The 57671-nt window shown below is 68.1% G+C and carries 46 protein-coding genes (1 of these 46 running past the window's edge); 16 read left to right on the plus strand and 30 right to left on the minus strand.

All coding sequences use genetic code 11. The features are described from left to right. Window positions 1–414 precede the first annotated feature (414 nt). From EX20_RS09100 to phnS, 7 genes are read right to left on the minus strand one after another with little or no spacing between them, the layout of a single operon-like run. Window positions 415–966 carry a phosphonate degradation HD-domain oxygenase gene (locus EX20_RS09100; protein WP_034193339.1) on the minus strand — a complete coding sequence of 184 codons (552 nt, stop codon included), beginning with the start codon at window positions 964–966 and terminating at the stop codon, window positions 415–417. A gap of 4 nt (window positions 967–970) precedes the next feature. Beyond that, window positions 971–2425 (minus strand): phosphonoacetaldehyde dehydrogenase, encoded by a 1455-nt coding sequence (gene phnY / locus EX20_RS09105; RefSeq protein WP_014724066.1) that lies wholly within the window; start codon window positions 2423–2425, stop codon window positions 971–973. Further along, complete coding sequence (gene phnA / locus EX20_RS09110; protein WP_034193340.1) at window positions 2422–3732, minus strand: phosphonoacetate hydrolase; 1311 nt, start codon at window positions 3730–3732, stop codon at window positions 2422–2424. The genes phnY and phnA overlap by 4 nt, the downstream gene beginning before the upstream one ends. After that, window positions 3729–4589, minus strand: coding sequence for a 2-aminoethylphosphonate ABC transport system, membrane component PhnV (phnV, locus tag EX20_RS09115; protein WP_034193341.1), 861 nt, complete (start codon window positions 4587–4589; stop codon window positions 3729–3731). The genes phnA and phnV overlap by 4 nt, the downstream gene beginning before the upstream one ends. Further along, a complete protein-coding gene (gene phnU, locus EX20_RS09120; RefSeq protein WP_034193342.1) occupies window positions 4579–5499 on the minus strand; it encodes a 2-aminoethylphosphonate ABC transporter permease subunit in 921 nt (306 codons plus the stop codon). The genes phnV and phnU overlap by 11 nt, the downstream gene beginning before the upstream one ends. After that, window positions 5477–6580, minus strand: coding sequence for a 2-aminoethylphosphonate ABC transport system ATP-binding subunit PhnT (phnT, locus tag EX20_RS09125; protein WP_034193343.1), 1104 nt, complete (start codon window positions 6578–6580; stop codon window positions 5477–5479). Before phnT ends, phnU begins: the two co-directional genes overlap by 23 nt. 34 nt (window positions 6581–6614) lie before the next feature. Next, window positions 6615–7706 (minus strand): 2-aminoethylphosphonate ABC transporter substrate-binding protein, encoded by a 1092-nt coding sequence (gene phnS / locus EX20_RS09130; RefSeq protein WP_011880896.1) that lies wholly within the window; start codon window positions 7704–7706, stop codon window positions 6615–6617. Window positions 7707–7960: 254 nt separating this feature from the next. Here phnS and EX20_RS09135 point away from each other — a divergent pair, with 254 nt between their 5' ends. After that, a complete protein-coding gene (locus tag EX20_RS09135; RefSeq protein ID WP_034193344.1) occupies window positions 7961–9070 on the plus strand; it encodes a 2-aminoethylphosphonate--pyruvate transaminase in 1110 nt (369 codons plus the stop codon). Between the two features lie 89 nt (window positions 9071–9159). On the opposite strand, the gene EX20_RS09140 is transcribed toward EX20_RS09135, so the two are convergent. Genes EX20_RS09140 through aroQ form a run of 3 tightly spaced genes read right to left on the minus strand, consistent with a single transcriptional unit; the run spans window position 9160 to window position 11844 of the window. Continuing rightward, window positions 9160–10494, minus strand: coding sequence for an MFS transporter (locus EX20_RS09140; RefSeq protein WP_011880898.1), 1335 nt, complete (start codon window positions 10492–10494; stop codon window positions 9160–9162). 43 nt (window positions 10495–10537) lie between these two features. Beyond that, on the minus strand, window positions 10538–11392 hold the full coding sequence (locus EX20_RS09145; protein WP_014724070.1) for a shikimate dehydrogenase: 855 nt from the start codon (window positions 11390–11392) through the stop codon (window positions 10538–10540). After that, entirely contained in the window at window positions 11389–11844 is a 456-nt protein-coding gene (aroQ, locus tag EX20_RS09150) for a type II 3-dehydroquinate dehydratase (RefSeq protein WP_034193345.1), read from the minus strand. The genes EX20_RS09145 and aroQ overlap by 4 nt, the downstream gene beginning before the upstream one ends. Window positions 11845–12097: 253 nt before the next feature. Here aroQ and EX20_RS09155 point away from each other — a divergent pair, with 253 nt between their 5' ends. Further along, entirely contained in the window at window positions 12098–13990 is a 1893-nt protein-coding gene (locus EX20_RS09155) for a bifunctional sugar phosphate isomerase/epimerase/4-hydroxyphenylpyruvate dioxygenase family protein (protein WP_034193346.1), read from the plus strand. Between the two features lie 305 nt (window positions 13991–14295). After that, window positions 14296–14559 carry a hypothetical protein gene (locus EX20_RS09160; RefSeq protein WP_011880902.1) on the plus strand — a complete coding sequence of 88 codons (264 nt, stop codon included), beginning with the start codon at window positions 14296–14298 and terminating at the stop codon, window positions 14557–14559. Between the two features lie 73 nt (window positions 14560–14632). Here EX20_RS09160 and EX20_RS09165 read toward each other — a convergent pair whose 3' ends face one another. Continuing rightward, window positions 14633–15427, minus strand: coding sequence for an AraC family transcriptional regulator (locus tag EX20_RS09165; protein ID WP_011880903.1), 795 nt, complete (start codon window positions 15425–15427; stop codon window positions 14633–14635). 965 nt (window positions 15428–16392) lie between these two features. On the opposite strand from EX20_RS09165, the gene EX20_RS09170 reads away from it, so the two are divergent. Together EX20_RS09170 and EX20_RS09175 are read left to right on the plus strand one after the other, a co-directional pair. Further along, window positions 16393–17529, plus strand: coding sequence for a branched-chain amino acid ABC transporter substrate-binding protein (locus tag EX20_RS09170; protein ID WP_034193437.1), 1137 nt, complete (start codon window positions 16393–16395; stop codon window positions 17527–17529). A gap of 334 nt (window positions 17530–17863) precedes the next feature. Further along, window positions 17864–19174, plus strand: coding sequence for an MFS transporter (locus EX20_RS09175; RefSeq protein ID WP_014724073.1), 1311 nt, complete (start codon window positions 17864–17866; stop codon window positions 19172–19174). Between the two features lie 112 nt (window positions 19175–19286). On the opposite strand, the gene EX20_RS09180 is transcribed toward EX20_RS09175, so the two are convergent. The 3 genes from EX20_RS09180 to garD all read right to left on the minus strand — a co-directional run bounded on the left by EX20_RS09180 (window position 19287) and on the right by garD (window position 22080). Then, on the minus strand, window positions 19287–19724 hold the full coding sequence (locus tag EX20_RS09180; protein WP_011880906.1) for a DoxX family protein: 438 nt from the start codon (window positions 19722–19724) through the stop codon (window positions 19287–19289). Window positions 19725–19903: 179 nt separating this feature from the next. Next, a complete protein-coding gene (locus EX20_RS09185; RefSeq protein WP_011880907.1) occupies window positions 19904–20359 on the minus strand; it encodes an RbsD/FucU family protein in 456 nt (151 codons plus the stop codon). Between the two features lie 167 nt (window positions 20360–20526). Then, the gene (gene garD / locus EX20_RS09190) at window positions 20527–22080 is read right to left on the minus strand and encodes a galactarate dehydratase (RefSeq protein WP_034193347.1); all 1554 of its coding nucleotides are present in this window, start codon (window positions 22078–22080) and stop codon (window positions 20527–20529) included. A gap of 230 nt (window positions 22081–22310) precedes the next feature. Here garD and kdgD point away from each other — a divergent pair, with 230 nt between their 5' ends. Beyond that, on the plus strand, window positions 22311–23225 hold the full coding sequence (gene kdgD / locus EX20_RS09195) for a 5-dehydro-4-deoxyglucarate dehydratase (protein WP_011880909.1): 915 nt from the start codon (window positions 22311–22313) through the stop codon (window positions 23223–23225). A 303-nt stretch (window positions 23226–23528) separates the two neighbouring features. Here the strand turns inward: kdgD and EX20_RS09200 are convergent, their stop codons facing one another. Then, window positions 23529–25106, minus strand: coding sequence for an aldehyde dehydrogenase (NADP(+)) (locus EX20_RS09200; RefSeq protein WP_034193348.1), 1578 nt, complete (start codon window positions 25104–25106; stop codon window positions 23529–23531). Window positions 25107–25356: 250 nt separating this feature from the next. Here EX20_RS09200 and EX20_RS09205 point away from each other — a divergent pair, with 250 nt between their 5' ends. Further along, window positions 25357–26733 carry an MFS transporter gene (locus tag EX20_RS09205; RefSeq protein ID WP_011880911.1) on the plus strand — a complete coding sequence of 459 codons (1377 nt, stop codon included), beginning with the start codon at window positions 25357–25359 and terminating at the stop codon, window positions 26731–26733. 161 nt (window positions 26734–26894) lie between these two features. Continuing rightward, the gene (locus EX20_RS09210) at window positions 26895–27746 is read left to right on the plus strand and encodes a helix-turn-helix domain-containing protein (protein ID WP_034193349.1); all 852 of its coding nucleotides are present in this window, start codon (window positions 26895–26897) and stop codon (window positions 27744–27746) included. Between the two features lie 226 nt (window positions 27747–27972). Here the strand turns inward: EX20_RS09210 and EX20_RS09215 are convergent, their stop codons facing one another. The 6 genes from EX20_RS09215 to EX20_RS09240 are packed head-to-tail and all read right to left on the minus strand — an operon-like array spanning window position 27973 to window position 34192. Beyond that, on the minus strand, window positions 27973–29184 hold the full coding sequence (locus tag EX20_RS09215) for an acyl-CoA dehydrogenase family protein (RefSeq protein WP_011880913.1): 1212 nt from the start codon (window positions 29182–29184) through the stop codon (window positions 27973–27975). Beyond that, window positions 29181–30038 carry a hypothetical protein gene (locus EX20_RS09220; RefSeq protein ID WP_011880914.1) on the minus strand — a complete coding sequence of 286 codons (858 nt, stop codon included), beginning with the start codon at window positions 30036–30038 and terminating at the stop codon, window positions 29181–29183. The genes EX20_RS09215 and EX20_RS09220 overlap by 4 nt, the downstream gene beginning before the upstream one ends. A 54-nt stretch (window positions 30039–30092) precedes the next feature. Next, window positions 30093–30749 carry a methionine ABC transporter permease gene (locus EX20_RS09225; RefSeq protein ID WP_011880915.1) on the minus strand — a complete coding sequence of 219 codons (657 nt, stop codon included), beginning with the start codon at window positions 30747–30749 and terminating at the stop codon, window positions 30093–30095. After that, window positions 30742–31920: a methionine ABC transporter ATP-binding protein gene (locus tag EX20_RS09230; RefSeq protein ID WP_034193350.1), complete on the minus strand. Its 1179-nt coding sequence runs from the start codon at window positions 31918–31920 to the stop codon at window positions 30742–30744. Before EX20_RS09230 ends, EX20_RS09225 begins: the two co-directional genes overlap by 8 nt. 18 nt (window positions 31921–31938) lie before the next feature. Continuing rightward, on the minus strand, window positions 31939–33351 hold the full coding sequence (locus EX20_RS09235) for an LLM class flavin-dependent oxidoreductase (protein WP_014724080.1): 1413 nt from the start codon (window positions 33349–33351) through the stop codon (window positions 31939–31941). Window positions 33352–33361: 10 nt separating this feature from the next. Beyond that, a complete protein-coding gene (locus EX20_RS09240; protein WP_034193351.1) occupies window positions 33362–34192 on the minus strand; it encodes a MetQ/NlpA family ABC transporter substrate-binding protein in 831 nt (276 codons plus the stop codon). Between the two features lie 431 nt (window positions 34193–34623). Between EX20_RS09240 and EX20_RS09245 the strand changes: the two genes are divergently transcribed. From EX20_RS09245 to EX20_RS09265, 5 genes are all read left to right on the plus strand, one after another. Next, window positions 34624–35988 (plus strand): 2-hydroxycarboxylate transporter family protein, encoded by a 1365-nt coding sequence (locus tag EX20_RS09245; protein ID WP_034193352.1) that lies wholly within the window; start codon window positions 34624–34626, stop codon window positions 35986–35988. Window positions 35989–36173: 185 nt separating this feature from the next. After that, on the plus strand, window positions 36174–38060 hold the full coding sequence (locus EX20_RS09250; RefSeq protein WP_034193353.1) for a sensor histidine kinase: 1887 nt from the start codon (window positions 36174–36176) through the stop codon (window positions 38058–38060). Continuing rightward, window positions 38050–39411: a sigma-54-dependent transcriptional regulator gene (locus tag EX20_RS09255; protein WP_011880921.1), complete on the plus strand. Its 1362-nt coding sequence runs from the start codon at window positions 38050–38052 to the stop codon at window positions 39409–39411. Before EX20_RS09250 ends, EX20_RS09255 begins: the two co-directional genes overlap by 11 nt. Before the next feature lie 16 nt (window positions 39412–39427). Beyond that, window positions 39428–39649, plus strand: coding sequence for a DUF3579 domain-containing protein (locus tag EX20_RS09260; RefSeq protein WP_011880922.1), 222 nt, complete (start codon window positions 39428–39430; stop codon window positions 39647–39649). Between the two features lie 263 nt (window positions 39650–39912). Further along, on the plus strand, window positions 39913–40764 hold the full coding sequence (locus EX20_RS09265; RefSeq protein WP_011880923.1) for an alpha/beta fold hydrolase: 852 nt from the start codon (window positions 39913–39915) through the stop codon (window positions 40762–40764). Between the two features lie 807 nt (window positions 40765–41571). Here the strand turns inward: EX20_RS09265 and EX20_RS09270 are convergent. The 5 genes from EX20_RS09270 to EX20_RS09290 form a co-directional block, all read right to left on the minus strand. After that, window positions 41572–41934 (minus strand): aegerolysin family protein, encoded by a 363-nt coding sequence (locus EX20_RS09270; protein ID WP_034193354.1) that lies wholly within the window; start codon window positions 41932–41934, stop codon window positions 41572–41574. A gap of 450 nt (window positions 41935–42384) precedes the next feature. Further along, entirely contained in the window at window positions 42385–43920 is a 1536-nt protein-coding gene (gene opcM, locus EX20_RS09275; RefSeq protein ID WP_034193355.1) for a multidrug efflux transporter outer membrane subunit OpcM, read from the minus strand. A 10-nt stretch (window positions 43921–43930) separates the two neighbouring features. Further along, window positions 43931–47131: a multidrug efflux RND transporter permease subunit CeoB gene (ceoB, locus tag EX20_RS09280; RefSeq protein WP_011880927.1), complete on the minus strand. Its 3201-nt coding sequence runs from the start codon at window positions 47129–47131 to the stop codon at window positions 43931–43933. A 46-nt stretch (window positions 47132–47177) separates the two neighbouring features. Next, window positions 47178–48395 (minus strand): multidrug efflux RND transporter periplasmic adaptor subunit CeoA, encoded by a 1218-nt coding sequence (gene ceoA, locus EX20_RS09285; protein WP_011880928.1) that lies wholly within the window; start codon window positions 48393–48395, stop codon window positions 47178–47180. A 31-nt stretch (window positions 48396–48426) separates the two neighbouring features. Beyond that, entirely contained in the window at window positions 48427–49287 is an 861-nt protein-coding gene (locus EX20_RS09290) for an alpha/beta hydrolase (protein WP_034193356.1), read from the minus strand. 173 nt (window positions 49288–49460) lie between these two features. Between EX20_RS09290 and ceoR the strand changes: the two genes are divergently transcribed. Beyond that, a complete protein-coding gene (ceoR, locus tag EX20_RS09295) occupies window positions 49461–50465 on the plus strand; it encodes a putative multidrug efflux transcriptional regulator CeoR (protein ID WP_011880930.1) in 1005 nt (334 codons plus the stop codon). A gap of 468 nt (window positions 50466–50933) precedes the next feature. After that, entirely contained in the window at window positions 50934–51227 is a 294-nt protein-coding gene (locus EX20_RS09300; RefSeq protein WP_011880932.1) for a DUF4148 domain-containing protein, read from the plus strand. A 206-nt stretch (window positions 51228–51433) separates the two neighbouring features. Here EX20_RS09300 and EX20_RS09305 read toward each other — a convergent pair whose 3' ends face one another. The 4 genes from EX20_RS09305 to EX20_RS09320 form a co-directional block, all read right to left on the minus strand. After that, complete coding sequence (locus tag EX20_RS09305; protein WP_034193357.1) at window positions 51434–52531, minus strand: purine-nucleoside phosphorylase; 1098 nt, start codon at window positions 52529–52531, stop codon at window positions 51434–51436. A 312-nt stretch (window positions 52532–52843) separates the two neighbouring features. Further along, window positions 52844–53434 carry a LysE family translocator gene (locus tag EX20_RS09310; protein ID WP_034193358.1) on the minus strand — a complete coding sequence of 197 codons (591 nt, stop codon included), beginning with the start codon at window positions 53432–53434 and terminating at the stop codon, window positions 52844–52846. A 175-nt stretch (window positions 53435–53609) separates the two neighbouring features. Further along, window positions 53610–54674 (minus strand): selenide, water dikinase SelD, encoded by a 1065-nt coding sequence (gene selD, locus EX20_RS09315; RefSeq protein WP_034193359.1) that lies wholly within the window; start codon window positions 54672–54674, stop codon window positions 53610–53612. Between the two features lie 272 nt (window positions 54675–54946). Next, window positions 54947–56455, minus strand: coding sequence for a MocR-like pyridoxine biosynthesis transcription factor PdxR (locus EX20_RS09320; RefSeq protein WP_011880936.1), 1509 nt, complete (start codon window positions 56453–56455; stop codon window positions 54947–54949). Window positions 56456–56581: 126 nt separating this feature from the next. On the opposite strand from EX20_RS09320, the gene EX20_RS09325 reads away from it, so the two are divergent. Continuing rightward, window positions 56582–57671: the 5' portion of a 4-aminobutyrate--2-oxoglutarate transaminase gene (locus tag EX20_RS09325; protein ID WP_011880937.1), read on the plus strand. Its footprint extends 194 nt past the window's final position; 1090 of the gene's 1284 nt are visible here — the first part of the coding sequence; it begins with the start codon at window positions 56582–56584; its stop codon lies beyond the right edge, outside the window.

Consider the following 57671-nt stretch of genomic DNA (forward strand, 5'->3'; position numbering starts at 1 on the left):
TGTGAGACTCTTGATACTTTCGCTTTCTGATCCGAGGATCAGCTCGCTTCCATCAAGCGCCCACACTTATCGGCTGTTAATTTTTAAAGAGCATTTCTGCGAGGAACTTCGTGTTTCTCAGCAGCGCTGCGTTTTCAGCAGCAGAGAAGCGAGATTATGAACCGTCTTTCTTCACTCGTCAACAACTTTTTGAACTGCTTCGTTGTGACGGTGAGGGGTTCAGCTTCGTGTGCACCTGGGTCACTACATCCACCCAACCGCACCGCTTCCCTTCTTCTTCCGCGCCGCGTTTCCGGTAGCGCGAAAGAGGCGTGATTCTATGCAGCTCACGGCAATCGCGCAAGGGGTTTCGTGAAATATATAAAGCCCCGCACGCTACCGCGTGCGGGGCTTTATATACAAACAGTCGAGCAGTCAGCCCGTCCGCGCCTGGCGGGCCACGATTTCCATATAGTGATCAAGGCCCGGCGTGACCTTGCCCTGCTCCTTGGCCCTGTCGTCCCAGCGGCGCAGGCGCAGCGCATCCGCGGCGAACGGGCGCCGCAGGAATGCCGCCGCCTCGTCGTCATCGAAGATGCCGCCCTGCAGCGCGAGGCTGCGCACCGAATCCGCCGACAGGCCGTCGACGTAGCCCGCTTCCGTACGGCACAGGCAGCGCTTTGCGTCGACGTGCAGCCGGATCGGCTCCAGCACCGCGTCGCCGAACAGCGGCCGCAGGAACGGCAGCACGTAATACTGGTGCAGATCGTCGATGCCGCGTGCGCTCGGCGTGTCGCCCTGCCGGTTCAGCAGATGCCCGAGATCGTGGAGGAACGCCGCCGCGATCAGCGCGTCGTCCGCGCCGGCTTCCTCCGCCAGCAAGCCGCACTGCAGCGCATGCTCCAGCTGCGTCACCGGTTCGCCGCTGTACGCGACATGACCGTGCGCGCGATACAGCCCGTCGATCTCGTCCACGGTCAGTGCCATCCGCCTACTCCCACGGCAGCGAGAACGTCTTCAGGTTCGTGAAGCTCTTCATCGCCTCCTGAACGCCTTCCTTGTAGCCGAGCCCCGAATCCTTGATGCCGCCGAACGGCGACAGCTCGATCCGGTAGCCGGGCACCTCCCACACGTTCACTGTGCCCACCTTCAGTTCGTTCACGAACCGCACGACCGCCGCCGTGCTGTCCGTACACACGCCCGACGACAACCCGAACGCCGTGCCGTTGCTGATGCGGATCGCGTCGTCGATCGTGTCGAACGCGATCACCGGCGACACGGGACCGAACGTCTCCTCACGCACGATCGTCATCGACGGATCGACGTCGTCGAGCACGGTCGGTGCATACAGCGCACCGCGCCGAACGTTGCCCGTCAACAGCCGCGCGCCGTGCGCGACGGCTTCTTCGACACGCGCCTCGAACAGGCGCGCCGCCGCGGCGTCGATCACCGTTCCCATCTCGTTCGCGACGTCGAACGGATCGCCGTACTTCCACGCGCGCGTCTTTTCGACGAGCAGCTCGGTGAACGCCGGCGCGATCGAGCGCTGCACCAGGATCCGCTTGACCGCCGTGCAGCGCTGCCCGGAGTTACGGTACGAACCCACCACGGCCAGCGATGCGGCGCGCTCGAGATCCGCATCGTCGAGCACGATCAGCGGATCGTTGCCGCCCAGCTCCAGCACGATGCGCCGGTAGCCGGCCCGGGCCGCGATCGCCTTGCCGATCGACACGCCGCCCGTGAACGTGATCAGCGCTGCGTGCGGATGCGTGACGAGCTCATCGGCGATTTCGCGCGGGTCGCCGGTCAGCACCTGCAGCATCGGCTCCGGCAAGCCGGCTTCGTAAAGCAGATCGGCCAGATAGAACGCCGACAGCGGCACCTTCTCCGACGGCTTCACGATCACGCGGTTGTTGGTGGCGATCGCCGGCGCGATCTTGTGCGCGACCTGGTTCATCGGGTGATTGAACGGCGTGATCGCGACGATCACGCCGTCGAGCGGCTGCCGCTGCGAGAACACGCGACGCGCCTTGCCGTGCGGCGTCAGATCGCACGAGAAGCTCTGCGCGTCGTCGCGCAGCGCCTCGGCGGACGCGAACTTCAGCACGTCGGCGACGCGGCCGATCTCGTAGCGGGAGTCCTGCTTCGACAACCCGGACTCGAGCGTGATGAGGTCGGACGCCTCCTCGCAGCGCGCGCGCAGCAGCGCCGCCGCACGTTCGAGGATCTGCGAGCGCTCGTAGCGCGTGAGCGCGGGCCGATACGCGATCGCGTAGTCGAACGCGGCGCGCACGTCGTCGACGCTCGCCAGCGGCGCGGTCCCGACGCGCGTGCCGGTGTACGGATCGTCGATGTCGAACACGCGGGCGCGCGAGGCGCGCGTGCCGCACCAGCGCAGCGCCTCGGCGCGGAACGCCGGATGATCCTGGCGCGGATGAACGATCATGACGCGATCCGGTTCAGCACGAAATCGAAAACGTCGAAGTTGCGCGGACGGCGCGCCGGGTCGCGCGGCTCGATCCGGCGGTTGAAGATCAGCGGCACTTCCTGCTCGGACACGCCGCCATGCGAGCGCAGCGGCACGGTCAGGCCGGACAGGTCGTGCTCGCGCTCGCGCGTGCCGACGGCCGTGTCGCGGCGCGCGACCACCACGAGATCGCCGATCCGGTCGGCCGGCAGCTCGAAGCGCGCGGCGGCTTCCGCGTTGTCGAGCACGAGCTCGATGCCGTCGAGGTCGCCGATGCGCCACATCGCGTCGGTCCGGTCGACACCCGGCGCGAGGTAGACCGTCGCGAACGAGCCGAGCGCGCCGTGATGCACGACGTACGGGTCGGTGATCGGCAGGATCACGCGCGCGGACTGCGCGCCGAACCAGCGGTCGAACGCGTCCTGCAGATAGACCACGTTCGGACGGCCGGTGGCCGGATCGTGCTTCGCGTTCATCCCGTGGTCGGCCGTGAGCCCGATCGCCCAGCCGAGCGCGTCGAGTTGCGCGAGATAGCGGTCCATCATCGCGTAGAACGCGTTCGCGCCCGCGCTGCCGGGCTCGCACTTGTGCTGCACGTAGTCGGTGGTCGACAGGTACATCAGATCGACCTGCCGCGTCTGCGCCAGCCGCACGCCGGCCGCGAACACGAATTCGGACAGCGCCGCGCTGTATACATCGGGTGACGGCAGGCCGACCCAGTCGAGCACGTCGACGATGCCGTTTTCCGCGAGATTGGCCTGGGCGGCCTTCTCGGCGGAAAAGCAGATGCCGTTCATCCGCCAGCCGAGCAGCCGGCGCAGCTTGTCCTTCGCGGTGACCACGGCCACGCGCGCGCCGGCGTCGGACGCCGCCGCGAGCAGCGTGCCGGCGCGCAGGTAGGACGGATCGTTCATCATCACTTCGGCGCCGCGGCCGCCGTCGGCGGTCGCGTCCCAGAAGTAGTTGCCGCAGATGCCGTGCACCGACGGCGGCACGCCGCAAACGATCGACAGGTTGTTCGGGTTCGTGAAGGTCGGCACGACGCTGTCGGCGCGCCACGCGGTGCCTTCCGCGATCATGCGGCCGAGGAACGGCGCGACGCCGGCCGCCACCGCGCGCTCAAGATAGTCGTACTCGCAGCCGTCGACGCAGACGACGACCGTCGGCTCGACCGGCAGCCGGTAGCGCCGGCCGTTCACGTCGACGTGACGCGCCGCGAGATCGGCCGACAGGTTGCCGGCACGCACGTGCTCACCGGGCAATCGCAAGGAGAATGCGGCGTTCATGATGCAGCCCTCGTGCCGCGCGGCACGCGCGCGGCGATCAGCAGCAGCGCCGCGAGCGACGCGCCGAGCATCAGCAGCGACAGCGCCGATGCGGGAAGGTAATAACCGCGCTCGACCTGGCCGATCACGACGATCGGCACGGTCGCGAAACCGGGCGGATAGACGGTCAGCGTCGCGCCGAGCTCGCCGAGCGACAACGCGAAGCCGAGCGCGAGACTCGCGCGCAGCGCCGGCACGAGCTGCGGCAGCAGCACGCGGCGCAGCACCATCGCGGGCGGCGCGCCGAGGCTCGCCGCGGCTTCGCGCAGCACGGTCAACTCGGGGCGCAGCGCGGCGGCCGCGCAGCGATAGCAGAACGGCAGAATCAGCGCGAGCTGCACCAGCACGACGATCGCGGCGGAGCTCGACAGGTCGAGCGGCTTCTGGTGGTACGCAATCAGCACCGCGAGCCCGAGCACGACGCTCGGCACGCCGTTCGGCACCATCACGAGCGCGTCGACGACGGCGCCGACGCCGCGTCGGTCGCGCCCTTGGAGCGCGAGCGCGAGCCATAGGCCGACGATCGTGCCGAGTGCGGCCACGCCGAAGCCGATTTCGAGGCTCGTCAGCAGCGCGTCGTATTCCGGCGCGCCGAGCCGTTCGAACCAGCGCAGGCTGTAGCCGGCCGGCAGGATCGTACCCGACCACCGCGTCGCCACGCTCGACAGCGCGACGACGACGACCGGCAGCACGAACAGCCAGAAGCACGCGAACGCGGCCAGCGCGAGCGCCGCGCGCGATGCATGCTTGAGCAGCGTGTCGCTCCAGTCGGTCCGGCGGCGCGGCACCGCTTGCCCGATACGGAATTCAGCGGACATCGTTTCCTCCCGTCGCACGCCGGTTCACCCGGCGATAAACCGCATAGAGCGCGAGCGACAGCGCGAGCATCACGACCGCGCCGGCCGACGCGGTCGGCAAATCGAGATCGACGGTCGCGCTGCTGTAGATGGCGACCGGCAGCGTCACCAGGCGCGCGCTGCCGAGCACGAGCAGAATCCCGAACTCGTTCAGCGTGAGCAGGAAGCACAGCACGGTGCCGGCCGCGATGCCCGGCCATGCGATCGGCAGCACGACGCGGCGCGCGAGCATCGTGCCGGACGCGCCGAGGCTGCGCGCGGCTTCGACGAGCCGCAGGTCGAGCGTCGCGAACGACGCGAGCGTCGGCCGCACGACGAACGGCGTGTAGAACACGGTCTGCGCGAGGATCACGCCGCCGATGCCGAACAGAAAATCGAGCGGCGGTTGCTCGAGATGGAACAGCTGCTGCAACGCGACGCCGATCGAGCCTTGCGAGCCGTACAGGAAGATCAGCGTGAACGCGACGAGGAACGACGGGAACGCGACGTACAGTTCGAGGAAGCGCGTGACGAGCGACGCGCCCGGGAACGGCCTGAAGAACAACAGCGCGGCCAGCAGCACGCCGAGCACCGACGCGGTGCCGGCGCTCGCGAACAGCACGCCGACGGTCGTCAGCAGCACGTTGCGCATCTCGGGATTGCCGAAGAAGGCGCGATACGCGGCAAGGCTCGGGCCGTGATCGCCGGAGACGCTCAGCAGCACGAGGCGCGCCAGCGGATAGACGACGAGCGGGCCGAGCACGACGGTCGCGAGCGCGACGAGGTGCAGGTCGCCCAGGCGCTTGCGGCGCCGCGCAACGGCCGCATGCGCGGCGGCCGACGCGCGCACCTGCGGCGGCAGCGCGGCTTCAGGGCTCGATAAGGACGACATCGTCTGCCTCGCAATGCAGGGACACGCGCGCGCCACGTGCCGGGGCCGCGCCGCGGCCGCGCTGCATCGTCACGCGCACGGGTTCGTCGGGCACCGCGTCGAGCACGACCGCGATCGACAGGTCCGCGCCCTGCCATTCGACCGACGACACCGTGCCGTGCAATCCGCCCGCCGCGAGCGGCATCACGGTCAGCCGCTCGGGCCGCACGCATGCGACCTTGTCGCGCACGTCGTGGCGCGGGTCGCCGAGCGGGAAGATCACGTGCGGCGGCAACAGGTTGGCCGGCCCGAGATAGCGCGCGACATAGCCGTCGCGCGGCGCGTCGTACAACTGCTGCGGCGTGCCGAGCTGCGCGATCCGGCCGTCGCGCAGCAGCAGCGCACGGTCGGACAGCACGAGCGCGTCGTCGCGGTCGTGCGTCACGCAGACGACCGTCAGGTTCGGCAAGCGCTCGTGCAGCGCCTTGAGCTCGCTGCGCACCGAGGCCCGCAGGTTCGCGTCGAGCGCCGACAGCGGCTCGTCGAGCAGCAGCACGTCGGGCTCGATCACGAGCGCGCGGGCGAGCGCGACGCGCTGCTGCATCCCGCCCGACAGCTGCGCGGGCAGGTGATGCCCGGCGTCGCCGAGTTGCACGAGCTTGAGCGCGTCGGCGACGCGGCGCGTCACCTCCGACGACGCCATGCGGCGCGCGCGCAGCCCGAATGCGACGTTCTCGAACACCGACAGATGCGGGAACAGCGCGTAATTCTGGAACAACAGACCGAGATTGCGCTTGTGCGGCGGCGCATGGGTCAGGTCGCGCCCGGCGACGCTCAGCGTGCCGGTCAGCCCGTCGGCCTTCACGAACCCGGCGATGAAGCGCAGCAGCGTGGTCTTGCCGCAGCCGCTCTTGCCCAGCACGGTCAGGAATTCTCCGGCGCCGATCGACAGCGACAGATCTTCCAGCACCGTGCGCGCGCCGTAGCGCACGCTCAGATGCTCGATCAGCACGCCACCCGGCGCGCCGGCGCGCAGCGTCGCACGCGGCTCGGCGGCGCCGAACGCGCCGGGATGGGTCAGGGTGGTGTCCACCGGGTTCATCCTCTCGGTCACGAATACGGGCGGCGTGCGTGCATCACTTCGGCTTGACGACGTCGACCGGCTTGCCGGAGCTGCCGATCACGTCCTTCTTCCAGCGCTCGATCCACACCGGCTTCTTCGCCATCACCTGGTTCCAGTCGACCGGGATCAGCTTGACGCCCGCGATCGCCTTCCTGACCGCGTCGCCGTTCTTGCCGGCCAGCGGCACGTCGGTACGGCCGGGGATGCCGTACATGTCCGGCACCTTCGCTTGCACGTCAGTCGACATCAGGTAGTCGATCAGCTTCTTGCCCGCGTCCTGGTTCGGGCCGCTCTTGATCAGGCCGATGCCGTACGGCAGCTGGAACGTGGTCGGCTGGTCGCCTTCCTTGGCGGCCAGGAAGATCGGCTTGACCGACAGCGCGCCGTGCTCGGCATCGTCGAGGTCCATCTGCAGGTCGCCGTTCGCGACGCTGATCTCGTTGCGCGACAGCAGCACGTTCAGATAGCCCGTGCCCTTGGTGTGGAACTTCACGCTCTGCGACAGCTTCGCGAGATAGTCGAACGCCTTGTCCTCACCCATCAGCGACGTCGTCAGGATCAGCACGGCCATCCCGTCGCCGGCGGTCGCCGGGTTCGAGTATGCGACCTTGCCGGCATAGCTCGGCGACAGCAGATCGGCGAACGTCTTCGGCTGGTTCTTCACGACGTCCGGGTTGATCGCGAACGAGAAGTAGTTGTTCACGAACGTCGCCCACGTGCCGTCCTCCGCCTTCGCGATCGCCGGCACGTTCTTGTAGTTGACGCTCTGGTACGGCTGCAGCAGGCCCATCTGGCCGGCCTGCTGGATGAACGGCGGCAACGTGACGATCACGTCCGCCTTCGGCGAGTTCTTCTCGATGTTCGCGCGGTTGACGACCTCGCCGCTGCCCGCCGTCACGATGTTGACCCGCACGCCTTCCTTCTTCTCGAACGCCGGCAGTACGTCGCGATAGAGGTTCTCGAGACCGTCCGCCGTATACAGCACGACCGCGTTCGCCGCATGCGCGGGCAGCGCCGCGCCTTGCAGCAGCCCGGCCGCGCACGCGGCCAGTGCGAGCTTGCGGAACGCGCCGGCAGCGGCGCGCGAGGAATTCTGCAGTGTCATCTCACTTCTCCGTAGGCGGAACACCAAACGGCCGGGGGACGATCCGGCTCCTTTTAGTCGACGCCGCCCGACAGCCGGCCTGCGTCGCTGCCGCGCTGCGTGGGATGGCGCGGCAAGCGAAGCATCACAGCGTTCGATGACAACCCCGTGACGACTGCCGCGAATTCCACAAAATGACATATTTTGCCAATATCCTGCAACTTGCCCCGACTTGCCATCCAGGCATTTCGTCCGATCCTTGCCGAGAATCCACCATGTCCGATCCGATCCTGCTCACGCCCGGTCCGCTCACCACGTCCGCCACGACACGCCACGCGATGCAACACGACTGGGGCTCGTGGGACGCCGCCTTCAACCGGCTGACGGCCGGCGTCTGCGCGGACTTGCTGGCGATCGCGGGCGGCGGCGACGCGTACGCGTGCGTGCCGCTGCAAGGCAGCGGCACGTTCGCGGTCGAAGCCGCGCTCGGCACGCTGGTGCCACGCGACGGCGTGGTGCTGGTGCCGCACAACGGCGCGTATTGCGCGCGCATCCTGACGATCCTCGGCCGGCTCGGCATCGACGCGATCGCGCTGCCGTTCGGCGAGGATGCGACCGTCGACGCGGCGGCGGTCGAAGCGGCGTTCGCGCGCGAGCCGCGCATCACGCATGTCGCGCTGGTGCATCTGGAAACGAGCGCCGGCATCCTGAATCCGCTCGACGCGATCGCGCATCTGTGCCGGCGGCACGGCAAGCGGCTGATCGTCGATGCGATGAGTTCGTTCGGCGCGCTGCCGATCGCGCTGGCCGACAGCGGGATCGACGCGTTGATCTCGGCAAGCGGCAAATGCCTGGAAGGCGTGCCGGGGATGGGCTTCGCGATCGTGCGGCGCGACGCGCTCGACGCATGCGCGGGCAATGCGCGGTCGCTGGCGCTCGATCTGCACGACCAGTACCGCTACCTGCACCAGACGGGCCAGTGGCGCTTCACGCCGCCGACCCACGTCGTCGCCGCGCTGCGCGCCGCGCTCGATCAGTATCTGGCCGAAGGCGGCCAGCCGGCGCGCGGCGCGCGCTATGCGGACAACTGCCGCACGCTGGTCGAAGCGATGCGCGCGCTCGGCTTCCGGCCGTTTCTCGATCCGAGCGTGCAGGCGCCCGTGATCGTCACGTTCCATGCGCCCGACCATCCCGCCTACGATTTCGGCCGCTTCTACGACGCGGTGCGCGACACGGGCTTCGTTTTGTATCCGGGCAAGCTGACGCAGGTGGACACGTTTCGCGTCGGCTGCATCGGCGCGATCGACGCCGGCGACATGCGCCGGGCGGTCGCGGCGATCGCGCGCGCCGTCGAGTCGCTCGGCATCGCGATGCAGCGCGCGTAGCGCGGGCGCACCGATGGCGCGCCAAATAAAAAACCCGGCGGCCGAAGGGACCGCCGGGCGAATGCACCGTGGGTGCGTGGAGCCGATGCTTACAGTTCGATCCGCTTGATGTCGCCGACGACGAAGATGTACGACAGCGCGCCGATCAGCGCGATCACGCCGATGAACACCAGCGCGCCGACGAACGAACCGGTCGATGCGACGATGAAGCCGACCACGAGCGGCGTGACGATCCCGGCCAGGTTCGCCGCGAAATTGAAGATGCCGCCCGTCACGCCGAGCAGGCCGTCCGGGGCGATGTCGGACACGAGCGTCCAGCCGAGCGCCGCCATGCCCTGCGCGAAGAACGCCACCGACATGATCGCGATCACCGCTTCGTTGCTCTTCACGTAGTTCGCGAGAATGATCGTCGAGGCGAGCAGCAGGCCGGCGATGATCGGCAGCTTGCGCGCGAGGTTCGCCGACTTGCCGCGGCGCAGCAGCCAGTCGGAGAAGATGCCGCCGAACATCACGCCGACCGACGCCGCGATGAACGGCATCACCGCGAAGAAACCGATCTTCAGCCAGCCCATGTGGCGTTCGGTCGCCAGATAGGTCGGGAACCAGGTGAGGAAGAACACGAGCGTCGAGTTGCCGGCGAACTGGCCGAGGCAGATGCCCGCGAGCTGGCGCTTCTTCAGCAGCCGGCCGGCCATCGCCCAGCTGAACCGCGTCTGCGCCGGCTTGCCGCCGTCCTTGCGGACGCCGTGCACGAGGCCGCCGCCCGCCTCGATGTACGAGAGTTCCTCGGAATTCGCGCCCGGATGGTTGCGCGGCTCGTGATAGAGCTTCCACCAGACCAGCCCGAACACGATCCCGACCGCGCCGACGACCCAGAACAGCGAGCGCCAGCCGAACGCGCCCATCAGCGCGAACAGCACCGGGCTGAAGAACGCGAGGCCGATGTATTCGCCGACCGTATAGGTGCCGGTCGCCATTGCGCGCTCGCTCTGCGGGAACCAGGTCGCGACGACGCGACTATTGGTCGGAAAACACGGCGCTTCGGTCACGCCGAGGCCGAGCCGGCACGCGAGCAGCGTCGCGACGCCCGGCACGAAGCCCTGCAGCAGCGTGCAGAACGACCACAGCGTCATCGACCAGTAATAGGTGATCTTGCTGCCGAAGCGGTCGAGAAACAGACCGCCCGGCACCTGCATCGCGACGTAGGTCCACGAGAACGCGGAGAACATGATGCCCATGACGGCCGCGTTGATGCCGAGCTCCTTCGTCAACTGCGGCGCGGCGACCCCGAGCACGGTGCGGTCGAGATAGTTGATCATCGTGCCGATCGCGAGCAGCGCGAGGATCTTGTAGCGCGCCGACGTCCGCCGGACCGTACCGGCCGCCTGCGCGGACGACGCGCTCGTGTGGGTGCTGTGCTGCATGGTTGTCTCCTGGTTTCTTTTTTCGTGCTGCTAAGTCGAAGGGTCAGCGCGCGACGAGCGACTGAAAGTGCTCGAACATCCGCTCGTCGTCGGGCGTGCGGCCGGTGAACAGCTCGAACGCGTCGACGGCCTGGTACACGGCCATCCCGCCGCCCGGCAGCGTCGCGCAGCCGGCCGCCCGCGCCGCGCGGATCAGCTCGGTTTCGAGCGGGAAATAGACGATGTCTGCCACCCACATGCCCGCGTGGAGCAGTTCGGCCGGCAGCGGCAGGCCCGGATGCTTGGCCATCCCGGTGGGCGTCGCGTGGATCAGGCCCGTCGCGGCGCGCATCGCGGCCGCGAGATCGTCGCCGGCCGCGACCCGCGCGGCCGGGAAGCGCTGCTGCAGCTCGCCCGCGAGCGCGATGGCACGCGCGCCGTCGACGTCGAAGATCGTCAGTTCGGCGGCGCCCATCTGCAGCGCCGCATGCGCGACGGCCGCACCCGCACCGCCCGCGCCCAGCTGCACGACGCGTGCGAGCGACGCGTCCGGCAGCCCGCGCCGGAACGATCGCGCAAAGCCCGACCAGTCGGTGTTGTGGCCGATCCGCTTGCCGTCCTTGAACAGCACGGTGTTCACCGCGCCGAGGGCGCGCGCGTCGTCCGACAACGCATCCAGATGCTCGATCACGCGCTGCTTGCACGGGTGCGTGATGTTCAGCCCGTTGTAGCCCATCTGCTGCGCGGCATCGAGCAGTTGCGGCAGCGCGTCGGCATTCACGCCGAGCGCGTCGAGATCGATGCGCCTGTATACATAGCCGTATCCCTGGCGGAAGCCTTCTTCCTCGTGCATCGCGGGCGACAGCGAACCGCCGATGCCCTGGCCGATCAGACCGATCAGAAACGATGGGCGGCTCATCGGGCGACTCCCTGCGCAAAAAGGGTCGCCAGGCGCTGCAGCGCGAACAGGTAGCCTTCGGTGCCACAGCCGCAGATCACCGCTTCGGCGACGGCCGACACGTACGAATGGTGACGGAACGCCTCGCGGCGATGCACGTTGGAAATATGTACCTCGATCACCGGCTTCGCGATCGCCGACAGCGCATCGGCCAGCGCGACCGACGTGTGCGTGTAACCCGCCGGGTTGATGACGATGCCGTGCGTGTCGTGACGCGCGGCGTGCAGCCAGTCGATCAGCTGATGTTCGGCGTTGGACTGACGGAACTCGAGTTCCAGCCCGAGCCGGTCGGCCGCGGTGCGGCACCGCTGCTCGACGTCGGCCAGGGTTTCCGCGCCATAGATATGGGGCTCGCGGGTGCCCAGCAGATTCAGGTTCGGGCCGTTCAGCACCAGCACCTTGTGCTTGCTCATGTCGGTTTTGCTCCAGGAACGGGCGGGCCGCTGATCGGGTCCCGCCTCTGACGTCAAGATTCGGCGCTAGTGTGCGCTTGCGCAAGCGCAAAGTCTTTGCGGGTTTTCGCTAATTTGTACCAACTAGTTAGTTTGTATAATTTCCGAAACTCCCATAGTAAATTCGGGAAATGGTGTTCGTCGCAAATTCCACGACTGGTTCATCCGGCTCGATGCGACGGGCGCCATGCCCGCCCTTCCGCAGGACTCGCCCATGCAGCGCTCGATCGCCACCGTGTCACTGTCCGGCACGCTTGCCGAGAAGCTCACCGCCATCCAGGCCGCAGGCTTCGACGGTGTCGAGATCTTCGAGAACGACCTCGTCTACTTCGATGGATCGCCCGCCGACGTGCGGCGCATGGCCGCCGATCTCGGGCTCGACATCGTGCTGTTCCAGCCCTTTCGCGACTTCGAGGGCGTGAGCCCGGCTCAGCTCGCGCGCAACCTCGACCGCATCCGCCGCAAGTTCGACGTGATGCACGCGCTCGGCACCGACCGCATCCTGGTATGCAGCAACGTGTCGCCCGACACGATCGCGGACGACGCGCTGCTGGTCGACCAGCTCGGCGCGCTCGCCGAGGCCGCGCGCGCGGCCGGCGTGGTCGCCGCGTACGAGGCGCTCGCCTGGGGCCGCGTCGTGAAACGCTACGGCCACGCGTGGCAGCTCGTGAACGCGGTGAACAGCCCGCACCTCGGCCTCGCGCTCGACAGCTTCCACACGCTGTCGCTCGACGATTGTCCGGACGCGATCGCCGCCATCCCCGGCGAGCGGATCGCCTTCGTGCAGATCGCCGATGCGCCGAAGCTCGCGATGGACGTGCTCGAATGGAGCCGCCACTACCGGTCGTTCCCCGGCCAGGGCGACTTCGACCTCGCCCGCTTCACCGCGCGCGTGATCGAGTCCGGCTATACGGGCCCGCTGTCGCTCGAAATCTTCAACGACGGCTTTCGCGCCGCGCCGACCGCGATCACGGCCGCCGACGGCCACCGTTCGCTGCTCTATCTGGAAGACCTGACGCGCACGCGGCTCGCGCAGGAAGGGCACGCGCCGGCTGCCGGCCAGCCGCTGTTCGCGCCGCCGGCGCCGCCCGCGCACGTCGGCTTCCAGTTCATCGAATTCGCGGTCGACGCGCAGGCGGCCGCGACCCTCGGCGACTGGCTCGGCCGGATGCGGTTCCGCCTCGCGGGCCGCCACCGCTCGAAGGACGTCACGCTGTTCCAGCACGGCGCGGCGTCGATCGTGCTGAACGCCGAGCACGACTCGTTCGCGGATGCGTTCTTCCAGCAGCACGGGTTGTCGCTGTGCGCATCGGCGTTTCGCGTCGACGATGCGAAAGTGGCGTTCGAACGCGCGGCCGGGTTCGGCTATGCGCCGTTCTCCGGGCGCGTCGGCCCGAACGAGCGCGTGCTGCCCAGCGTGCAGGCGCCGGACGGCAGCCTCGAGTATTTCGTCGACGAGGCGCCGAACGCGCCGACGCTCTACGAGTCGGACTTCCTGCTGACCGACATCGACGGCCCGACCGAGGTCGGCCCGCTGACGGGCATCGACCACGTGTGCCTCGCGCTGCCGGCCGACGCGCTCGATACGTGGATCCTGTTCTTCAAGACCGCGTTCGGCTTCGAAGCGGAGCGCAGTTGGCTGGTGCCCGATCCGTACGGGCTGATGCGCAGCCGCGCGGTGCGCAGCGCCGACGGCTCGGTGCGGATCGCGCTGAATGCGTCGCTCGACCGTCATACGGCCGTGGCCGAATCGCTCGACCGCTATCACGGCACGGGGCTGAACCACGTCGCGTTCCGGACCGACGACATCGTCAAGACGATCGCCGCGTTCGCGGCCGACGGCGTGCCGTTCCTGCGGATTCCGCCCAACTATTACGACGATCTCGCCGCGCGCTACGCGCTGCCCGACGCGCTGATCGACACGCTGAGCGCTCACCATCTGCTGTACGACCGCGACGAGCACGGCGGCGAATTCCTGCATGCGTATACCGAGCTGGTCGACAACCGCTTCTCGTTCGAGATCGTCGAGCGGCGCGGCGGCTACGACGGCTACGGCGCGGCCAATGCGGCCGTGCGGCTGGCCGCGCAGGCCCAGCGCCGGAAATAGCGAAGCGGCGAGATTCCGGCTCGGCGCCGGATCGCATGATCGCCAGCGTGCCGCTGTGGCACGGCATACCACGGCCCGGCTCGGCGGCGCGGACTCATCTATGTGAGCAATACGGCGGCGGACGCCCGTCCGGCAAGGCCCGAACGCGCGCGCCCGGCGGCCGGCACACGGCGGCCGTTACGTCCAGTAACGGATGCGGCATCGCAGCATGAGCGGCCCGGCGGCAGTTTTAATAATCGCTTAAGTCTTCGACGGCACCATCCGCAACCAGTTACCCGATGGTCATCTCGAATAGGAGGACAGCGATGAGCGCCGTAGATGCACCCGCCGGCCGCCCGGCCGCCCCACCTGCGAAAAAGACGATGCTGCGCCGCTTGCTCAGCCATCACGAAATCGCGACGCTGCTCGTGCTGCTGCATGCGCCGATCGGCGCGAACGCGAAACCCGAATTGCCGGCGCTGCAGGAGGCTGGCCTCGTCGAGATGGTCAAGCTCGATCCCGATACCGCGCCGAGCTTCCGGTTGACCGAGGACGGCACGGCCGTCCTGAAAGGGCTTGGCTACCGCTGAGCCGTCAGCTTCCCCTTCCCCCACCCGCCCCACGCCCGTCATTGCGCGCCGCCGCCCCGGCGCGCGCGTCGTTTCAACCGGCGCGTTCCTGCAGCATCAGCCGATATTCGCTCGGCGTCACGCCGACGGTCGCCTTGAACTGGCGCGTGAACGCGCTGTGATCCGTATAACCGCATAGCGCCGCCACGTCGGTCACCTTGTCGTGCGTGACCAGCAACGCGGTGGCGGCTTCGAGCCGCGTCTTCAGCAGCACCTGGCGCGGCGTCAGGTGAAACACCTTGTGGAAGTAACGCTCGAGCTGCGCGACCGACATCCCGGCCATCTGCGCGAGCTGCTTCAGGTTCAGCGGCTGCACGTAATGATCCTGGATGTGCTGCACCACGTCGGCGAGCCGGCTGTAGGCCGGATGCGAACCTTCGTGCGCCTTCAGGTCGCGCGAGATGCCCGCGAGGCCGACCACCTTGCCGGACGCGTCGCGCAGCGGCTCCTTGCAGGTCAGGCACCAGCCCGGCAGCCGGCCCGGATACAGATGCAGCTCGAGCTGATCCATCAACTGCAGGCCGGCATTGATCGTCGCCATGTCCTGCTCGAAATAGGTGCGGCCGAAGCGGCGCGGAAACACCTCGTCGGTCGTCTTGCCGAGCAGGTCGCGCTTGTCCTTGTAGCCGCAGCGCAGCGCCAGCGTTCGGTTGACGAGCGCATAGCGGCCGCTCGCATCCTTCACGAAGAACGCGACGTCGGGCAGCGCGTCGAACACCGGCTCGAGCAGCCGGAAATGCGCGAGCATCGCGCCGAGATCGGCGTTGTCGGGCTGGTAGCGCAACGTATCGGACAGGCTCATGGGCGGTGCGGCAAGCAAGGTCGTCATCCCGGCGTCGGCGAAGGGGGTGGCTGATGGCGTCGATTATAGAAGCGGGCGGTCCGGCGCGGCGCAAGGTTCGCGGTGCGGTGGTTCTCGCGGTGGAGGTGATGGCGAGGGCCGGGGCGCCACGCTTCGCGTCGCGGAACGTTATCGCTACGGGATTGGCGGGTGGAGGGCGTGGGGCGGACTGTCGCCTGTCCGCTTGTCCGCTTGTCCGCTTGTCCGCTTGTCCGCCTGTCCGCCTGCCCGCCTGTCCGCCTGTCCGCCTGTCCGCCTGTCCGCCTGTCCGCCTGTCCGCCTGTCCGCCTGTCCGCCTGTCCGCCTGTCCGCCTGTCCGCCTGTCCGCCTGTCCGCCTGTCCGCCTGTCCGCCTGTCCGCCTGTCCGCCTGTCCGCCTGTCCGCCTGTCGCCCGTCGCCCGTCGCCCGTCGCCCGTCGCCCGTCGCCCGTCGCCCGTCGCCCGTCGCAATTCGCAAATCGCCGGTTGCAGGGAGCTCACAACGCGCCGAGCAGCAGGAGGTTGTACGCGCAACCGCTGCAAGACTCGCAAGGCCCTCATCGGCATCACACATCCCCCGACGCCGCCCCATCGCCACGCCCACCGCCGCCTGCAACCCAAACCCGCCATCCTAGGAACGACGACGTCCCGCGTCTTGGCCCGTCTGCGCATCACCCATGACGATTTCAGCATATATCAGGGTTATCTACGATATGCCGAAATCGTCGCGCGCCACGCATCGAACGCGCAAGACGCGGGAATTTTCACTATCTAGACTTTAATGAACGGTTACGAGACGTCCATCCGCCCCCCGCAGCCCACGCCGATTCCGGCACAGCATGCGCTGCGTGCCGCGCATTCGCATCGCCGTGGCGGCGCGTTCCGCACCACGCAGGGTCGAAACGTCTCGCCCGGCTTACCGCACCGGTCGAAGGGTCGGCCGCGGCCCAACCACGCCATCAAGGGGAAGTGAAAGTGAAGCTGAAGGTATCGCACGTCGCGCTGGCTGCCGCCTGCGCACTGTCGGGCGCCCACGCCCTCGCCGCCGACGTCGTCAAGATCGGTTTCGCCGCGCCGCTGACCGGGCCACAATCGAACTACGGCACCGACATGCAGAAAGGCGTGCAGCTCGCGATCGCCGATTTCAACGCGACGCATCCGACGATCGGCGGCAAGCCGGTGACGTTCCAGCTCGACTCGCAGGACGACCAGGCCGATCCGCGCACCGGCACGACGGTCGCGCAGCGGCTGATCGACGACAACGTCCGCGGGATCATCGGCCATTTCAACTCGGGCACCAGCATTCCGGCGTCCGATCTGTACGATCGCGCGGGCCTGCCGCAGATCTCGATGGCGACGTCGCCGCAGTACACCGCACGCGGCTACAAGACGACCTACCGGCTGCTGACGAGCGACGCGCAGGCGGGCCGCATCGTCGGCACCTATGCGGTGAAGACGCTGCGCTTCAAGCGCATCGCGATCATCGACGACCGCACCGCGTACGGCCAGGGCATCGCCGACGAGTTCGCGAAGGCCGTGCAGGCCGCGGGCGGCACGATCATCAAGCGCGACTTCACGAACGACAAGGCGCTCGATTTCTCCGCGATCCTGACCAACCTGAAGGGCGTCAATCCGGATGCGATCTTCTACGGCGGCGGCGACGCGCAATCGTCGCCGATGATCCGCAAGATGCGCCAGCTCGGCATCAAGGCGGCGTTCGTGACCGGCGAGATGTCGCGTTCGCCGACGTTCCTGAAGGTCGGCGGCGAAGCGGCCGAAGGCGCGATCGTCTACATGGGCGGGCTGCCGAAGGAGAAGATGCCGGGCTTCGCCAGCTACGCGTCGCGCTACAAGGCGCGCTTCAACGAGGACGTGATCACCTATTCGCCTTACTCGTACGACGGCACGATCGCGCTGCTCACCGCGATGAAGAACGCCAACTCGACCGATCCGAAGGTCTATACGCCGTATCTCGGCAAGGTGTCGATCAAGGGCGTGTCGGCGCCGAGCATCGCGTACGACGCGAAGGGCGACCTGAAGGACGCGCCGGTGACGATCTACAAGGTCGAGCATGGCGCCTTCAAGCCGGTCGACACGATCGCCGGCAACTGATTCGACGACATCCCCGCCCCCTGTCCCGCGCGGCGCGGCACGCTCCCCCGTGTGCCGCGCCGCGCGCCTTGCGGCGTCACGGCGTCCGAAGCATTCGTCGACACGCGCTCCGCGCACGCATTTCGCGCTCCTGTAGAATCCCCCCACCCGCTTTTGACGCTTCGTCTCCGCCGCACCCCATCCCGGTGCGGCGGCGCGTGCTCCGTGCCCTACCCGGCTTCGCACGCGTTCGACGACGCATGCCGCGCCAAGCCAGTCCATGCCAGTCCATGCCGATAGCGGGCCCTGGAGACGCAGCATCGACAACAACATTCGAAAACCGATCGCCCTGACCATGCAAGCATCTGAATTGAGCGGCGTGCCTCGCGCCGCCGAACGCGCGCTTACGCGCAGCGACTACAAGACCCTCGGCCTCGCCGCACTCGGCGGCGCGCTCGAGTTCTACGACTTCATCATCTTCGTGTTCTTCGCGCCCGCGATCGGACAGCTGTTCTTCCCGCACGACATTCCCGACTGGCTACGCCAGCTGCAGACCTTCGGCATCTTCGCGGCCGGCTATCTCGCGCGCCCGCTCGGCGGCGTGATCATGGCGCACTTCGGCGACCTGTTCGGCCGCAAGCGGATGTTCACGCTGAGCGTGCTGATGATGTCGGTGCCGACGCTGCTGATGGGGCTGCTGCCGACCTACGACACGATCGGCATCCTCGCGCCGGTGTTGCTGCTGCTGTTCCGCGTGCTGCAAGGCGCGGCGGTCGGCGGCGAAGTGCCCGGCGCATGGGTGTTCGTGTCCGAGCACGTGCCGTCGCGCCACATCGGCTATGCGTGCGGCACGCTGACCGCGGGCCTCACCGCCGGCATCCTGCTCGGCTCGCTGGTCGCGGCGGCCATCAACAGCCGCTACTCGGGCGCCGAAGTGACCGCGTTCGCGTGGCGCATTCCGTTCCTGCTCGGCGGCGTGTTCGGCCTGTTCTCCGTATACCTGCGCCGCTGGCTGCACGAAACGCCGGTGTTCGCGGAGATGAAGGCGAAGAAGGCGCTCGCGGCCGAGATTCCGCTGAAAGCCGTGCTGCGCGACCACGGCCGCGCGGTGATCGTGTCGATGCTGCTCACCTGGATGCTGTCGGCGGCGATCGTCGTCGTGATCCTGATGACGCCCGCGCTGCTGCAGAAGCAGTTCCATCTGGCGCCCGCGACCACGCTGTTCGCGAACAGCATCGCGACGCTGTGCCTGACGGCCGGCTGCATCACCGCCGGCTCGCTCGCGGGCTGGATCGGCGCGAAGCGCGTGCTCGGCATCGGCGGCCTCGTGCTCGCCGCGTGCTACTACCTGCTGTTCGCGCAGGTCGCCGCCGACGCGTCGACGCTGCCGCTGTACTACGGGATCGCCGGCTTCACGGTCGGCACGATCGGCGCGGTGCCGTTCGTGATGGTGCGCAGCTTTCCCGCGGTCGTGCGCTTCTCGGGCATCTCGTTCTCGTACAACGTCGCGTATGCGATCTTCGGCGGCCTCACGCCGGTGATCGTCTCGTTGATGATGAAGTCGAACCCGCTCGCGCCGGTCGCCTACGTCGCGGCGATCTGCGTGCTCGGCGCGATTGCCGTGCAGTTCTCGAAGGATGCGAAGGAGCTGACGGACGCTCGCTGAGCGCCGCCTGCGCGCCTAGCAGATGAACGAAGGGCCGAATCCCGCGACCTGCGGGATTCGGCCCTTTTGCGTTGTCAGCGCGTGCCGCGCACGTCGGCTGGATCAGTTCCGCTCAGCGCAGCGCGCCGTACGACGAACTCGGCCGGCGCAGCGCGTCGATGCTCGCGCCGCCCGCGCCCGTCACGAACAGCAGCAGAAAGCCGCCGGCGATCGCGACGTTCTTCCAGAAGTGGATCACCATGTCGTGCTGGAGCGTGGCGTTGGTCGCGTCCCAGAAATTGTGCCCGACCATCGCGGTCGCGATCGTGTAGCACGCCATCAGCAACGCGAGCGGCTTCACCTTGTAGCCGACGATCAGCAGCAGGCCGCCGAGCGCCTCGATCGCGACGATCAATGGGCCCGTCACCTGCGTATACGGCACGTTGAGCGCGTGCAGATAGCCGATGAATTCGCCGTAGCCGAGCAGCTTCATCACGCCGCCCCACAGAAACAACGCCGCCAGCGCCAGGCGTGCGAAAAAAATGACGCCGGAATCGACGGAACGCGTCATGCCTCTCTCCTCGTATGCAGTTCGGCCGTCCGCACGGGCGCACCCGTGCGGTTCGAACCGCGCGGCCGAGCGGGGCCGGCGGCAAATGGGCCAGCATAGAGGGTCTTGTGGCCGTGTCCAAGAAAAAGGTTGTAGCAAATCTTTACACTGCAGCCCTTACCGTCGAGGCGGGCACGTCGCTAGCCGGCGTCGCTCAGCAGCACGCCTTTCTTGAAGATGAAGCAGCCGTAGCCGCGCAGCTCGCCGGTGACGATCACCGCGTACGCGCGCTGCGCGCGCTCGTAGAACGCGAAGCGATCGAGGCCCGTGAGCGGCACGGCGCGCGCTTCCGCGCGATCGATCTCGGCCTGCACCTCGCGTTGCACGGGCGGCACCGCGGCCGGATCGCCGACTACTTCCATCCGCCATGCCGGCGTGTCGACGAACGTGTCGAGCGGCAGCACCGACAGCACCGCGCGCGCGACGCGCGCCGAGTCGGCGCCGTCGATGCGCAGCGCGCGGCCGACCACCGTGTGTTCGGCGACGGACTCGGCCGGGAAATTCGCGTCGCAGATCGCCACTTCGTCTCCGTGGCCCATCGCGCGCAGCGCGTGCAGGATGTCGGCGTGCAGCAGCGGATCGAGATTCTTCAACATGTGAGCAAGTCTCCGGGATCAGGAACGAACCGCATAACGTTACCCGATCCCGGGCGCCGCGGGCGACGCGTCATGCATGTCAGGCCGCCGCGCGGCGGCGCGATGACGACGTGACGACGGGGGCGCGAAGGCGCCCGCTTCGGCCGCAGCAAGCCACCGCGCGCGCGTCAGGTCACCGGCGCCGGATTGAACAGCGTCAGCGCGTTCGCGAGCTTCCACTGCTCGGCCCATGTGCGCCGCTTGCCGCTCGCGACGTCGAGCATCAGCCGGAACAGCTCCCAGCCGACGTCCTCGATCGACGCCGCACCGGTCGCGATCTGGCCGGCGTCGAGATCCATCAGGTCGTGCCAGCGGCGCGCGAGATCGCTGCGCGTCGCGACCTTGATCACCGGCACCTGCGCAAGCCCGTACGGCGTGCCGCGCCCGGTCGTGAACACGTGCAGGTTCATCCCGGCCGCGAGCTGCAGCGTGCCGCAGATGAAGTCGCTCGCGGGCGTCGCCGCGTACAGCAGCCCCTTCTGCCGCGCCCGCTCGCCCGGCCGCACGACGCCGGCGATCGGCGCGCTGCCGGACTTCACGATCGAGCCCATCGCCTTCTCGACGATGTTCGACAGGCCGCCCTTCTTGTTGCCGGGCGTCGTGTTCGCGCTGCGGTCGACGCGGCCGCGCTCCAGGTAACGGTCGTACCAGTCCATCTCGCGGATGATCTCGCGCGCCACCTCTTGGTTGGCCGCGCGCGACGTCAGCTGCGCGACGCCGTCGCGCACTTCGGTGACTTCCGAGAACATGATCGTCGCGCCCGCGCGCACCAGCAGGTCCGCCGCGAAGCCGACCGCCGGATTCGCCGTCAGGCCGGAGAACGCGTCGCTGCCGCCGCATTGCACGCCGACGACGAGATCCGACGCCGGGCAGGTTTCGCGGCGGCGGCGGTTCAGCCGTTCGAGGTGCGCTTCGGCCATCGTCATGATCGAGTCGATCATCGACTCGAAGCCGACGTGCCCGGCGTCCTGCAGACACACGACGCCGCCGTTGCCGGCCGCGCCGTCGGCCGTGACGGGGATCGCGCCCGGCGGCAGCAGACGCTCGGGCTGGAGCTTCTCGCAGCCGAGGCTCACGGTCATCACTTCGCCGCCGAAGTTCGGGTTCAGGCTGATGTTGCGCAGCGTGCGGATCGGGATGTCCGCGTCGGGCGCGTCGATCGCGACGCCGCAGCCGTACGTGTGCTCGAGCCCGACCACGTCGTCGACGTGCGGGTAGCGCGGCAGCAGTTCGGCCTTGATCCGCTTCACCGCATGCTCGACGACGCCCGACACGCACTGCACGGTCGTCGTGATCGCCAGGATATTGCGCGTGCCGACCGAGCCGTCGGCATTGCGGAAGCCCTCGAACGTATAGCCGTCGAGCGGCGCGAGCGGCGGCGCGGCGCGCGTGGCGAGCGGCAGGTCGTCGAGCCCCGGCGGCTCGGGCATGCGCATCGTGCGCTCGTTCACCCAGCTGCCGCGCGGCAAGTCGGTCAGCGCATAGCCGATCACGACGTTGTAGCGGACGACCGGAGCGCCGGCCGCGAGATCGGTCAGCGCGACCTTGTGCCCTTGCGGTACGCGTTCGCGCAACGTCAGCCCGTCGGCGAACGTCGCGCCCTCGGGCAGGCCGCCGTCGTTGACCACGATCGCGACGTTGTCGTCCGGATGCACGCGAATGTAGAGAGGGGAAGCAGTCATCGGAATTCCTGGGAAGCCACCAATTTAATCGTTAGTCATCATACGACATTCATCGATCCGCCGGGATGTTGCGTAAACCCTTATCCGGATAGACCCTAGCGTTGACAGATCAGCAAACCGCTTGCGCAGTGCATTCGTGCGTTGTACGATGACATACAACGACATCGCCACTACGGCTCGGATGGCGTGCCCGACGAACCCAGCACTCGCGCTAGACGGACGACCCAACCATGACTTCACCGCAAGAACTCAAACAGATCATCTCCCACGGCCTGCTGTCGTTTCCGCTGACGGACTTCGACGAACAACGCAACTTCCGGCCGTCCACCTATGCCGAGCGTCTGGAGTGGCTCGCGCCGTATGGCGCGACCGCGCTGTTCGCCGCGGGCGGCACCGGTGAATTCTTCTCGCTCACGCAGCGCGAGTATTCGGACGTGATTCGCGTCGCGACCGAAACCTGCAAGGGCAAGGTGCCGATCCTGGCCGGCGCCGGCGGCGCGACGCGCGTCGCGATCGAATATGCGCAGGAAGCCGAACGCCTCGGCGCGAGCGGCGTGCTGCTGATGCCGCACTACCTGACCGAAGCGAGCCAGGAAGGCATCGCCGAGCACGTCGAGCAGGTGTGCCGCGCGCTGAAGATCGGCGTCGTGGTGTACAACCGCGCGAATTCGAAGCTCAATGCGGACATGCTCGAGCGCCTGGCCGACCGCTGCCCGAACCTGATCGGCTTCAAGGACGGCGTCGGCGAAATCGAGAGCATGGTCACGATCCGCCGCCGTCTCGGCGACCGCTTCGCGTACCTCGGCGGCCTGCCGACGGCGGAAGTGTACGCAGCCGCGTACAAGGCGCTCGGCGTGCCGGTGTACTCGTCGGCCGTGTTCAACTTCATCCCGAAGACGGCGATGGCGTTCTACGAAGCGATCGCGAAGGACGACCACGCGACGGTCGGCCGCCTGATCGACGAGTTCTTCCTGCCCTACCTGAAGATCCGCAACCGCCGCGCGGGCTATGCGGTGAGCATCGTGAAGGCAGGTGCGAAGCTGGTCGGCCACGACGCCGGCCCGGTGCGCGCACCGCTGATCGATCTCACCGACGACGAAATGGCCGAGCTCGACGTGTTGATCAAGAAGATGGGCCCGCAGTAAGCGCGGCGGGCGGCCGGCGTCGTGCCGGGCGCCGTCGTGAAGCTGCTCGACCGTGTTGCGGCCGGCGCTTGCCGGCCGCTGTCGTTTGGGACGGCGCAGCGTGCGATGAGTCGGCGGCAGCGCTGCCGAATGCGCAGACTCCGCCCGCATGCGCCGCTGCTGCGGCACCCGGCGCGCCCATTCCATCACCGGTTCGAAACCGCCCCGGCGACGACCGACAAAAAGCGGACGCGGCCAGCCGGCCGCGTCCGCTTTTCCGTTCCGGCATGGCGGCCCGCGCATGCGCGCGAGGCCGCGGCCGCGTCACTCCGCCTTGCCGTCCCGCAGACGCGGAATCGCGAGCGGATTGCTTTCCTGCAACCCTTCGGGCAGCAGATCGTCCGGGAAGTCCTGGTAGCACACGGGCCGCAGGAACCGCTCGATCGCGGTCGCGCCGACCGACGTGACGGCCGGATTCGACGTCGCCGGGAACGGGCCGCCGTGCACCATCGCATCGCACACCTCGACGCCGGTCGGATAGCCGTTGACCAGCAGGCGTCCGGCCTTGCGCTCGAGAACCGGCAGCAGGCGGCGCGCGAGCGGCTTGTCGTCGGCGTCGATCTGCAGCGTGGCCGTCAATTGCCCTTCGAGCGCCTCGAGCACGCGCGCGACTTCGTCGAGATCGCGGCAACGCACGACCAGCGACGCCGGCCCGAACACCTCGTGGCTGAACGCCTCCTCGGCGAGGAACGCTTGCGCGGCGACTTCGTACAGTGCGCCGCCCGCCTGGCATTCGGTCTGCGGCGCTTCACCGGCGCCCAGCTCGCGCACGCCGGCCAGTTCGGCCAGCTTGCCGCGGCCGTTGCGATATGCGTCGGCGATGCCGCGCGTCAGCATCACGCCGGCCGGCTTCTTCGCGAGCGCCTGCGCGGCGACGGTTTCGAAGCGGTCGAGATCGGGACCGTCGATCGCGAGCACGAGGCCGGGGTTCGTGCAGAACTGGCCGACGCCGAGCGTCAGCGAGTCGACGAAGCCGGCCGCGATCGCGTCGCCGCGCGCGGCCAGCGCGGCCGGGAACAGCACGACCGGATTGATGCTGCTCATTTCGGCGTAGACGGGGATCGGCTGCGCGCGGGCGTTCGCGAGATGCACGAGCGCCATCCCGCCCTGCCGCGATCCGGTGAAACCGACTGCCTGGATCGCCGGATGGCTGACGAGCTGCGCGCCGATCACGCGGCCGGGGCCGACCAGCAGCGAGAACACGCCGGCCGGCATCCCGCATTTGGCGGCCGCCGCGCGGATCGCGCGACCGACCAGCTCGGACGTGCCGAGATGCGCCTCGTGCGCCTTGACGATCACCGGACAGCCGGCCGCGAGCGCGGACGCCGTATCGCCGCCGGCCACCGAGAACGCGAGCGGGAAGTTGCTCGCGCCGAACACGGCGACCGGCCCGAGCGCGACCTTCTGCAGCCGCAGATCGGAGCGCGGCAGCGGCGTGCGCGCCGGCTGCGCCGGGTCGATCGACGCGGCGAGGAAGCGCCCGTCGCGCACCACGCGCGCGAACAGCCGCAGCTGGCCGACGGTGCGGCCGCGCTCGCCTTGCAAGCGCGCCACGGGCAGACCCGTTTCGGCGTGCGCGCGTTCGATCAGCGCGTCGCCGAGCGCGACGATTTCGTCGGCGATCGCTTCCAGAAACGCCGCACGCGCGGCGAGCGGCTGGGTGCGGTACGCGTCGAACGCGTCGCGCGCCAGCTCGCACGCGCGATCGACGTCGGCCGGCGACGCGACGCCGAACGCCGGCGTGTCGATCTGCGCGCCCTTGGTCGGATCGAATGCGTACAAGGTACCGGCCGAGCCGGCCACCGCGTCGGCGCCGATCAGCATCTCTCCAGTCAGTTGCATGGGTGTGCTCCGTGTTCGTTCGGGAATGGTGCGCTCATTGTATCTCAACAGATACGATGTCTGCTGACGACGCACTACCGATCGCGCCGCCTGCGAAGGCGCGCACGATACACCGCCAGGCCAATCTGGGCCAAGCTATCCGGCCACTTCCCACACTCTGTGACAGTCATCAAAGGGAAAACCCGAGGTTTATGTATTGGGCCGTTCCCCATAAACTCCCGCCGATGTCATACGACGACGTACATTTAAAGTGACCCATCGAACCTCCTCTCGCGATCTCCCCATCGACCTCGCCGGCAGCGCGCGCCGCACCGCCGTGCGCTACTGGATTCTGGCGATGCTGTTCGTCGTCACGACGCTCAACTACGCCGACCGCGCGACGCTGTCGATCACCGGCACGCCGATCCGCAAGGCCTTCGGCATCGATCCGGTGACGATGGGCTACATCTTCTCGGCGTTCAGCTGGGCGTACGTGCTCGCGCAATTGCCGAGCGGCTGGCTGCTCGACCGCTTCGGCGCGCGGCGCGTCTATGCAGCGAGCATCTTCCTGTGGTCGGCGTTCACGCTGCTGCAAAGCACGATCGGTCTGGGCGGCAGCGCGGCGTTCGCGGTGGCCGCGCTGTTCGCGATGCGCTTCGCGGTGGGCATCGCCGAAGCGCCCGCGTTCCCCGCCAACGCGAAGGTCGTCGCGAGCTGGTTCCCGACCGCGGAGCGCGGCACAGCGTCGGCGATCTTCAACGCGGCGCAGTATTTCGCGGCGGTGGTGTTCTCGCCGCTGATGGCGTGGCTCACGCACGCGTACGGCTGGCATCACGTGTATCTGTGGCTCGGCCTCGCCGGCATCGCGCTCGCGTGCCTGTGGCTGCGCGTGATGAAGGATCCGGTGGACCATCCGGCCGTGAACCGCGCGGAACTCGAGCACATCGAGCAAGGCGGCGGCCTCGTACGCACCACGTCGCGCGGCAACGGCACGGCGTCGGGCGGCAACCGCGTCGCCGGCTGGTACTACGTGCGCCAGCTGCTGTCGAACCGGATGCTGCTCGGCGTCTATCTCGGTCAGTACTGCGTGAACGTGCTCACCTATTTCTTCCTCACGTGGTTTCCGATCTACCTCGTGCAGGCGCGCGGGATGTCGCTGCTGAAGGCCGGCTTCATGACGTCGCTGCCGGCGATCTGCGGCTTTCTCGGCGGCGTGCTGGGCGGGATGCTGTCGGACACGCTGATTCGCCGCGGCGTATCGCTGACGCTTGCACGCAAGATTCCGATCGTCGGCGGGATGCTGCTGTCGATGGTCATCATCGGCTGCAATTACGTCGACAGCGAAGCGCTGGTGATCGCGCTGATGGCCGTGTCGTTCTTCGGCAAGGGCATCGGTTCGCTCGGCTGGGCCGTCGTCGCGGACACCGCGCCGAAGGAAGCGATCGGCCTGTCCGGCAGCCTGTTCAACATGTTCGGCAATACGGCCGGCATCGTCGCGCCGATCGCGATCGGCTATCTGGTCGGCGCGAGCGGTTCGTTCAACGGCGCGCTCGTGTTCGTCGGGCTCAATGCGCTCGTCACGGTGCTCAGCTATCTCGTGATCGTGAAGGACATCAAGCGCGTGGAGCTGCGTCATCGCGATGCTTGAGGAGCGGTAGCTCGAGGCGCCGGGCTGGGTGATCGTGGGCTGGTGAGGCGGCGGGGGTTGCTCCGGTTGCGTCGCTCCGGCGCCCGCCGCAGCCCGCGTAGCCCCGACGCTTACCTCGCAGGTAATACCCGGCGCGCGCGGGATTGCCTATCATCGTCCCCATGAACTCGACCGCCGCCCTCCACTCGCTCCCGTCGTCCGCCGGCCGCGCGTCCGGCATCGGCCCGTTGTTGCGCACCTGGCGGCAACGCCGCCGCCTGAGCCAGATGGCGCTCGCGCTGGAAGCCGAGGTGTCCGCGCGGCACCTGAGCTTCGTCGAATCGGGCCGCGCGCAGCCGAGCCGCGACATGGTGCTGCATCTGGCCGAGCGCCTCGACGTTCCGCTGCGCGAACGCAATGCGCTGCTCGTCGCGGCCGGCTACGCGCCGCTGTTTCGCGAGCGACCGTTTTCCGATCCGCAACTGGATGCCGCGCGGCATGCCGTCGAAGCCGTGCTGCGCGGCCACGAGCCGTATCCGGCGCTCGCGGTCGATCGCCACTGGACGCTGCTCGCCGCGAACCGGATGCTCGGCGCGCTGGTCGAGCAAGCCGATCCCGCGCTGCTGCAGCCGCCCGTCAACGTGTTGCGGCTCAGCCTGCATCCGGACGGCCTCGCAGCGCGGATCGTCAACTGGCACGAATGGCGCGCGCACATCCTGCATCGGCTGCAACGGCAGATCGACGCGAGCGGCGACCGCACGCTGCACACGCTGCGCGATGAACTGGCGGCGTATCCGGCGCTGGCCGGCCAGCCCGACGACGCGCCGCCGCGCACCGACTACGCGGACATCGCCGTCCCGCTGCGGCTGCGCACGGCAAGCGGCGACGAGCTGACGTTCTTCAGCACGACGACGGTATTCGGCACGCCGGTCGACGTCACGCTGTCGGAGCTTGCGATCGAGGCGTTTTTCCCGGCGAACCCGCAGACGACCGACGCGATGCGCGCACTGGCCGATACGCTGGCGGCGCAGTGAGCGGGCGGGCCGGCGCGGCTGTGGTCGCGCGGCGCGTCGGTCCCGACATGTGACACGGTGCATCGTGCGCGAACGTCGAGCGGCTGACTTGGTGTGCGGAACGGCCCGCGACAGCGATCACACACGGCGCCCGCGAATCGCGTAACGCATGTTCGTTCACGCGATCGCCTCCCGGCTCGCCGCCACGGCATCGACAACCGGCACACGCGAGCGTCCCCCACCGTCGTCACGTATAGAGCGACGCCTGCGGCAGCTCACCGGTCAGCGCGAACCTCCCGACGTCGCGCAGCCGGTAGTCGAGCGGATCGTGCAGCGTATGCGTGCGCGCGTTGCGCCAGAATCTGTCGAGGCCGAGCGACGCGGCCGTCGCACGCGCGCCGCACGCATCGAACAACGCCTCGCCGTTCGCGAGCGCCGCGCGTTGCGCGACGATCTTCGCGTTCGACACCGCGATCGCCACTTCCGCGCGCTGGTTCGCGCTCAACGCGTCGCGCAGCGTCCACGCGCGCTGCAGGTCGAGAGCCGCGCGATCCGCGAGCGACGCCGCCGCGACCGCCTGCACGTGCATCTCGCCGAAGCGTTGCAGCGTATAAGGATCGTCGCCCGCCTGCGCGACGCCCGCATGTATCCACGGCCGGCCGTGCGTCAGCACGTAATCGCGCGCCTCCGCGAGCGCACCTTGCGCGAGGCCGACGAACAGGTTCGTCAGCACCAGTTGCGACACCAGCGTGCGCAGCGTCGCGTGCGGCGTCGGCGGCGTTTCGGAGCGATGCAGCACCTCGTCCGGCGCGAGCCGCACGCCGTCGAACTGCACGCTGCCGCTATCCGTCTGCCGCTGGCCGATCGGGTCCCAGTCGTCGTTGACGGCGATTCCGTCGCGCGCAGTCGGCACCACGCCGAACACCGGGCGGCCGGTGGCCGGATCGTGCGCGGACACCGTCATCCGCTGCGAGCCGCGCGTGCCCGAACAGAAGCCCTTCACGCCGTCGAGCCGGTAGCCGCCGTCCGGCAACGCGGTTGCAGCGAGCCGCGTGTCGAGCGGATTGACGGCATTGCCCCACCACCAGCGATGCTCGACCGTGCCGCGCAGATAGCGCTCGCGCTGTGCCGCATTGCCCCACACGTCGACGCTCACCACCTGCAGCGCCTGGAACCCGACCAGATGCGCGAGCGCGCTGTCGACGCGCGCGATCCGCCGGATCGTGTCGTAGACGGCCGGCCATTCGGCCTCCTGCCCGCCGAATTCGCGCGGCACCGCGAGCGTCAGCACGCCCGCGTCGGCAAGCCGCTGCTTCGCATCGGCCGCATGACCGCCGGTGCGGTCGCGCGCGACGGCCGTCTCGCGCAGCGCATCGAGCGCGCGGTCGAGCGCCGCGTCGGCGTGGGCGCGCTCGTCGGTATCCGGCGCGAACGTCGCCGGGCCACGCGGATCGTTCATGCAACGGCTTCCGCAACGATGGTTTCGCGCGCAACGACGTCGCGTGACAGCGGCGTGAGCGCATCGAGCCGGCGCCCGGTCAGCCGCGCCAGGATTTCGCGCCGCCAGTCGTCGTAGATCGCGCGGTACTCGGCGATATCCGCGCCGAACACGTGCGCGGTATGCGCGTACTCGTCGTGCAGATAGCCGTCGAGGCGCGCCTGCGTTTCCTCGTCGGCTGCGATCACGCGGTCGATCAGCGCCTCGCGCTCGGCAGCCGGCAGCGCCGCCAGCTTGTCGAACCACCACTGCACGATCTGCACGCGATGCCACTCCTCGTCGGGCCGGATGCGGTTCTCGCCATGCTCGCGCATCGCGCCGTCGGCGATGCGGCCGGTCTTGCGCTGAATCCACAGCTTCGCGAGGATGTGCAGCTCGTAATGCCATTCGAACGCGAGGAAGCCCGCGACGTCGCGCACCGCGATGTCGCCGATGCGCGCCCAGTGCGCATCGACGAGCCGCGCAACCTCGGCCAGCGGATCGCGGCCGGTCAGCTCGGTCACGCGCTCGCGGCCGATCACCGCGTGCGCGCCGTCGTCGCCGAGCTGGCGCGACAGGATCAGCTGGAAATGCGGATCGTCGCGAAACAGCGTGTCGATCGCCTTCGCGACGACCTGCACGATGAACAGGTCGTGCGACGCCATCTTCGTGTAGTAGTCGGCCACGGCAGCCAGTTCGTCGTCGCCGTGCGGCTCGCGCGGCGGCGTCGCCAGCTTGTCGGGGAAGCCCGGACGATGGCGTCGCGCCACGTCGAGAAACAGCGCTTCCTCGAATTGTCCGTTCCAGTCGCGCGGTGCGCCGATGGGTAAGTTCATGGGTATCGTTCTCTCAGGGTCTTCAATGAAACGAGCGGACGCGCGCGGCGCCGCTCAGGTACGCCGGGCCACGCGCCGCACCAGGCGGTCGCCCGTGAATTGCACGGCCGAAACGAGTGCGATCAGGATCGCGATCACGGTCACCATGACCGTCGTGTCGAAGCGCTGATAGCCGTAGCGGATCGCGAGGTCGCCGAGCCCGCCCGCGCCGACGGCGCCCGCCATCGCGGTCGAGCCGATCAGCGCAACGACGGTGATCGTGAAGCCGCCGAGCATGCCGGGCAGCGCCTCCGGCAGCAGCACGTGCCACACGATGTGGCGGCGTTTCGCGCCCATCGCGAGCGCGGCCTCGATCAGCCCGCGATCGACTTCGCGCAGGCTCACTTCGGCGATCCGCGCGAAGAACGGAATCGCTGCGATCGACAGCGGCACGACGGCCGCCCACACGCCGATCGTCGTGCCGATCAGCACGCGCGTGAACGGCAACAGCGCGACGAGCAGGATGATGAACGGCGTCGAGCGGAACACGTTGACGAGCGCGCCGAGCACCGCGTTAGCGGCGCGCCGTTCGTAGATGCCGCCGGGCGCGGTCGTCACCAGCACCACCGCGAGCGGAATGCCGGCCAGCGCCGCGATCGCGGCCGACGCGGCGACCATCGACAGCGTGTCGCGGATCGCGTCGAGCAGTTCGGGCCACCACAGCTCAAACATAGCCGAGCACCTCCGCGTGGTTCGCGTGCCGGCGCGCGCGTTCGAGCAACGCGGCGACCGTGCGCGGGCCGGCAGGCGGCTCGCCGGGTTCGGCCGCGCGCGGCTGCGCCGCGATCACGAGGCGCCCCTGTGCATGTCCCTGGATCCGCTCGATCCCGCCGTGCAGAAAGCGCACGGCGCCGCCGAGCGCGGCCGCGAGCGCGCCGAGATCCGGCTCGCCGGCGCTCTCGCCCGTATAGCGGATGTCGAGCACGATCTGCGCGCCGTCGGGCAACGCCGCGTGCTCGGGCAACGGCTGCACGCGCGCGGCGAGTTCGGCCGGCAGGTCGTGCACGAGCGTGCTGAGCAGCGCGCGCGTCGCGCCATGGCGCGGCTTGCCGAACACGCGCCACACCGCGCCCGTTTCGACCACCTCACCCTGCTCGATCACCGCGACCGTGTCGCACACCGCTCGGATCACCTCCATCTCGTGCGTGATCAGCACGATCGTCAGGCCGAGACGGCGATTGATGTCGGCGAGCAGCGCGAGGATCGACTGCGTCGTTTCGGGATCGAGCGCCGACGTCGCCTCGTCGCACAGCAGCACCTCCGGATCGTGCACCAGCGCCCGTGCGATTCCGACGCGCTGCTTCTGGCCGCCCGACAGGCTCGCCGGATACGCGTCGCGCTTCGCGGCGAGCCCGACGAGTTCGAGCAGCGCATCGACCTTGCGCACGCGCTCAGCCTTCGGCACACCGGCGATCTTCAGCGGCAGCGCGACGTTCTCGAACACGGTTTTCGCGGACAGCAGGTTGAAATGCTGAAACACCATGCCGGTGCGGCGGCGCAGCGCGACGAGCCCGTCGTCGTCGAGCGTGCCGACCTCGACGCCGTGCACGCGCACGCTGCCCGAGCTCGCGCGTTCGAGGCCGTTCACGAGCCGCAGCAGCGTCGACTTGCCGGCGCCGCTGCGGCCGATGATGCCGAACACCTCGCCGCGTCGCACGTCGAGCGTCACGTCGCGCAGCGCGGCGGCGTGGCCGCGCGGCGTCGCGAACACCTTGCCGACGCGGTCGAACGAGACGGCCGCGGCGATTGCGCCCGCTTCGTCGGCGGCCGCTGCATGCGCGTTTGCGCTCGCGCGCGCCGCCGTCGCGTCGATGAATCCCGGCGGATCGAACCATTGCGTCATCGCTTCGCTCCGTCACGTTCATGCATGCGCGGCTTCCGCCGCCGCCACCGCGGCGGCCGGCCGGTGCCGCGCACCGGTGTGCCAGGCGGGCAGCCGCGCGCCGGCGCCGAACAGCTTCTCGCGCAGCGTCGGCGCGGGATCGTAGTCTTCCTTGTAGACGCCGCGGTTCTGCAACTCGGGCACGACCCAGTCGACGAAATCCACGAACGATTCGGGCATCACGGTGCGCGTCAGGTTGAAGCCGTCGATGCCCGTCTCGTCGATCCACGCCTGCAACTCGTCCGCGACCTGCGACGGCGCTCCGACGATCGGCGCGTAGCGTCCGCCGAGCGACATCTGCTCGAGCATGCGCCGCACGGTCCACGTGCCGCTCGTGCTCTTGCGCGAGATCGCGTCGACGGCCGACTGGATCGAATCGGTCTTCACATACGAGATCGGCTCGTCGAGGCCGTACTTCGCGAAGTCGATGCCGGTCGAGCTGGCGAAATGCGCGAGGCCCGCTTCCGCGCTCGCATAGCGCCGGTACTCGTCGAACTTCTCGCGCGCGAGCCGCTCGGTCTCGGCGGTCACGACGCTCACGCCGGCGAAAATCCGGATCGACGCCGGGTCGCGGCCCTGGCGTGCGGCGGCCGCGCGAATATCGAGCACGGCCGCGCGCGCAGCCGCCTTGCTCTGGCCGTTCACGAACACGCATTCGGCGTGGCGCGCGGCGAACTCGACGCCGCGCGCCGACGAACCGGCCTGATACAGCACCGGCGTGCGCTGCAGCGACGGCTCGCTCAGATGGATCGCATCGACCGAATAGAACGGCCCATCGTGCTTCACGCGCCGCACCTTGTCGGGCCGCGCGAACACGCGCGCGTGCGCATCGCGGATCACCGCATCGTCGTCCCAGCTCTGCTCCCACAGCTTGTAGACGACCTCCATGTAATCGTCCGCGCGCTCGTAGCGATCGTCGTGGCCGATCTGCTGCGCGAGGCCCATGCCGCGCGCGGCGCTGTCGAGATAGCCGGTCACGATGTTCCAGCCGACGCGGCCCTTCGTCAGGTGATCGAGCGTCGACATCCGGCGTGCGAACAGATAAGGCGGCTCGTAGGTCAGGTTCGCGGTCACGCCGAAGCCGAGATGGCGCGTGACCTGCGCCATCGCGGGCACGAGCAGCAGCGGATCGTTCACCGGCACCTGCACCGATTCGCGCAGCGCCGCGTCGGGGCCGCCGCCGTACACGTCGTAGACGCCGACGATGTCCGCCAGAAAGATCCCGTCGAACTTGCCGCGCTCGAGCGTCTGCGCGAGATCGGTCCAGTAGTCGAGATCGGTGTAATGCGCGGAGCGGTCGCGCGGATGGGTCCACAGCCCGTGGTTGATGTGCCCGACGCAGTTCATGTTGAACGCGTTGAGCAGGATCTTCTTGCGGTTGGCGGTCGTCATGTCGTCTCCGTCACCAGGCGATCGCGTACAGCGAGCCGAATGCGTTGTCGAGCGCGCGGCGCACGGCCGGCGAGTGCTGATAGATCGCGATGAACTTGCGGATGCGCGGGTCGTTCACGCTGTCGGGCCGCACGACCCACTGGAGCGCGAAGCTCTTGTTCTCGGTGCCGTCGAACAGCAGCGCGCCGTTCGGGTCGGCCGTGCCGGCGAGCTTGATGAAGCTCGGGTAGCCCTGCGCGAGGTCGACGTCGTCGAGCGAGCGCGCGAGCTGCGACGCCTCGAGCGGGATGATCTTCAGATGCTTCGGGTTCGATACGATGTCGCGCGTGGTCGCGCGGTAGTCGACGCCGGGCTTCAGCGTGATGAGCCCCGCGCGCTGCAGCAGCAACAGGCCGCGCCCGCCGTTGACCGGGTCGTTGGCGATCGCGACGCGCGCGCCGTCCTTCAGTTCGTCGAAGCGCTTCACCTTCTTCGAATAGAGGCCGATCTTCATGATCGTGCCCGGCGCGATCGCGACGAAGTCGTAGCCGGCCTGCTTCTTCGCGTTCTCGAGAAACGGGATGTGCTGGAAGTAGTTGACGTCGATGTCCTTGTTCGCGAGCGCCGCGTTCGGCGTATTCCAGTCGGTGAACTCGACGATCTTCACGTCGAGGCCCTGCGCCTTCGCCTCCTTCGCGGCGATCTTCAGCGCTTCGATCTGCGGGCTCGTGGAGAGGCCCACCTTCAGCGGCGCTGTGTCGGCGCGCGCGCCGTTGAGCAGCACGACGCCGAGCAGCGCTGCGGCCAGCACGCGAGCCGCGCGGCCGGGGGAAAAGCGGGCGGAAAAAACGGCATGCAGCATGGAAACCACTCTCCTGGGCAAAGACGGTAGCGACGGATGAGCGACGCCGCGGCGAACGCGCGGGCGTTCTCCGGAGGTGGTCGTCACATCGGAAAAGGATCAGCCGATGATAGAGAGCGGCGGATGGGCGGTCTACGAAGCGATTGTGCGAAGAAAATCGCGCGTGGCGATATGGCGCGATCGCGGTCCGCAAGCGCGGGGCCGCACGCACGAGCGCACGCCGCCGGCTGAAATCTCGGCCTGCGCGCGGCGCGAATTCCGAAATCTCGGCCACGCGAGCGCGGCCGAGATTTCAGCTGACGAAACGAATCCTTTGGAATCAACGGCTTGCGAAAAATCGGGCAGGCCGAATTTCTGGCACGACGGTTGCGTTACAGACGGCACACGATGCCGCGAAGCCATGCAGGCATTCCAACATCAGGAGACACGTCTTGCAGACCTCTATCCATACCCCATCGCATCCCGAGCCGGTTGCCCACGCCAGCCCCGCCACGCGCGAGCGCTTCTGGCCGCACGGCTGGTGGAAGCTGATGGAAATCCGCATCGGCATCATCCCGCTGCCGATCTACGTGATCCTGTTCGCGCTGATCGTCGGGTTCGTGGTGACCGGCAAGGTGCCCGGCGAAATCTCGATGGCGATCGCCGTGCTGGCGTTCTTCGGCTTCACATGCGCCGAGCTCGGCAAGCGGCTGCCGCTGTTGCGCAACATCGGCGCGGCCGCGATCTTCGCGACCTTCGTGCCGTCGGCGCTCACCTACTACCACGTGCTGCCGAAGCCGGTGTTGAATCTCACCGTCGAATTCACGAAATCCACCAACTTCCTGTACCTGTTCATCGCGTCGATCATCGTCGGCAGCATCCTGAGCATGGACCGGCGCGTGCTGATCCAGGGCTTCGTGAAGATCTTCGTGCCGCTCGCGGCCGGCTCGATCGCGGCCGCGATCGTCGGCACGGCGGTCGGCACCGCGCTCGGCCTCGGCGCACGCCACACGCTGCTGTACATCGTCGTACCGATCATGGCGGGCGGCGTCGGCGAGGGCGCGATTCCGCTGTCGATCGGCTATTCGGAACTGATGCACCTGCCGCAGGGCGAGATGTTCGCGATGGTGCTGCCGTCGGTGATGCTCGGCAGCCTGACCGCGATCATCCTGTCGGGCGCGCTCGACATGCTCGGCAAGCGGCTGCCGCACCTGACCGGCAACGGCCGCCTGCAGGTCGGCGAAAGCGGCGACATGACGCCCGAGAACGAGGAGATCCGCGGCCACGTCGACGTCACGCACATCGCGGGCGCCGGCATCACCGCGATCACGCTGTACCTCGTCGGCCTGATGGCGCACAAGCTGTTCGGGCTGCCCGCGCCGGTTGCGATGCTGTTCCTCGCGGTGCTCGTGAAGCTCGCGCGCGCGGTGTCGCCGCCGCTGCAGGAAGGCGCGTTCGTCGTCTACAAGTTCTTCTCGACGGCCGTCACCTATCCGCTGCTGTTCGCGATCGGCGTCGCGATGACGCCGTGGGACAAGCTGACCGCCGCGTTCACGGTGGTCAACGTGATCACGATCGTGTCGACCGTCGCGACGCTGATGGGCACCGGTTTCGTGGTCGGCCGCCTGCTGAAGATGTACCCTATCGACACCGCAATCGTGAACGCCTGCCACAGCGGCCAGGGCGGCACCGGCGACGTCGCGATCCTGACCGCCGCGAACCGCATGCAGTTGATGCCGTTCGCGCAGATCGCGACGCGCATCGGCGGCGCGATCGTCGTGACCGTGACGCTGATCCTGGTCGCACACTTCGGATAACGCAGCGCTGCGCGCGCGAGCGCGCCGGCCGCTTCGCACGCGCCGCCGCCGGCTTTGCCGGTGTGCGGCGCGCGTCGTTTGGAAGTGTCGTTTCGAGGCGTCGTTTGGAAGCGGCCTGGCGGGGAGCCGGCAGCAAAGAGCCGGTAGCGGAGGACCGCTAACGGACGGCCGGTAGCGCGGCATCGATGAGGGCGAACGTGCAGAAGAGCTTCAAAGGTATCCCGTGGTGGGGCTGGGTGTCGGCCGCCGCGCTGTATGTCGGCGTGGCGGGCGCGGCCGTCGATTTCGCGTGGGAACGCGCGATCGACGCGCTGGAGGAAACCGGCGCGCACCGGCTCGACCTCTATGCATCGAGCCTGAAGAGCGAACTCGGCCGCTTCGAGATCCTGCCCGCGCTGGTCGCGCGCCAGGACGGCGTGCGCGCGCTGCTGAAGGCCGCGCCGCACGACGCGCCCACGCTCGTGCATGCGGTGAACACCTATCTCGAAGCCGTGAACCGCGACGCGGGCAGCGGCGCCGTCGACGTGATCGACCTGCGCGGCGAGGTGATCGCCGCGAGCAACTGGAACGAGACGATCAGCTTCGTCGGCACGAACGTGTCGTACCGGCCGTACTTCAAGGACGCGCTCGCGCGCGGCAGCGGCCGCTTCTTCGGGATCGGCACCAATACCGGCGTGCCGGGCGTCTACTTCGCCAGCGCGGTGCGCGACGACGGCGTGCCGATCGGCGTGGCGGCGGTGAAGATCAGCGTCGACCCGCTGGAATCCGCGTGGCGCGCGCCGGGCGTCGCCGCGATGGTGGTGGACGGCAACGGCGTGGTCGTGATCTCGACCGAGCCCGCATGGAAATTCGCCGCGCTGCGCCCGATCACCGCGCAGCAGCAGCGCGACATCCAGGCGTCGCGCCAGTACGCGGGCCGCACCGTCGACGCGCTGCCGTACCGCCGTATCGGCGACCGCAGCTCGGCCGCGTGGTTCGGCACCTTTCCCGATCCGCGCCGCGCCGGCCGCACCACGCGTTATCTCGTGATGTCGCGCCCCGCGCCGCAGGCCGGCGATTCGTTGATGGTGCTGCTCGATATCGCGGGCGCGCGCCGCCAGCAGCAGACGGCGTTCGTGTTCGTCACCGGCGCGTTCCTGATCGCGGCGCTGCTGGCCGGCTACGCGATCCAGCGGCGCCGCGCCATCGTCGCGCGGCTGAACGCGCAGGACGCGCTGCGCCGCGCGAACGACCGGCTCGAGCTGACCGTCGCGCAGCGCACGGCCGCGCTGACGGCCGCGAACGAGCGCATGCAGCGCGAGATCGTCGAGCGCGAGCGCACCGAGCAGCGGCTGCGCGATTCGCAACAGGAAGTCGTGCACGCGGGCAAGCTCGCGGTGCTCGGGCAGATGGCGGCCGGCCTCACGCACGAGCTGAACCAGCCGCTCGTCGCGATCCGCACGCTGTGCGACAACGCGCGCACGTTCTTCGAGCGCGGCCAGCCGGCACCGGCGCTCGCGAACCTCGAACGGATCGGCAAGCTGGTCGACGGCATGGCCGTGCTCACCGGCGAGCTCAAGACCTTCGCGCGCAAGCCCGACGTCGAGCGCGTCGCCGTATCGCTGAACGAAGCCATCGCGCATGCGCGGCTGATCTACGAAGCGCGGATCCGCGACGAAGGCGTGCAGCTCGACGTGAACATCGCGCCGGGCACGACGGTGTCCGCCGAATCGAGCCAGTTGCAGCAGGTGATCGTGAACCTGCTCGGCAATGCGCTCGACGCCGTGCGCGACGCGCCGGTGCGGCGCATCGTCATCGAAGCGAGCGGGCCGGACGACGCCGGCCGCGTGCGCTTGACCGTGGCCGACAGCGGCGCCGGCATCGCGCCCGACGTGCTGCCGCACCTGTTCGAGCCGTTCGTCACGACCAAGCCGCGCGGCCAGGGGCTCGGGCTCGGCCTGGCGATCACGTCGCGCATCGTCGACGCGTTCGGCGCGCGGATCGCCGCGGCGAACCGCGACGAAGGCGGCGCGCAGTTCATCATCGAATTCGCGGCGGCGACGCCGCCACAAAGGACAGAGCATGGAACATGAGATCCGCGTGCTCGTCGTCGAGGACGACGAGAACGTGCGCATCGGCGTCGAGCAGGCCGTCGCGCTCGCCGGCTTCCCGGTCGACGCGTTCGCATCGGCCGCTGACGCGCTCGCGCACGTCGCGCCCGGCGCACCGGTCGTCATCGTGTCGGACGTGCGGATGCCCGGCATCGACGGGCTGCAGTTGCTCGAGCGCGTGATGGCCGTCGACGCGCAGATTCCGGTCGTGCTGATCAGCGGTCACGCCGACATTTCGACGGCCGTCGGCGCGATGCACGACGGCGCGTACGACTTCATCGAAAAGCCGTTCTCGTCGGACCTGATCGCCGGGCGCGTCGCGCGGGCCGTCGAGAAGCGCCGGCTCACGCTCGAGGTGCAGGGGCTGCGCGCCGCGCTCGACAACTGGCACGGGATCGACGCGTACGTGCTCGGCAAGTCGCCGGCGATGGCCGACGTGCGCAAGAAGATCCTGCGGCTCGCCGACACGTCGGTGTCGGTGCTGATCACCGGCGAGACGGGCACCGGCAAGGAACTGATCGCACGCAGCCTGCACGACTTCGGCGGACGGCGCGACGCGCATTTCGTCGCGCTGAACTGCGGCGGTCTGCCCGAGCAGGTGTTCGAGAGCGAGCTGTTCGGCCATGAGGCCGGCGCGTTCACCGGCGCGATCAAGAAGCGCATCGGCAAGATCGAGTGGGCGCACGGCGGCACGCTGTTCCTCGACGAGATCGAGACGATGCCGATCCCGCTGCAGATCAAGATGCTGCGCGTGCTGCAGGAGCGCGTGGTCGAGCGGCTCGGCGCGAACGAGCTGATTGCGGTCGACTGCCGCGTCGTCGCGGCGTCGAAGGCCGACCTGACCGAGCTCGCTGCCGACGGGCGCTTCCGTGCGGACCTGCTGTACCGGCTCAACGTCGCGCAGATCGAGCTGCCGCCGCTGCGCGAGCGGCGCGAGGACGTGCCGCTGCTGTTCGAGCATTTCGTGCTCGCGGCCGCGCGGCGTTTCGGGCAGCCGGCGCCCGTCGTCAGCGCCGCGCAGGTGTCCGAACTGATGACGCACGCGTGGCCCGGCAACGTGCGCGAGCTGCAGAACGTCGCCGATCGCTTCGTGCTCGGGCTGACCGGCGACAGCCTGCTGTCGTCCGGCGGCGCGCCGACGGCCGGCAGCACGCTCGCCGAACAGATGGCGTATTTCGAGCGGATGCTGATCGAAGACATGCTGCGGCGTCACAACGGCAACGTCGCGGACGCGAGCGTTGCGCTCGGGATGCCGAAGAAGACGCTCTATCACAAGCTGCGCAACCTGCGGATTCCCGCGCGCGGCGATGCGGCCGCCGACGGCGGGGAATGAGGCCGCGTATGCGGGCATGGATCGCGGCCGGATCGGCGGCGATCTGACGCGCGGTGTCACGCGCGACTGGTCCGAGTGGCTCGCGATGCCGGTGGTCGACGGCCGCGTCAAATGCCTGTTCGTCGCGGACGCGTTGCGCGTCATGTGCGCCGATGCATTCGACTTCGCGATGCCATTCGCTGCGGACAACGATCTACCTGGCGAGCTTCGGACCTTGGCCGCGCCCGCGGCGCGATAACGCGCGAACGACGTCGCGCGACCTTCATTTTGCGCAGCACGCGGTCGCGTCCGATGCGCGCCCGCGCGGCCGCACACGCTGGCTTTCAGCGCGGAATCAAACCGTCAGACGATTGAAGGCTGAAGTGCGTACCACGCTGCGACAAGGGTTTTCGGCGTTGTCATCAATAAAATTGATCGTGACGATGAAAATAATGCGTTTTTCTTGCAGGTCGCGGTGAGGCATAGTTGCGGCGTGATGACGCACCCATTGAGTTTTCAGTCATGAACATGCGAATCGAGCCTTCGGTGCTCGCCAACCCGGACCTGCAATTTGCGACGCTTTCGTCGGGCATCAGCCTGCCGTATGTCGAGCGGGGCAGCGGCGCGCCGATGGTGTTCGTGCACGGATCGTTGTGCGACTACCGCTACTGGGAGCCGCAACTCGCGTCGCTGTCGGTGCACTACCGCTGCATCGCGCCGAGCCTGAGCCACTACTGGCCGGCCGTCGAAGCGGGCATCCAGGACGAGTTCAGCTGGCAGAACCACGTCGACGAGCTGGCCGAATTCATCGACGCGCTCGATCTCGGCCCCGTTCATCTGGTCGGCCATTCACGCGGCGGCAGCGTCGCGTTCAACGTCGCGCGCCAGCATCCGCAGCTCGTCGACACGCTGACGCTCGCCGATCCCGGCGGCCCGCTGCAACAGCCGGGCGTGCGCGAAGCCGCATTGCCGGCCGCCGCGATCGCGCTGCGCACGCAAGCCGTGAAGCTGATCGGCGCAGGCAACGTGGAAGCCGGCCTCGAGATGTTCGTCGACTCGGTCAGCATGCCGGGTGCGTGGAACAAGAGCACGTCGCGCTTCCGCATGATGGCGATCGACAACGCGAGCACGCTGCCGAAGCAGCTGCAGGACCCGTTGCCCGCCTATTCGCAACACACGGCGTCGGATATCGCATGCCGCACGCTGCTGATCGACGGACAACGCAGCCCGAAGATGTTCCGCCACAACGTCGATACGCTGTCGCAGTGGATCGGCGCTGCGCAACGGCAGACCGTCGCCGGCGCATCGCACGGGATGAATGCGGCGAGCCCGGCGGTGTTCAATCGGTACGTGCACGAGTTCGTCACGGCGTAAGGTGGGTGGGCGGTGTGTGTGCCGCCCGTTGAACGCGCTGTTGCCGAGGCGAACGATGTGCATGTCCGCATGCGATCGCTTCGGATCCCTTTGCGTTGTCGGCGGCAGCCTTTATGCGCGGCGCGCGCCGACGCCGCAAGCACGGCCGCACGGCCGCCGCGAAATCCAATCCAATCACGCTCCTGGTCCTTCCCTGACCGCCACACGCGTCAACGCGCGCGTGTGATCTTGCGCGGACGTTTGGTTAGCGGATGGGATGCGAACGAGGCTGATGGGGAAGATGTTTCACGCGGGGATGAGGCGCGGCGGTGATTGAGTAGGGGCGCGGATGGTTCTGCGCGGGTGCGTCCGTAGCGGCAGGCGTCGCCTTCGCTGCGTGACCGCTGACCTTCATGCACTGCCGGTGCGCGTGGCGGGACGCCACTGCGCCATTGGAAGTCGGCGGGCAGGACTGACCGTTAGTTGCGACGTGGAATGAAGGCCATGCGTGAAAACGTCAGCAGCAAAGTCGTCGTCATGGCACCAGCAGTTGGCGGCATCGCTGAACCGCATGACTCAACGGCTTCGCTGCCGCCTGCCAGGCGGCGATCGAATTTTCCAGTAGCGTTCCCGCGGACGCGGGTTTCCAACGAACGATGGCTGACACGCTCCCGTTGCGAAGCAGCAGCCGTTCGAATGACAGCGCCGGGTATCAGGCGCGCGGCTGGAACCGACCGATCGCCAAGGGCGCGAGATCCGGCCAAGCCCTCAATACGTCCGTCGAGCACTCGCGCCCCATCGAGACGGGCGCGAGCGCCTCACACGGCGTCAGCCCTTCTTGATGTAGAAGTTGACGGTTGCGTTATCCCCGGAGCCACCGTCATAACCAACCTTATAACCCGCGGCACTAACGGTGATCGAGTATCCGTTATTTCCGACATAGGGGTTGTCCCAGTAAAGCCTGACGTTCTCGATACCGCCGCCGTCTGCAAATTGATATTGAAGCTGACCTTCCGTTCCCGTCATAAAACCGTCCGAATCGCTTTCCCATTGGCCAGTTTGGCCATCCGGGATTTTCTCCGGAGGATATGTCACCCATTCCCCGTGCAGCAGGTTGATCGACGCGGGATCCAGGAATAACGTGTTCCCCGAATTGTTTTGCAACTTCACGACAGTGCTTCGCGCAGACATATCGGTCTCCAAAATAAAGTTGATAGCGCATCACGGCGACTTAACGCGATCCCGATGCGCTTCAAACATAGGACACACCCATCCGCTTCGAAAGCTGACAGTTATAGCAGCGCAAATCAACTCAATAGTTCAATAGACTATTTTTTGATTTAAAACACAAACAAGCAGAAATCTAGAATCGCAAGGGTAGAAGCGAGCGTTACCAGAACTGCAACAGTTCAGCTATCCGAACGCTCCAGTCAATGCAGTGGCCGCATAGTTACGCCATTACGGGCCGACTTGCTCGCGAGCCGCCCATTCAGCTTTTCGAGCCAGCGACATGGCCGATCGCGAGCGACGCCCCGCCAATCCGTCGTCGAACCACAAAAAAAACCGGCACACAGCCCTAAGCCTGCGTACCGGGTTTCTTCACTTCAAGACTGGCGAGCGAACCCCACCCGCCACTCCCCTTCACCGCGCCGCCACCTCCGCCTTGCCGGTCGCCGCATCGCCGACCGCCGTCGGCGCCGGTCCCCACCCGCCGCCAAGCGCACGAATGAGATTGACGGTCGAAACCGCCTGCGCCCCAGTCAACTGATTCGCCTGCAATTGCGACTGCAGCACCGACCGCTCGCTATCGATCACGTCGAGGTACGCCACTTCCCCTTCCTGATACTGCGTACGCGACAGCGTCGCCGAACGGCGCGACGCATTGACCGCGGCATCCTGAGCCCGAATCTGATCGTCGAGCAACCGCAGATCGGCGAGATTGTCCTCGACCTCGCGGAACGCGACGAGCACCTGCTGCCGGTAGTTCGCGACCTGCTCGTCGTACTGCGCGCGCGCCTGCTGCACGCCGGCCGCACGCCGTCCGCCGTCGAACAGCGGCAGCGTCAGCGCGGTGCCGGCGAACGGCCCGAGCAGGAACGTGCGGCTCGACCACAGGAACAGATCGCCGAGCGTCGACGCCTCATACCCGAACGCGCCCGTGATATCGAGCTTCGGGAAATACGCCGACTTCGCAAGGCCGATCCGCGCGTTCGCGGCAGCCATCGCGCGCTCGGCCGCCGCCACATCCGGGCGGCGTTCGAGCAGCGCCGACGGCAGCCCCGCAGGGATCTTCACCGCGACCGGCACGATCGGCGTTTCCTTGAACGCGAAGTCCGCGGGCGCCTTGCCGAGCAGGATCGCGAGCGCATGCTCGGACGCCGCGCGCCGCCGCGCGACGCCGACCGCATCGGCCTGCGCGCTCGCCAGCTCGTTCTTCGCACGCGACACGTCCAGCTCGCTGATGTCGCCTTCGTTGAAGCGGCGCTGCACGAGCTTCAGCGCCTCTTCGCGCAGCTCGACCGTGCGACGGTACAGATCCTGGTCCGAATCGAGCTGGCGCAGCTCGAAGTAGTTCTGCGCGACGTCCGCCTGCAGCGCGAGCTGCACCGAACGGAACAGCGCCTCGCTCTGCGCCTGGTCGGCACGCGACGCCTCGACGTTGCGGCTCACGCGGCCGAACAGGTCGGCCTCGTACGACACCGTGCCCTGAGCACGCCACAGCGTCGCGTTGGTCGGCCCCGTGCCCTGCGGCTGGAACTGCGACGCCGACGACGCCCCCTCGCGCGTCGGCCCAAACCCGACGCCGACCTGCGGGAACCACTGCGAGCGCGCGGTGCGGGTCGCCGCACGCGCTTCCTCGACGCGCGCGGCCGCGGCCTTCAGGTTCTGGTTCGCGGCGAGCGCCTGCGACTCCAGCGCGTCGAGCACCGGATCGCCGAACACCTTCCACCATTCGCCGCGATGCTCGGCGTCGGCCGGCTCGGCGGTCTTCCACGTGCCGGCCTGCTCGCCGGCGGCGAGCGTCGGCGCTTCCTTGAACGCCGCGGGCGTCGCCACGTCCGGGCGCTTGTAGTCGGGTCCTACCGCGCACGCGGCGAGCAGCGTCGCGAGCAGAGTGCTCGCGGCCGCCAGCTTCGCGACGCGCACCAGGCCGTTCGTGTTGTGCATGTTGTCCATCTTGTTGTCCTCAAGCATCCGAAGCCGGTACGCCGTGGGCCGGCCCGCCGTAGCCGGCCGAGTCCTTGCCGGCCACGTGAATCTTGCCGCCCGCCAGCGTGCGCAGCACGACGTAGAACACCGGCGTCAGCATCAGCCCGAACAGCGTCACGCCGAGCATCCCGAAGAACACCGCGACACCCATCGCATGACGCATTTCCGAACCGGCGCCGGTCGACGTGACGAGCGGCACCACCCCCATGATGAATGCGATCGACGTCATCAGGATCGGGCGCAGCCGCAGCCGGCTCGCCTCGATCGCGGCCTCGAGCGGCGTACGTCCGTCATGCTCGAGCTCGCGCGCGAATTCGACGATCAGGATCGCGTTCTTCGCCGACAACCCGACCAGCACCATCAACCCGATCTGCGTGAAGATGTTGTTGTCGCCCTGCGTGAGCCACACGCCCGTGAGCGCCGACAGAATGCTCATCGGCACGATCAGGATCACCGCGAGCGGCAGCGTCAGGCTCTCGTACAGCGCGGCCAGCACGAGGAACACGAGCAGCACGCTGATCGGGAACACGTACATCGCCGAATCGCCCGCCAGAATCTGCTGGTACGTGAGGTCGGTCCACTCGAACCGCACGCCGCGCGGCAGCGTTTCATGCGCGATGCGCTCGATCGCGGCCTGCGCCTGCCCCGACGAGAAGCCCGGCGCCGGGCCGCCGTTGATGTCGGCCGCCGTGTAGCCGTTGTAGCGCACGACCATTTCCGGGCCGAACGTCGGCGTCACCGTGACGAGCGACGACAACGGCACCATCTCGCCGCGATCGTTGCGCGTCTTCAGCTGCAGGATGTCGTCCGCGCGCTGCCGGAACGGCGCATCGGCCTGCACGCGCACCTGGTACACGCGTCCGAAGCGGTTGAAGTCGTTCACGTACAGCGAACCGAGATACACCTGCATCGTGTTGAACACGTCGGTCACCGGCACGCCGAGCTGCTTCGCCTTCACACGGTCCAGATCGACGTTGAGCTGCGGCACGTTGATCTGATAGCTCGTGAACAACGGGCCGAGTTCAGGCGCCTGCTGCGCGCGCTTGATGAAGTCGTTGGTCGCATCCGACAGCTTCGCGTAGCCCACCGCGCCGCGATCCTCGATCTGCATCTTGAACCCGCCGAGCGTGCCGAGGCCGAGCACCGGCGGCGGCGGGAACACCGCGACGAACGAGTCCTTGATCGCGCCGTACTTCTGGTTCAGCGCACCAGCGATCGCGCCGGCCGACAGCGCCTTGCCGTGCCGTTCGGAGAACGGCTTCAGCGTGACGAACACGATGCCCGCGCTCGAGCTATTGGTGAAGCCGTTCACCGACAGCCCCGGGAACGCGACCGCGCTCTCGACGCCCGGCTGCTTCAGCGCGATCGAGCCCATGTCGCGGATCACTTTCTCGGTGCGGTCGAGCGACGCGCCGTTCGGCAACTGCGCGAACGCGATCAGGTATTCCTTGTCCTGCGCGGGCACGAAGCCGCCCGGCACGATCCGCGACACGAGCACGGTCGCGCCCACCAGCACGAGATACACGCCGAGCATCAGCGTCTTGCGCGACAGCACGCCGCGCACGCCGCGGCCGTAGTTCTCGGCGCCGCGATGGAACACCTTGTTGAAGCCGCGGAAGAAGCCGCCGAGCGCGCGGTTCATCACGCGCGTGAGCCAGTCTTCCTTGTCGCCGTGGCCCTTGAGCAGAATCGCGGACAGCGCCGGCGACAGCGTCAGCGAGTTGAACGCCGAGATCACCGTCGAGATCGCGATGGTCATCGCGAACTGCTTGTAGAACTGGCCGGTCAGGCCCGACATGAACGCGAGCGGCACGAACACGGCGACGAGCGTCAGCGCGATCGCGATGATCGGCCCGCTGACCTCCTGCATCGCCTTGTAGGTCGCCTGCCGCGCGTTCATCCCGCTTTCGATGTTGCGCTCGACGTTCTCGACCACGACGATCGCATCGTCGACCACGATCCCGATCGCGAGCACCATCCCGAACAGCGACAGCGCGTTGATCGAATACCCGAATGCGAGCAGCAGCGAGAACGTGCCGACGATCGACACCGGCACCGCGATCAGCGGAATGATCGACGCGCGCCAGGTCTGCAGGAACACGATCACGACGATCACGACCAGCGCGATCGCCTCGAGCAGCGTGTGCACGACGGCCTTGATCGACGAACGCACGAACTGCGTCGGGTCGTAGACGATCTTGTAGTCGACGCCGGCCGGCATGTCCTGCTTCAGCTCGGCCATCGTCTTGCGCACTTCGTCGGAGATCTGCAGCGAGTTCGCACCCGGCGACTGGTTGATCGCCATCGCGACGGCCGGCTTGTTGTCGAGCAGCGAGCGCAGCCCGTACTCGGACGCATCCAGCCCGATCCGCGCGATGTCGCGCAGATGCGTGACGCCGCCGTCGGGCGTCGTCTTCACGACGATGTCGCCGAACTCGTCTTCGGTCTGCAGACGGCCGCGCGCGTTCACCGACAGCTGCAGCGGCGTGCCCGGCAGCGACGGCGACGCGCCGATCACGCCGGCCGCGACCTGCACGTTCTGCTCGCGGATCGCCTGCACGACGTCCTCGGCCGACAGCCCGCGCTGCGCGACCTTCTGCGGATCGAGCCACACGCGCATCGCATAGTCGCCCGAACCCCACAGCTGCACCTGACCGACGCCCTGGATCCGCGACAGGCGATCCTTCACGTTGATCAGCGCGTAGTTGCGCAGGTAGGTCATGTCGTAGCGGTTGTCCGGCGAGATCAGGTGGACCACCATCGTCAGCGTCGGCGAGCTCTTCACCGTGGTGATGCCGAGCCGCTGCACGTCCTCCGGCAGGCGCGGCAGCGCCTGGTTCACGCGGTTCTGCACGAGCTGCGTGGCCTTGTCGGGATCGGTGCCGAGCTTGAACGTGACGGTGATCGTCATGTTGCCGTCGCTGTTCGCCTGCGACTGCATGTACAGCATGTCCTCGACGCCGTTGATCTGCTCCTCGAGCGGCGATGCGACCGTCTCGGCGATCACCTTCGGGTTGGCGCCCGGATACTGCGCCTTCACGATCACCGACGGCGGCACGACTTCCGGATACTCGGAGATCGGCAGCAGGAACATCGCGATCACCCCGCCGAGCAGGATGATCACCGATAGCACGCCTGCGAAGATCGGCCGGTCGATAAAGAATTTGGAAATGTTCATGGGTGGCTCTGTCTGGTTGAACGCGGAAATCGAAGCGGCGTGCCGCTTACGATTCCGCCTTCGCCGGTGCGGCCGGCTTCGCGGCGTCCGCGAGCGGCGCGGACGGATCGTCGCCGCCCGTCATCGGCACCATGTGCGGCTTGACCTGCTCGCCCGGCCGCACGCGCTGCGTGCCGTTCACGATCACGCGATCGCCGGCGGCAAGCCCGCTCACGATCACGCGCCGGTTGCCGTGCTGCATGCCCTGCTGCACTTCGCGGTACGACACGCGGCCCTGCTGGTCGACGACGAACACGAACTTCTTGTCCTGGTCGGTGTTGATCGCCGCATCGTCGACGAGCAATGCCGGGTGCGGCGCGCTGCCGCCGACCTTCACGCGCGCGTAGAGGCCCGGCACCAGCGTGCCGTCAGCGTTGTCGAAGCGCGCGCGCACGCGGATCGTGCCGGACGACGTGTCGAGCCGGTTGTCGACCGAGTCGATCACGCCGCTGCGCGAATAGCCGGTTTCGTTCGCGAGGCCGAGCTCGACCGGCACCTTGCGGCCGTCGCGCGCGCCGTTGATGTATTGCAGGTAGGTCTGTTCGTCCGCGTCGAACGACGCGTAGATCGGCGACACCGATACGAGCGTCGTCAGCGGCGTCGCCGCGGCGCCCGCCGACACGACGTTGCCCACGGTGATCTCGGCGCGCGACACGCGGCCCGACACGGGCGCGGTGATGCGCGTATAGCCGAGGTTGATGCGCGCCGTTTCGAGCGCGGCTTCGGCCGCCTTCAGGTTCGCGCTCGCCTCGCGCGCCGCGTTCTGCTTCTCGTCGTAGTCGCGCTTCGCGATCGCGTTGTCGCCGATCAGCCGCTGCGCGCGCTGCCAGTCGCTCTGCGCGTAGCCGTTGCGCGCCTGCGCGGCCGCGAGCTGCGCGGCGGCGCGATCGGTCTCGGCCTGGTACGGGCGCGGGTCGATCACGAACAGCACGTCGCCCTTCTTCACGAGCGCGCCGTCCTTGAAGTTCACCGCGACGATGGTGCCCGACACCTGCGGACGCACGTCGACCTTCTCGACCGCCTCGAGGCGGCCCGAGTAGCTTTGCCAATCGGTGACGGTTTGCGGCACGACGGTCGCGACGTCCACTTCGGGCAGCGGCGCTGCGGCCTTGTCGGGCGCGTTCGCGTTCACGCGCATCGCGCCGAACGTGCCGAGACCGACGACGGCGAGCGTCGCGATCGCCGCGGTGGCGATTCGGGAGCGGGTGGTGCGTAGGATGGCCATGTGGATCTCCGGTAAGCGAGGATTGGTGTGGTTATTCGGAACGATTCGGCTGACGGGCCTGGAAGCGGCACTGGAAGAAGCGCACGGCCTCCTCCAGCGCGGCCGCATGGGTCGCGAGCGCGGCGTGCGTGACGTCCGGGTAGCGGATCACCTGCGTGAGCACGCCCGACGAAATCAGGCAGCCCGCATATTTCTCCGCCTCGACGTGCAGCACGTCGTTCTGCGCGGTGACGATCAGCGTCGGCGGCAGCCCCGCGAGGCGCACCGATTCGAGCGGCGCCGCATACGGGTGCATGCGCTGCGCGGCCTGCGGCAGGTACGCGCGATAGCAGGCCGCGCATTCGCGGGCGGTGATGTCGGACGACAAGCGGTCGGCGTCGCCGATGCGGGTCATGCTCGGATCGAGCATCGGCCCGAACAGCGCCTGCGCGGCGATCGGCACCTCGCCGCGATCGCGCGCGATGAACGCGAGACAGTTCGCGAGCTGGCCGCCCGCATCGTGCCCCGCGACGCCGATCTTCTTCGGATTGCCGCCGAACGCGCGGGCGCGCGTCGCGGCCCAGACGGCCGCGCGATACGCATCCTCCGGCGCGGCCGGAAACGGAAAGGCCGGCGCGAGCGAATAATCGACCGACACTACGAGAGCCGGTAAGCGTTCTGCTAAAAAGCGCGCGGCGAAATCGGCGTCGTCGAGCGTGCCGCGCACGAAACCGCCGCCGTGAAAGTAAAGCACTACCGGCAATCCGGTTTTGTCGGCACGCCGATACAGACGCAACGCGATGTCCTGCGCGTAGCCGGGAATTTCCACGTCCGCGACCGTCAGTGCCGCGCCGGCTCTGGCTTCGACGGGCAATGCGGCTTTCAGGAATTTGCTGAATTCAGAAGCGTCCATGACGATGCGGCATCCATTTCGAGATGGAACGAATTCTGGGTCCGGCAGACATTGGGATAAATGCCTATAATCCGGCAACACAATTCAACGCCCCCGAACAATCCCAGGCTGCGTCGCCTATAAAGTGACGCAGCCTCTTTGTTCCTGAGGCTCATTAGATCGTGGAGGTTGTGATGGACCGGCTTCAGGCCATGCAGGTGTTTACTCGCGTCGTCGATACAAGCAGCTTCACCAAGGCAGCAGAAACGCTGAGCCTGCCGCGGGCGTCCGTCACGACGATCATCCAGAATCTCGAAGCGTTCCTCGGCGTGCGGCTGATGCACCGGACCACGCGCCGTCTGTCGCTCACGCCCGACGGCGCCGCGTACTACGAACGTTGCGTGCGGATCCTCGCCGATGTCGAGGAAACCGAAGCAAGCTTCCAGAACAACAACCGCAAGCCGCACGGCAAGTTGCGCATCGACATGCCGGGCTCGATCGGGCGGCTGCTGGTGATTCCGTCGCTGTGCGAATTCCACACGCGCTATCCGGACATCGATCTGCAGCTCGGCTTGTCGGATCGTCCGGTCGACCTGCTGCAGGAAGGCGTCGACTGCGTGATCCGCGTCGGCGCGCTGCAGGATTCGTCGCTCGTCGCACGGCGGGTCGGCCTGTTCGAATGCGTGTCGGTCGCCGCGCCCGCGTATCTCGACAAGTACGGCGAGCCGCGCAGCATCGAAGATCTCGCCGAGCACAAGGCGGTCAATTACTTTTCGAGCCGCACCGGCCGCACGATCGACTGGACGTTCCTGACCGACGGCAAGGAAGTCGAAGTGAAGATGAACGCGATCGTGTCGGTGAACGATGCCGACGCGTACGTGACCTGCGGGCTCGAAGGCTTCGGGCTGATCCAGCCGCCGCTGTTCATGGTGCTGCCGCACCTGCGCGACGGCCGGCTCAAGGAAGTTCTGCCGGGCCTGAAGCCGCTGCCGATGCCGATCTCGGTCGTGTATCCGCACAGCCGCCACCTGTCGCCGAAGGTGCGCGTGTTCGTCGACTGGATCGCCGAAGTGTTCGACCGCTGCCCGCTGTTGAGCGGCAAGGGCAGCCTCGACGCGACGTGCAGCAAGCGCACGTTCGAGGAAGCCGAGCGCGCGCCGGCGCTCGACACGCCGGTCATCAACGAGTGGGTCGCGTAGCCGCTTAGTCTGACGAGCGGCGCGCGGGCCGCGCGCTCGCGCGTCTCCGCGCTTTCTTCATACCTCGATCGGTCGGCCTTCCAGCACGTTCTCCTTCCGCGGATGCGTCGTGCTCCTGCAGACGTCGCAGCGGCGCGCACATCGCGTCTTTCCGGAATCCGCATCACACCTTTGCATCGCGCGCGGCAATCGCCGCGTCGCGCCGACACGCCGTCGCGAAGTCGGGCCTCATCGCCGCGAGCCGCGCCACAGGCGGCTGTGCGCGATTCCGGCAGCGCCGTGCGGCCGTGACGGATCGCGATTGTTCCAGCATCGCGACAATTCAATTCGCATCAGCTGCATTTATCGCGCCGGGACACACACCTAGAGTTAACCCTGTCGCGCACATCGTTGCGCATCCAACATCCCGTTCGACGGGACCGGAGCGAGCGCTCTTGCGCCAACTCCGACCAACACAGGAGTTACGTCATGAACCGCCGCCATCTTCTCTCCGCCATCGCACTCGCACTCGCCGTGTCCGCGCCGGCATTCGCCGATACCAATGCGCCGCAAGCCGCCAACTACGCCGGCGCGTCGTACACGCAGCCGAGCAACGGCCCGCGCACGCGCGCCGAAGTCAATGCGGAAGTCGAACAGGCACGCCGCGACGGCACGCTCGCATACCTGCGCAAGGTGAATTCGTATCCGCAAGGTGTCGAGCTCGCGCAAGGCCCGTATCGCCCGACGCCCGAAGGCAACCAGCTCGCCGGCGCAGGCCGGTAAACGCATGACGCCGCGCGACGGATCGTCCGTCGCGCGGCGTCGCGAACCCGACACACGTCAGTCAGTTGCAGGAGTCCGTGATGAACGATCAACTTCCTTCGCCGCTCGATCATTGGGACGACACGACGCCCGTCTGGACGCCGTTTCGTTCGTCGTCGCAACCGCACTGAACGCGTCCGTCACGCGCCGATGCGAGCGCCGGTGCGTCATCGACGCGGCACGCCGTCGCGCCATTCGCCCCAGTGCGTGACGATGTCCTGCACGAGCGGATTGCCCGCGCGATAGAGGTTTTCCGTCGCGGGCGCGAAGCCGCCCTGATCCGCGTAGTTCAGCAGGTTGTCGGCGCTCGTCTGGCCCGCATACGGGCGGTCGAAGTCGGAGCCGGTGCGCAGCACGGCGACGCGCGACAGGTCGACGCGCTTCACGCTCGCCGCGCGCTTGAGCGCCTCGTACGTCGCGTTGTCTTCCTGCGCGGTCATGCAGTAGGTGCCCTTGCCGTCGGTGAGGATCTTGGTCCATTGACGCGCGCGCTCGCCGATCAGCGTGCCCGAGAACCACGTATTGCCCGACGACGTGTCGCACTGGATCACCGTCGGCGGCCGGTTCGCCGGCGCATACGTGAACTTCGCGCGCGCGGCCTGCGCCTGCGCGCTGTCGGCAAGCACGACGTTGCGCGACAGCGCATAGGCGGCATCGGTCAGCTGCGCGTTGAGCTGGAACACTTCGGTGCGGTAGTCGAGCGGCGGCTTGTCGCTCGGGCTCTTCGTGTTGATGCCGAGGAAGCCGGTGTTCCAGCCGGCGGGAATCTCGCGCGCGTCGAGTTCCCACTGCAGGCTGAAATCGACGAGGTATTTCGACCACGCCGCGGAACCGACCGTGCCCTGCGCGGGGTCGACGCCCGCGATGCCGGACACGAGGAAGTAGGTGCGGCGCAGGTCGAAGCGCGGCGAGAACGTGAGCGCCATGATCGTCGCCGATGCGTTCGCGTAGCCCATGCCGGTCGTCACCACGCAGACGTCCTGCCGGTTGCAGTGGACGACCGGATAGTCGGGCGACAGGCCCGGCACCGCGACGTCGCGCCACGGGCCGAGCCGGTCGAGCCACGCCTGGCCCTCCGGACCGAACATCGTGATGATCATGACCTTGACCGGGCGGCCCTGTGCCGCGGTCTCGGCGAATGCGGCGTTGGCCGTCGTGGCCGCGTTGCCTGCGTCGTCGCGCTGATGGTCCTGCGCGATCGACGGCGCGGTCGCACAGGCGGCGAGCGAGAAGGCGGCTGCGGAAAGAATGGAGCGAGTCAGCATCGGCGTTCCTTGTTTCGATGATGTTGGGTGAGAACGGCTGTCGGAGACTGCGCGACCGAGTATAGAACGCGGGTCTGCGATGCGGAACCCGACTACGAAACGGGGGGTTGGGGGAAATGGCGCGGGGTGATTGAAGGTGCCGATAACGCTGATTACGCTGATTACGCCGGTTGCCGGTTGCGCGGATCAGCGCGTTCGCGCCGTAATCGCCGCACGCCGCTGCGACCGACACTGAGAATCGCTACGAGGCCGCGTGCCACGGCATGCAGGCATTCTTGAGCGGCCGAGGCTTCGACGACCGTCCCGGCCCCGCTACGCGCGGACGATCCCCGCGACGCCATAACCGAGCACGACCAGCGCAGCAAGCACGTGGCTCGCCGCGAGCCATCGCGGCGACTTCACGACGCGCGCGATCGCGCTGCCGCCGAACGCGAACACGAGCTGGCCGACGAGACTGCCGGCAAACACGCACGCCGCCCCGAGCAGCCAGTGCCGGTACGCGCCGGCCGCCGCGGCCGCATAGCCGTAGAACAGCAGGATGGTCAGCGGATTCGCGAGCGTGACGAAGAACATCGACGTGAACGGCCGTGTGCCCGGCGGCGGCGCGGCGCCGTCGAGCGTGCGGCGCCGGTCTTTCAGCGCGTGCCACAGCATGCGTGCGCCCATTGCGAGCAACACGAGCGCGCCGACCAGACGAAACTGCGCAAGATGCGACGCGAGCGTGTGCGCGAGCATCGCGCCGATCGTGAACGCGGCAACCGCATAGCAGCCGTCGGCCGTCGCGACGCCCGCTGCCGCGCGCACACCGCTCGCAATGCCGGCGCGCAGCGCATGGTTCGCGATCATCAGCGCGACGGGGCCGACCGACAGCGCGACCGTCAGCCCGAACAGGAAATCGTTCATCGCCCGCGACGGCTGTCGATACGCGCCGTCGATTGCGACGCGCGGCGACGATCGTGTGCGATCGAAATCTGCGTCACACGATGTCGACTCTCCACGGCCCGTCCACCCTCTCGCCGATCACCACCGCGCGATTGAAACCACGAGCGGCGAAGATCCCGCGCGATCGAAACCCGCGTCACGCGACCTCGACGCGCGACGCCCCGTCCACCATCTCGCCGATCACGGCCGCACGGTCGAAGCCGTCGGCGCGGAAGCACGCGAGCACGTCGTCGACGGCTTCCGGCGCGCACGCGACCAGCAGCCCGCCCGACGTCTGCGGATCGGTGAGCAGCGCCTGCGCGACGGGCGGCAGGTTGTCGGCGAGCCGCACGTCGGCGCCATACGCCGCCCAGTTGCGCCCCGACGCGCCGGTGAACACGCCGTCGGCGACGAACGCCTCGACGCCCGCCAGCCACGGCAGCGACGCGTAATGCACGCGCGCGGTCAGCCCCGCGCCGCGCGCCAGCTCGAGCGTGTGGCCGAGCAAGCCGAAACCGGTGACGTCGGTCAGCGCGTGCACGCCCGGCAATGCCGCGAGTTCGGCGCCCGGCCGGTTCAGCTTGGTGGTCGTCGCGAGCATCTGCGCGTAGCCGGCGGCGTCGAGCTGATTCTTCTTCAGCGCGGCGGACAGCACGCCGACGCCGAGCGGCTTGCCGAGCACGAGCACGTCGCCCGCCCGCGCGGCCGCGTTGCGCTTCACGCGCGACGGATGCACGACGCCGATCGCGGCAAGCCCGTAGATCGGCTCGACCGAATCGATCGAATGGCCGCCCGCCACCGGAATGCCCGCTTCCGCGCACACGGCTTCGCCGCCGCGCAGCACGGCCGCGATCGTCTCGTGCGGCAGCACGTTGATCGGCATGCCGACCAGCGCGAGCGCGAGGATCGGCTTGCCGCCCATCGCGTAGACGTCGGACAGCGCGTTGGTCGCGGCGATGCGGCCGAAGTCGAACGGATCGTCGACGATCGGCATGAAAAAGTCGGTGGTCGCGACGATCGCCTGCTCGTCGTTCAATCGGTAGACGGCCGCGTCGTCGGAGGTTTCGGTGCCGACCAGCAGATCGGGAAACAACGCGGGCGGCGTGGCCCGCTTCAGCAGCTCGGACAACACGCCCGGCGCGATCTTGCAGCCGCAGCCGCCGCCGTGCGACAGGCTCGTCAGGCGCGGAACGGCGGGCGGAGTGAGGGTGGCTTCGGTCATCGTCGGTATCCGGTGAATAACAACGTTCCATTATCGACAATTCCGCGCGAGCACGCGCGATATCCGGATGCGGGATGGAATGCGTGCGCCGCGGTCCACGTCGGCGCAAACCGCGAAGTCGGCACGAACCGGGCAAACCGCATGGTCCGACGCGGCGCCTCGGCTACGACACGGGCGTGTCACGCGTTCACCGTCGCGTCGCACGTGTCCTACGACGCGGCCGCCTCCGGTCGCGACCACGCCACCACACGCCCACACACGCCCACTCCCCATCAAGCCGCCGCAACGACCCCGTCGAACGCCCGCTCGTCGATCGCTTCCGCGAGCTTCGCGAACGCGGTCGCGATCTCGTCCTCCGGCACGCACGCATAGCCGAGCAGCAAACCCGATGCCGCGCGCTCCGGTTGCGCGTAATAGCCGGACAGCGGCCGCACGACGATGTTGCGCTCCAGCGCGGCCTGCGCGACCGCGCGATCGTCGGCGCCGTCGGGCAGCCGCGTGACGAGATGCAGCCCCGCATCGCTGCCGAGCGCGTGCAGCGTGTCGCCATAGCGTCGCGCGACCGCGTCGAGCAGCACTTCGCGGCGCTGTCCGTACAGCGTGCGCATCTTGCGGATATGCGAAACGAAATGCCCGTCCGCGATGAACTCGGCCAGCACCGCCTGCTGCAGCAGCTGCCCTTCGCGGTACAGCTCGGCGCTCGCGGTCGCGAAGCTCTCCGCGAGCGGCTCGGGCGCGACCAGATAGCCGACCCGCAGCCCCGGAAACAGCGTCTTGCCGAAGCTGCCGACGTAGATCACCTGCCCGGCCGTATCGAGCCCCTGCAACGACGCGAGCGGACGGCTGCCGTAGCGGAATTCGCTGTCGTAGTCGTCCTCGATGATCCAGCAGCCGTGCTGGCGCGCGTATTCGAGCAACATGCGGCGGCGCGCGAGGCTCATCACCATGCCGAGCGGATACTGGTGCGACGGCGTGACCAGCATCAGCTTCGGCGGCTCGGCGAGATCGTCGGCCGACGGCGCGATTCCTTCGTCGTCCACCGCGATCGGCCGGGTGGTCAGCCCCGACACGTTCAGCACGCTGCGCACGCCCCAGTAGCACGGGTCCTCGGTCCAGATCACGTCGCCCGGATCGGTCAGCACGCGCACCGCGAGGTCGATCGACTGGTGGATCCCGGTGGTAATCACGATCTGCTCGGGCGTGCAGCGCACCGAGCGCGACGTGCGCAGATAGTCGGCCAGCGCCTCGCGCAGCAGCGCGAGGCCGCCGCCCGGCGCGTAGGTCAGCAGATCGGGGCGCAGGCGCCGCCAGTACTTGTTGTGCAGCCGGGTCCAGACACGCGCCGGAAAGCGCGACACGTCGGGCACGCCCGGCATGAACGCGCCGCCCTGGCGCTTCGACACGCCCGCGCCTTCGACGAGCCGCGTGCCGCGCGCCGACAGCCGCCGCGCCGGCGAGGCCGCCACCGCCGGGCTCGCGCCCGGCTCGAGCGGCGCGCCGACGATTTCGTCCGGCGCGCTGTCGGCGACGAACGTGCCGCGCCCCGTCGCCGAATGCACGTAGCCTTCGAGCGCCAGCTGTTCGTACACCTGCGTGACCGTGTTGCGCGCGATGCCCAGCTCGGCCGCGAGCAGCCGCGACGACGGCACGCGCGTGCCGGCCGGCAGCTCGCGCGACAGGATCGCCTGCTGCAGCAGCCGGTGCAGCTGCCGGTAGATGGGCTGCTCGCTGCCGCGCACGAGGCGCTGCGCCAGCCAGTCCGACAACACGCTTGCGCGCATGATTGGCTCCTGAATATTTATTGAAATGGCTCTGATTGCCGGAGCCAAATGTGATTATAGTCGCCTCCATGGGCTGCCAACGCGGCCGATTTTGACCTCACCGGACACAACATCAAGGAGCTGACCGTGAAGAATGCCGACCTGCATGCCCGCAAGAACGCCGCCACCCCGCGCGGCGTCGGCGTGATGTGCGATTTCTACGCCGCCCGCGCCGAAAACGCGGAGCTGTGGGACGTCGAGGGCCGCCGCTTCATCGATTTCGCCGCCGGCATCGCCGTGCTGAACACGGGCCACCGCCACCCGAAGATCGTCAAGGCGATCGCCGACCAGCTGAACTGCTTCACGCACACCGCTTACCAGATCGTCCCGTACGCGTCGTACGTCGAGCTGGCTGAAAAGATCAACGCGCGCGCACCGGGCGACTACCCGAAAAAGACGGCGTTCTTCACGACCGGCGCCGAAGCCGTCGAAAACGCGATCAAGATCGCGCGTGCGGCAACCGGCCGTCCGGGCGTCATCGCGTTCGCCGGCGGGTTCCACGGCCGCACGATGATGGGCATGGCGCTGACCGGCAAGGTCGCACCGTACAAGCTGAACTTCGGTCCGTTCCCGGGCGACGTGTTCCACGCACCGTACCCGAACCCGCTGCACGGCGTGACGACGGCCGACTCGATCAAGGCGATCGAGATGCTGTTCAAGGCCGACATCGATCCGAAGCGCGTCGCCGCGATCATCTTCGAACCGGTCCAGGGCGAAGGCGGCTTCAACCCGGCGCCGGCCGACTTCGTGCGCGCACTGCGCAAGATCTGTAACGAGCACGGCATCATGCTGATCGCCGACGAAGTGCAGACGGGCTTCGCGCGTACCGGCAAGCTGTTCGCGATGCAGCAGTACGACGTGCTGGCCGACCTGATCACGATGGCCAAGAGCCTCGCGGGCGGCATGCCGCTGTCGGGCGTCGTCGGCCGTGCGGACGTGATGGACGCGGCAGCGCCCGGCGGCCTCGGCGGCACGTACGCGGGCAACCCGCTCGCCGTCGCGTCGGCGCACGCGGTGCTCGACATCATCGACGAAGAGAAGCTGTGCGAACGCGCGACGCAACTGGGCGACGCGCTGAAGGCGAAGCTGAACGCGCTGCGCGCCGACATCGCACCGATCGCCGACGTGCGCGGTCCGGGCGCGATGGTCGCGGTCGAGTTCGTGAACCCGGCCACGG

The sequence above is a fragment of the Burkholderia sp. WP42 genome (genome assembly GCF_000745665.1).
GTDB classification, from domain to species: Bacteria; Pseudomonadota; Gammaproteobacteria; order Burkholderiales; family Burkholderiaceae; genus Burkholderia; species Burkholderia vietnamiensis.

Excerpts from the sequence above, each read along its gene's own strand:
- EX20_RS09310 (WP_034193358.1), bottom strand. The coding sequence starts at position 53,434 with ATGAACGATTTCCTGTTCGGGCTGACGGTCGCGCTGTCGGTCGGCCCC.
- aroQ (WP_034193345.1), bottom strand. The coding sequence starts at position 11,844 with ATGAGCAAGCACAAGGTGCTGGTGCTGAACGGCCCGAACCTGAATCTG.
- EX20_RS09300 (WP_011880932.1), top strand. The coding sequence starts at position 50,934 with ATGAACCGCCGCCATCTTCTCTCCGCCATCGCACTCGCACTCGCCGTG.
- EX20_RS09250 (WP_034193353.1), top strand. The coding sequence starts at position 36,174 with ATGAGGGCGAACGTGCAGAAGAGCTTCAAAGGTATCCCGTGGTGGGGC.
- EX20_RS09175 (WP_014724073.1), top strand. The coding sequence starts at position 17,864 with ATGCAAGCATCTGAATTGAGCGGCGTGCCTCGCGCCGCCGAACGCGCG.
- EX20_RS09225 (WP_011880915.1), bottom strand. The coding sequence starts at position 30,749 with ATGTTTGAGCTGTGGTGGCCCGAACTGCTCGACGCGATCCGCGACACG.
- EX20_RS09210 (WP_034193349.1), top strand. The coding sequence starts at position 26,895 with ATGAACTCGACCGCCGCCCTCCACTCGCTCCCGTCGTCCGCCGGCCGC.
- EX20_RS09320 (WP_011880936.1), bottom strand. The coding sequence starts at position 56,455 with ATGCGCGCAAGCGTGTTGTCGGACTGGCTGGCGCAGCGCCTCGTGCGC.
- phnV (WP_034193341.1), bottom strand. The coding sequence starts at position 4,589 with ATGTCCGCTGAATTCCGTATCGGGCAAGCGGTGCCGCGCCGCCGGACC.
- ceoB (WP_011880927.1), bottom strand. The coding sequence starts at position 47,131 with ATGAACATTTCCAAATTCTTTATCGACCGGCCGATCTTCGCAGGCGTG.
- ceoA (WP_011880928.1), bottom strand. The coding sequence starts at position 48,395 with ATGGCCATCCTACGCACCACCCGCTCCCGAATCGCCACCGCGGCGATC.
- EX20_RS09305 (WP_034193357.1), bottom strand. The coding sequence starts at position 52,531 with ATGCTGACTCGCTCCATTCTTTCCGCAGCCGCCTTCTCGCTCGCCGCC.
- phnT (WP_034193343.1), bottom strand. The coding sequence starts at position 6,580 with ATGAACCCGGTGGACACCACCCTGACCCATCCCGGCGCGTTCGGCGCC.
- opcM (WP_034193355.1), bottom strand. The coding sequence starts at position 43,920 with ATGGACAACATGCACAACACGAACGGCCTGGTGCGCGTCGCGAAGCTG.
- phnY (WP_014724066.1), bottom strand. The coding sequence starts at position 2,425 with ATGATCGTTCATCCGCGCCAGGATCATCCGGCGTTCCGCGCCGAGGCG.
- EX20_RS09100 (WP_034193339.1), bottom strand. The coding sequence starts at position 966 with ATGGCACTGACCGTGGACGAGATCGACGGGCTGTATCGCGCGCACGGT.
- phnU (WP_034193342.1), bottom strand. The coding sequence starts at position 5,499 with ATGTCGTCCTTATCGAGCCCTGAAGCCGCGCTGCCGCCGCAGGTGCGC.
- EX20_RS09260 (WP_011880922.1), top strand. The coding sequence starts at position 39,428 with ATGGATCGCGGCCGGATCGGCGGCGATCTGACGCGCGGTGTCACGCGC.
- EX20_RS09155 (WP_034193346.1), top strand. The coding sequence starts at position 12,098 with ATGCAGCGCTCGATCGCCACCGTGTCACTGTCCGGCACGCTTGCCGAG.
- phnA (WP_034193340.1), bottom strand. The coding sequence starts at position 3,732 with ATGAACGCCGCATTCTCCTTGCGATTGCCCGGTGAGCACGTGCGTGCC.
- EX20_RS09220 (WP_011880914.1), bottom strand. The coding sequence starts at position 30,038 with ATGAACTTACCCATCGGCGCACCGCGCGACTGGAACGGACAATTCGAG.
- EX20_RS09290 (WP_034193356.1), bottom strand. The coding sequence starts at position 49,287 with ATGGACGCTTCTGAATTCAGCAAATTCCTGAAAGCCGCATTGCCCGTC.
- phnS (WP_011880896.1), bottom strand. The coding sequence starts at position 7,706 with ATGACACTGCAGAATTCCTCGCGCGCCGCTGCCGGCGCGTTCCGCAAG.
- selD (WP_034193359.1), bottom strand. The coding sequence starts at position 54,674 with ATGACCGAAGCCACCCTCACTCCGCCCGCCGTTCCGCGCCTGACGAGC.
- garD (WP_034193347.1), bottom strand. The coding sequence starts at position 22,080 with ATGACTGCTTCCCCTCTCTACATTCGCGTGCATCCGGACGACAACGTC.
- EX20_RS09200 (WP_034193348.1), bottom strand. The coding sequence starts at position 25,106 with ATGCAACTGACTGGAGAGATGCTGATCGGCGCCGACGCGGTGGCCGGC.
- EX20_RS09145 (WP_014724070.1), bottom strand. The coding sequence starts at position 11,392 with ATGAGCCGCCCATCGTTTCTGATCGGTCTGATCGGCCAGGGCATCGGC.
- EX20_RS09185 (WP_011880907.1), bottom strand. The coding sequence starts at position 20,359 with ATGTTGAAGAATCTCGATCCGCTGCTGCACGCCGACATCCTGCACGCG.
- EX20_RS09255 (WP_011880921.1), top strand. The coding sequence starts at position 38,050 with ATGGAACATGAGATCCGCGTGCTCGTCGTCGAGGACGACGAGAACGTG.
- EX20_RS09240 (WP_034193351.1), bottom strand. The coding sequence starts at position 34,192 with ATGCTGCATGCCGTTTTTTCCGCCCGCTTTTCCCCCGGCCGCGCGGCT.
- EX20_RS09270 (WP_034193354.1), bottom strand. The coding sequence starts at position 41,934 with ATGTCTGCGCGAAGCACTGTCGTGAAGTTGCAAAACAATTCGGGGAAC.
- EX20_RS09265 (WP_011880923.1), top strand. The coding sequence starts at position 39,913 with ATGAACATGCGAATCGAGCCTTCGGTGCTCGCCAACCCGGACCTGCAA.
- EX20_RS09165 (WP_011880903.1), bottom strand. The coding sequence starts at position 15,427 with ATGACGACCTTGCTTGCCGCACCGCCCATGAGCCTGTCCGATACGTTG.
- EX20_RS09230 (WP_034193350.1), bottom strand. The coding sequence starts at position 31,920 with ATGACGCAATGGTTCGATCCGCCGGGATTCATCGACGCGACGGCGGCG.
- EX20_RS09180 (WP_011880906.1), bottom strand. The coding sequence starts at position 19,724 with ATGACGCGTTCCGTCGATTCCGGCGTCATTTTTTTCGCACGCCTGGCG.
- EX20_RS09215 (WP_011880913.1), bottom strand. The coding sequence starts at position 29,184 with ATGAACGATCCGCGTGGCCCGGCGACGTTCGCGCCGGATACCGACGAG.
- EX20_RS09135 (WP_034193344.1), top strand. The coding sequence starts at position 7,961 with ATGTCCGATCCGATCCTGCTCACGCCCGGTCCGCTCACCACGTCCGCC.
- EX20_RS09160 (WP_011880902.1), top strand. The coding sequence starts at position 14,296 with ATGAGCGCCGTAGATGCACCCGCCGGCCGCCCGGCCGCCCCACCTGCG.
- ceoR (WP_011880930.1), top strand. The coding sequence starts at position 49,461 with ATGGACCGGCTTCAGGCCATGCAGGTGTTTACTCGCGTCGTCGATACA.
- EX20_RS09235 (WP_014724080.1), bottom strand. The coding sequence starts at position 33,351 with ATGACGACCGCCAACCGCAAGAAGATCCTGCTCAACGCGTTCAACATG.
- kdgD (WP_011880909.1), top strand. The coding sequence starts at position 22,311 with ATGACTTCACCGCAAGAACTCAAACAGATCATCTCCCACGGCCTGCTG.
- EX20_RS09140 (WP_011880898.1), bottom strand. The coding sequence starts at position 10,494 with ATGCAGCACAGCACCCACACGAGCGCGTCGTCCGCGCAGGCGGCCGGT.